The sequence below is a fragment of the Hymenobacter radiodurans genome (assembly GCF_004355185.1).
Lineage (GTDB): Bacteria > Bacteroidota > Bacteroidia > Cytophagales > Hymenobacteraceae > Hymenobacter > Hymenobacter radiodurans.
Window position 1 is genome coordinate 288,358 of record NZ_CP037922.1, and the last position, 54,999, is coordinate 343,356.

The 54,999-nt window shown below is 54.8% G+C and carries 59 protein-coding genes, 1 tRNA gene and 3 pseudogenes (2 of these 63 cut by a window edge); 35 read left to right on the top strand and 28 right to left on the bottom strand.

Annotation, left to right across the window (positions count from 1 at the left end; translation table 11 throughout):
* Positions 1 to 841 carry the end of a M4 family metallopeptidase gene (locus tag EPD59_RS02230; RefSeq protein ID WP_133271366.1) on the top strand. It extends 1,628 nt beyond the left edge of the window, so the window shows 841 of its 2,469 coding nt (coding positions 1,629-2,469); the start codon falls outside the window, past its left edge; the stop codon is at positions 839 to 841.
* A 91-nt stretch (positions 842 to 932) separates the two neighbouring features.
* Here EPD59_RS02230 and EPD59_RS02235 read toward each other — a convergent pair whose 3' ends face one another.
* The 3 genes from EPD59_RS02235 to EPD59_RS02245 all read right to left on the bottom strand — a co-directional run bounded on the left by EPD59_RS02235 (position 933) and on the right by EPD59_RS02245 (position 2,468).
* On the bottom strand, positions 933 to 1,208 hold the full coding sequence (locus EPD59_RS02235) for a hypothetical protein (protein WP_133271367.1): 276 nt from the start codon (positions 1,206 to 1,208) through the stop codon (positions 933 to 935).
* 20 nt (positions 1,209 to 1,228) lie between these two features.
* A complete protein-coding gene (locus EPD59_RS02240) occupies positions 1,229 to 1,663 on the bottom strand; it encodes a hypothetical protein (protein WP_133271368.1) in 435 nt (144 codons plus the stop codon).
* 79 nt (positions 1,664 to 1,742) lie between these two features.
* Complete coding sequence (locus EPD59_RS02245) at positions 1,743 to 2,468, bottom strand: tetratricopeptide repeat protein (protein ID WP_133271369.1); 726 nt, start codon at positions 2,466 to 2,468, stop codon at positions 1,743 to 1,745.
* A 290-nt stretch (positions 2,469 to 2,758) separates the two neighbouring features.
* Here EPD59_RS02245 and EPD59_RS02250 point away from each other — a divergent pair, with 290 nt between their 5' ends.
* A complete protein-coding gene (locus tag EPD59_RS02250) occupies positions 2,759 to 3,643 on the top strand; it encodes an alpha/beta hydrolase (protein WP_133271370.1) in 885 nt (294 codons plus the stop codon).
* A 157-nt stretch (positions 3,644 to 3,800) separates the two neighbouring features.
* Complete coding sequence (locus tag EPD59_RS02255) at positions 3,801 to 4,520, top strand: hypothetical protein (protein WP_133271371.1); 720 nt, start codon at positions 3,801 to 3,803, stop codon at positions 4,518 to 4,520.
* A 25-nt stretch (positions 4,521 to 4,545) separates the two neighbouring features.
* Here the strand turns inward: EPD59_RS02255 and EPD59_RS02260 are convergent, their stop codons facing one another.
* A complete protein-coding gene (locus EPD59_RS02260) occupies positions 4,546 to 5,769 on the bottom strand; it encodes an amine oxidase (protein ID WP_133271372.1) in 1,224 nt (407 codons plus the stop codon).
* 62 nt (positions 5,770 to 5,831) lie between these two features.
* Entirely contained in the window at positions 5,832 to 6,767 is a 936-nt protein-coding gene (locus tag EPD59_RS02265; RefSeq protein ID WP_133271373.1) for a cation diffusion facilitator family transporter, read from the bottom strand.
* A 246-nt stretch (positions 6,768 to 7,013) separates the two neighbouring features.
* Between EPD59_RS02265 and EPD59_RS02270 the strand changes: the two genes are divergently transcribed.
* Both EPD59_RS02270 and EPD59_RS22130 read left to right on the top strand, forming a co-directional pair.
* Positions 7,014 to 8,060 (top strand): APC family permease, encoded by a 1,047-nt coding sequence (locus tag EPD59_RS02270; protein ID WP_240731580.1) that lies wholly within the window; start codon positions 7,014 to 7,016, stop codon positions 8,058 to 8,060.
* Positions 8,061 to 8,065: 5 nt separating this feature from the next.
* Positions 8,066 to 8,371 (top strand): hypothetical protein, encoded by a 306-nt coding sequence (locus EPD59_RS22130; protein WP_240731581.1) that lies wholly within the window; start codon positions 8,066 to 8,068, stop codon positions 8,369 to 8,371.
* A 113-nt stretch (positions 8,372 to 8,484) separates the two neighbouring features.
* Here EPD59_RS22130 and hemB read toward each other — a convergent pair whose 3' ends face one another.
* From hemB to EPD59_RS02295, 5 genes are all read right to left on the bottom strand, one after another.
* A complete protein-coding gene (gene hemB, locus EPD59_RS02275) occupies positions 8,485 to 9,477 on the bottom strand; it encodes a porphobilinogen synthase (protein ID WP_133271374.1) in 993 nt (330 codons plus the stop codon).
* Between the two features lie 116 nt (positions 9,478 to 9,593).
* Positions 9,594 to 10,121, bottom strand: a complete 528-nt coding sequence (locus tag EPD59_RS02280) for a hypothetical protein (RefSeq protein WP_133271375.1) — start codon at positions 10,119 to 10,121, stop codon at positions 9,594 to 9,596.
* 72 nt (positions 10,122 to 10,193) lie between these two features.
* The gene (gene rocD / locus EPD59_RS02285; RefSeq protein ID WP_133271376.1) at positions 10,194 to 11,435 is read right to left on the bottom strand and encodes an ornithine--oxo-acid transaminase; all 1,242 of its coding nucleotides are present in this window, start codon (positions 11,433 to 11,435) and stop codon (positions 10,194 to 10,196) included.
* A 251-nt stretch (positions 11,436 to 11,686) separates the two neighbouring features.
* The gene (locus tag EPD59_RS02290; protein WP_133271377.1) at positions 11,687 to 12,193 is read right to left on the bottom strand and encodes a DUF2314 domain-containing protein; all 507 of its coding nucleotides are present in this window, start codon (positions 12,191 to 12,193) and stop codon (positions 11,687 to 11,689) included.
* Between the two features lie 105 nt (positions 12,194 to 12,298).
* Entirely contained in the window at positions 12,299 to 13,786 is a 1,488-nt protein-coding gene (locus EPD59_RS02295; RefSeq protein WP_133271378.1) for a DUF6056 family protein, read from the bottom strand.
* 127 nt (positions 13,787 to 13,913) lie between these two features.
* On the opposite strand from EPD59_RS02295, the gene EPD59_RS02300 reads away from it, so the two are divergent.
* The 7 genes from EPD59_RS02300 (at position 13,914) to rimO (ending at position 19,457) form a co-directional block, all read left to right on the top strand.
* Positions 13,914 to 14,096, top strand: a complete 183-nt coding sequence (locus EPD59_RS02300; protein WP_133271379.1) for a DUF5522 domain-containing protein — start codon at positions 13,914 to 13,916, stop codon at positions 14,094 to 14,096.
* Between the two features lie 96 nt (positions 14,097 to 14,192).
* The gene (rpmB, locus tag EPD59_RS02305; RefSeq protein WP_133271380.1) at positions 14,193 to 14,432 is read left to right on the top strand and encodes a 50S ribosomal protein L28; all 240 of its coding nucleotides are present in this window, start codon (positions 14,193 to 14,195) and stop codon (positions 14,430 to 14,432) included.
* Positions 14,433 to 14,528: 96 nt separating this feature from the next.
* Positions 14,529 to 16,187 carry an aminopeptidase P family protein gene (locus EPD59_RS02310; protein WP_133271381.1) on the top strand — a complete coding sequence of 553 codons (1,659 nt, stop codon included), beginning with the start codon at positions 14,529 to 14,531 and terminating at the stop codon, positions 16,185 to 16,187.
* Positions 16,188 to 16,319: 132 nt separating this feature from the next.
* Positions 16,320 to 16,502: a 50S ribosomal protein L33 gene (gene rpmG, locus EPD59_RS02315; RefSeq protein ID WP_044510387.1), complete on the top strand. Its 183-nt coding sequence runs from the start codon at positions 16,320 to 16,322 to the stop codon at positions 16,500 to 16,502.
* An 8-nt stretch (positions 16,503 to 16,510) separates the two neighbouring features.
* Positions 16,511 to 16,672 carry a DUF4295 domain-containing protein gene (locus tag EPD59_RS02320; RefSeq protein ID WP_133271382.1) on the top strand — a complete coding sequence of 54 codons (162 nt, stop codon included), beginning with the start codon at positions 16,511 to 16,513 and terminating at the stop codon, positions 16,670 to 16,672.
* 181 nt (positions 16,673 to 16,853) lie between these two features.
* The gene (ftsY, locus tag EPD59_RS02325) at positions 16,854 to 17,831 is read left to right on the top strand and encodes a signal recognition particle-docking protein FtsY (RefSeq protein WP_133274570.1); all 978 of its coding nucleotides are present in this window, start codon (positions 16,854 to 16,856) and stop codon (positions 17,829 to 17,831) included.
* 309 nt (positions 17,832 to 18,140) lie between these two features.
* Positions 18,141 to 19,457, top strand: a complete 1,317-nt coding sequence (gene rimO, locus EPD59_RS02330) for a 30S ribosomal protein S12 methylthiotransferase RimO (RefSeq protein WP_133271383.1) — start codon at positions 18,141 to 18,143, stop codon at positions 19,455 to 19,457.
* A gap of 131 nt (positions 19,458 to 19,588) precedes the next feature.
* On the opposite strand, the gene EPD59_RS02335 is transcribed toward rimO, so the two are convergent.
* Positions 19,589 to 20,767, bottom strand: coding sequence for an acyltransferase family protein (locus tag EPD59_RS02335; RefSeq protein ID WP_133271384.1), 1,179 nt, complete (start codon positions 20,765 to 20,767; stop codon positions 19,589 to 19,591).
* 196 nt (positions 20,768 to 20,963) lie between these two features.
* Between EPD59_RS02335 and bshC the strand changes: the two genes are divergently transcribed.
* Together bshC and EPD59_RS02345 are read left to right on the top strand one after the other, a co-directional pair.
* On the top strand, positions 20,964 to 22,541 hold the full coding sequence (gene bshC, locus EPD59_RS02340) for a bacillithiol biosynthesis cysteine-adding enzyme BshC (protein WP_133271385.1): 1,578 nt from the start codon (positions 20,964 to 20,966) through the stop codon (positions 22,539 to 22,541).
* Between the two features lie 69 nt (positions 22,542 to 22,610).
* Positions 22,611 to 23,186, top strand: a complete 576-nt coding sequence (locus EPD59_RS02345) for a 5-formyltetrahydrofolate cyclo-ligase (RefSeq protein WP_133271386.1) — start codon at positions 22,611 to 22,613, stop codon at positions 23,184 to 23,186.
* Here EPD59_RS02345 and EPD59_RS02350 read toward each other — a convergent pair.
* From EPD59_RS02350 to mnmD, 3 genes and pseudogenes are all read right to left on the bottom strand, one after another.
* Entirely contained in the window at positions 23,183 to 23,758 is a 576-nt protein-coding gene (locus tag EPD59_RS02350; protein WP_133271387.1) for a GDYXXLXY domain-containing protein, read from the bottom strand. The genes EPD59_RS02345 and EPD59_RS02350 overlap by 4 nt on opposite strands.
* Positions 23,759 to 23,779: 21 nt before the next feature.
* Positions 23,780 to 24,981: pseudogene (locus EPD59_RS02355) on the bottom strand (DUF2157 domain-containing protein).
* 126 nt (positions 24,982 to 25,107) lie between these two features.
* Complete coding sequence (gene mnmD / locus EPD59_RS02360; RefSeq protein WP_133271389.1) at positions 25,108 to 25,812, bottom strand: tRNA (5-methylaminomethyl-2-thiouridine)(34)-methyltransferase MnmD; 705 nt, start codon at positions 25,810 to 25,812, stop codon at positions 25,108 to 25,110.
* Between the two features lie 15 nt (positions 25,813 to 25,827).
* Between mnmD and EPD59_RS02365 the strand changes: the two genes are divergently transcribed.
* The 3 genes and pseudogenes from EPD59_RS02365 to rlmN all read left to right on the top strand — a co-directional run bounded on the left by EPD59_RS02365 (position 25,828) and on the right by rlmN (position 27,910).
* Positions 25,828 to 26,265 carry a thioesterase family protein gene (locus EPD59_RS02365; protein ID WP_133271390.1) on the top strand — a complete coding sequence of 146 codons (438 nt, stop codon included), beginning with the start codon at positions 25,828 to 25,830 and terminating at the stop codon, positions 26,263 to 26,265.
* Between the two features lie 35 nt (positions 26,266 to 26,300).
* Complete coding sequence (locus tag EPD59_RS02370; RefSeq protein ID WP_133271391.1) at positions 26,301 to 26,771, top strand: energy transducer TonB; 471 nt, start codon at positions 26,301 to 26,303, stop codon at positions 26,769 to 26,771.
* 73 nt (positions 26,772 to 26,844) lie between these two features.
* A pseudogene (rlmN, locus tag EPD59_RS02375) lies at positions 26,845 to 27,910 on the top strand (23S rRNA (adenine(2503)-C(2))-methyltransferase RlmN).
* 71 nt (positions 27,911 to 27,981) lie between these two features.
* Here rlmN and EPD59_RS02380 read toward each other — a convergent pair.
* From EPD59_RS02380 to EPD59_RS02390, 3 genes are all read right to left on the bottom strand, one after another.
* Positions 27,982 to 28,173 (bottom strand): hypothetical protein, encoded by a 192-nt coding sequence (locus tag EPD59_RS02380; protein ID WP_133271392.1) that lies wholly within the window; start codon positions 28,171 to 28,173, stop codon positions 27,982 to 27,984.
* 38 nt (positions 28,174 to 28,211) lie between these two features.
* The gene (locus EPD59_RS02385; RefSeq protein ID WP_133271393.1) at positions 28,212 to 29,138 is read right to left on the bottom strand and encodes a hypothetical protein; all 927 of its coding nucleotides are present in this window, start codon (positions 29,136 to 29,138) and stop codon (positions 28,212 to 28,214) included.
* Positions 29,139 to 29,222: 84 nt separating this feature from the next.
* Positions 29,223 to 30,251, bottom strand: coding sequence for a YihY/virulence factor BrkB family protein (locus EPD59_RS02390; RefSeq protein WP_240731582.1), 1,029 nt, complete (start codon positions 30,249 to 30,251; stop codon positions 29,223 to 29,225).
* Between the two features lie 125 nt (positions 30,252 to 30,376).
* On the opposite strand from EPD59_RS02390, the gene EPD59_RS02395 reads away from it, so the two are divergent.
* The gene (locus tag EPD59_RS02395) at positions 30,377 to 31,207 is read left to right on the top strand and encodes a hypothetical protein (protein ID WP_133271394.1); all 831 of its coding nucleotides are present in this window, start codon (positions 30,377 to 30,379) and stop codon (positions 31,205 to 31,207) included.
* Positions 31,208 to 31,235: 28 nt separating this feature from the next.
* On the opposite strand, the gene EPD59_RS02400 is transcribed toward EPD59_RS02395, so the two are convergent.
* Both EPD59_RS02400 and EPD59_RS02405 read right to left on the bottom strand, forming a co-directional pair.
* A complete protein-coding gene (locus EPD59_RS02400) occupies positions 31,236 to 31,967 on the bottom strand; it encodes a DUF3891 family protein (RefSeq protein WP_133271395.1) in 732 nt (243 codons plus the stop codon).
* A gap of 128 nt (positions 31,968 to 32,095) precedes the next feature.
* Positions 32,096 to 33,079: an NAD-dependent epimerase/dehydratase family protein gene (locus EPD59_RS02405; protein WP_133271396.1), complete on the bottom strand. Its 984-nt coding sequence runs from the start codon at positions 33,077 to 33,079 to the stop codon at positions 32,096 to 32,098.
* A 184-nt stretch (positions 33,080 to 33,263) separates the two neighbouring features.
* Here EPD59_RS02405 and EPD59_RS02410 point away from each other — a divergent pair, with 184 nt between their 5' ends.
* From EPD59_RS02410 to EPD59_RS22135, 5 genes are all read left to right on the top strand, one after another.
* Positions 33,264 to 34,022: a patatin-like phospholipase family protein gene (locus tag EPD59_RS02410; protein ID WP_165963453.1), complete on the top strand. Its 759-nt coding sequence runs from the start codon at positions 33,264 to 33,266 to the stop codon at positions 34,020 to 34,022.
* 16 nt (positions 34,023 to 34,038) lie between these two features.
* Complete coding sequence (locus tag EPD59_RS02415) at positions 34,039 to 34,332, top strand: hypothetical protein (protein ID WP_133271398.1); 294 nt, start codon at positions 34,039 to 34,041, stop codon at positions 34,330 to 34,332.
* A gap of 54 nt (positions 34,333 to 34,386) precedes the next feature.
* Positions 34,387 to 35,634: a glycine C-acetyltransferase gene (gene kbl / locus EPD59_RS02420; protein WP_133271399.1), complete on the top strand. Its 1,248-nt coding sequence runs from the start codon at positions 34,387 to 34,389 to the stop codon at positions 35,632 to 35,634.
* 189 nt (positions 35,635 to 35,823) lie between these two features.
* On the top strand, positions 35,824 to 36,822 hold the full coding sequence (locus tag EPD59_RS02425) for a cation:proton antiporter domain-containing protein (protein ID WP_240731583.1): 999 nt from the start codon (positions 35,824 to 35,826) through the stop codon (positions 36,820 to 36,822).
* A gap of 20 nt (positions 36,823 to 36,842) precedes the next feature.
* A complete protein-coding gene (locus tag EPD59_RS22135; protein ID WP_240731584.1) occupies positions 36,843 to 37,118 on the top strand; it encodes a hypothetical protein in 276 nt (91 codons plus the stop codon).
* A 10-nt stretch (positions 37,119 to 37,128) separates the two neighbouring features.
* Here EPD59_RS22135 and cdaA read toward each other — a convergent pair whose 3' ends face one another.
* On the bottom strand, positions 37,129 to 37,968 hold the full coding sequence (gene cdaA / locus EPD59_RS02430; RefSeq protein ID WP_133271400.1) for a diadenylate cyclase CdaA: 840 nt from the start codon (positions 37,966 to 37,968) through the stop codon (positions 37,129 to 37,131).
* The gene (gene folP, locus EPD59_RS02435; RefSeq protein ID WP_240731585.1) at positions 37,965 to 38,852 is read right to left on the bottom strand and encodes a dihydropteroate synthase; all 888 of its coding nucleotides are present in this window, start codon (positions 38,850 to 38,852) and stop codon (positions 37,965 to 37,967) included. The genes cdaA and folP overlap by 4 nt, the downstream gene beginning before the upstream one ends.
* A gap of 185 nt (positions 38,853 to 39,037) precedes the next feature.
* Here folP and EPD59_RS02440 point away from each other — a divergent pair, with 185 nt between their 5' ends.
* The 5 genes from EPD59_RS02440 (at position 39,038) to EPD59_RS02460 (ending at position 43,377) form a co-directional block, all read left to right on the top strand.
* Positions 39,038 to 39,598, top strand: coding sequence for a DUF1599 domain-containing protein (locus EPD59_RS02440; protein WP_133274573.1), 561 nt, complete (start codon positions 39,038 to 39,040; stop codon positions 39,596 to 39,598).
* Positions 39,599 to 39,761: 163 nt separating this feature from the next.
* The gene (locus tag EPD59_RS02445) at positions 39,762 to 40,868 is read left to right on the top strand and encodes a BT_3928 family protein (protein ID WP_133271401.1); all 1,107 of its coding nucleotides are present in this window, start codon (positions 39,762 to 39,764) and stop codon (positions 40,866 to 40,868) included.
* A gap of 64 nt (positions 40,869 to 40,932) precedes the next feature.
* Positions 40,933 to 41,991, top strand: coding sequence for an ABC transporter permease (locus tag EPD59_RS02450; protein ID WP_133271402.1), 1,059 nt, complete (start codon positions 40,933 to 40,935; stop codon positions 41,989 to 41,991).
* Between the two features lie 94 nt (positions 41,992 to 42,085).
* Positions 42,086 to 42,616: a shikimate kinase gene (locus EPD59_RS02455; protein ID WP_133271403.1), complete on the top strand. Its 531-nt coding sequence runs from the start codon at positions 42,086 to 42,088 to the stop codon at positions 42,614 to 42,616.
* A gap of 83 nt (positions 42,617 to 42,699) precedes the next feature.
* A complete protein-coding gene (locus tag EPD59_RS02460) occupies positions 42,700 to 43,377 on the top strand; it encodes a sterol desaturase family protein (protein ID WP_133271404.1) in 678 nt (225 codons plus the stop codon).
* A gap of 75 nt (positions 43,378 to 43,452) precedes the next feature.
* Here the strand turns inward: EPD59_RS02460 and EPD59_RS21470 are convergent, their stop codons facing one another.
* Positions 43,453 to 43,623 (bottom strand): hypothetical protein, encoded by a 171-nt coding sequence (locus EPD59_RS21470; protein ID WP_165963454.1) that lies wholly within the window; start codon positions 43,621 to 43,623, stop codon positions 43,453 to 43,455.
* A gap of 551 nt (positions 43,624 to 44,174) precedes the next feature.
* On the opposite strand from EPD59_RS21470, the gene EPD59_RS02465 reads away from it, so the two are divergent.
* Complete coding sequence (locus tag EPD59_RS02465) at positions 44,175 to 44,354, top strand: hypothetical protein (RefSeq protein ID WP_133271405.1); 180 nt, start codon at positions 44,175 to 44,177, stop codon at positions 44,352 to 44,354.
* Positions 44,355 to 44,469: 115 nt separating this feature from the next.
* Here EPD59_RS02465 and EPD59_RS02470 read toward each other — a convergent pair.
* The 4 genes from EPD59_RS02470 to pheS form a co-directional block, all read right to left on the bottom strand.
* Positions 44,470 to 44,546, bottom strand: a tRNA-Asn gene (locus EPD59_RS02470).
* Between the two features lie 109 nt (positions 44,547 to 44,655).
* The gene (locus EPD59_RS02475; protein ID WP_240731586.1) at positions 44,656 to 45,093 is read right to left on the bottom strand and encodes a hypothetical protein; all 438 of its coding nucleotides are present in this window, start codon (positions 45,091 to 45,093) and stop codon (positions 44,656 to 44,658) included.
* Positions 45,077 to 45,976, bottom strand: coding sequence for a 3-hydroxyacyl-CoA dehydrogenase NAD-binding domain-containing protein (locus tag EPD59_RS02480; RefSeq protein WP_133271406.1), 900 nt, complete (start codon positions 45,974 to 45,976; stop codon positions 45,077 to 45,079). Before EPD59_RS02480 ends, EPD59_RS02475 begins: the two co-directional genes overlap by 17 nt.
* A 63-nt stretch (positions 45,977 to 46,039) precedes the next feature.
* The gene (gene pheS, locus EPD59_RS02485) at positions 46,040 to 47,086 is read right to left on the bottom strand and encodes a phenylalanine--tRNA ligase subunit alpha (protein ID WP_133271407.1); all 1,047 of its coding nucleotides are present in this window, start codon (positions 47,084 to 47,086) and stop codon (positions 46,040 to 46,042) included.
* Positions 47,087 to 47,290: 204 nt separating this feature from the next.
* Here pheS and EPD59_RS02490 point away from each other — a divergent pair, with 204 nt between their 5' ends.
* The 3 genes from EPD59_RS02490 (at position 47,291) to EPD59_RS02500 (ending at position 49,126) form a co-directional block, all read left to right on the top strand.
* Entirely contained in the window at positions 47,291 to 47,860 is a 570-nt protein-coding gene (locus tag EPD59_RS02490; RefSeq protein WP_133271408.1) for a hypothetical protein, read from the top strand.
* A 298-nt stretch (positions 47,861 to 48,158) separates the two neighbouring features.
* Complete coding sequence (locus EPD59_RS02495) at positions 48,159 to 48,530, top strand: hypothetical protein (RefSeq protein ID WP_133271409.1); 372 nt, start codon at positions 48,159 to 48,161, stop codon at positions 48,528 to 48,530.
* A 131-nt stretch (positions 48,531 to 48,661) separates the two neighbouring features.
* A complete protein-coding gene (locus EPD59_RS02500; protein WP_133271410.1) occupies positions 48,662 to 49,126 on the top strand; it encodes a hypothetical protein in 465 nt (154 codons plus the stop codon).
* Positions 49,127 to 49,220: 94 nt separating this feature from the next.
* On the opposite strand, the pseudogene EPD59_RS02505 reads toward EPD59_RS02500, so the two are convergent.
* Together EPD59_RS02505 and EPD59_RS02510 are read right to left on the bottom strand one after the other, a co-directional pair.
* A pseudogene (locus tag EPD59_RS02505) lies at positions 49,221 to 50,488 on the bottom strand (M16 family metallopeptidase).
* Positions 50,489 to 50,561: 73 nt separating this feature from the next.
* Complete coding sequence (locus EPD59_RS02510; protein WP_133271411.1) at positions 50,562 to 52,052, bottom strand: ArnT family glycosyltransferase; 1,491 nt, start codon at positions 52,050 to 52,052, stop codon at positions 50,562 to 50,564.
* A gap of 268 nt (positions 52,053 to 52,320) precedes the next feature.
* On the opposite strand from EPD59_RS02510, the gene EPD59_RS02515 reads away from it, so the two are divergent.
* The 3 genes from EPD59_RS02515 to EPD59_RS02525 all read left to right on the top strand — a co-directional run.
* Entirely contained in the window at positions 52,321 to 54,321 is a 2,001-nt protein-coding gene (locus tag EPD59_RS02515) for an alpha-ketoacid dehydrogenase subunit alpha/beta (protein ID WP_133271412.1), read from the top strand.
* Between the two features lie 165 nt (positions 54,322 to 54,486).
* Positions 54,487 to 54,768, top strand: coding sequence for a hypothetical protein (locus tag EPD59_RS02520; protein ID WP_133271413.1), 282 nt, complete (start codon positions 54,487 to 54,489; stop codon positions 54,766 to 54,768).
* Between the two features lie 124 nt (positions 54,769 to 54,892).
* Positions 54,893 to 54,999 carry the 5' portion of a hypothetical protein gene (locus EPD59_RS02525; RefSeq protein ID WP_133271414.1) on the top strand. Its footprint extends 229 nt past the window's final position, so 107 of the gene's 336 nt are visible here — the first part of the coding sequence; it begins with the start codon at positions 54,893 to 54,895; the stop codon falls past the right edge of the window.

The following is a 54,999-nucleotide window of genomic DNA, read 5'->3' on the forward strand; positions in this document are numbered from 1 at the left end:
AGGTTCAGCCCAGGTAATTGCCACTACAAATGCCTGGTATGCGGTAGGTGTGGGCGCGGCGTACAGCGGCGGCACCACTCCACCTCCACCCACGGGCGTAACGTATTGTGCTTCTAAAGGCACCAATAACACGTATGAGTGGATTGACTTGGTGAGCCTGGGTACTATCAATCGTACTTCTGCCAAGGAAGTGGGTGGCTACTACAATGGCACGGCCATGAGCACCAGCGTAGCAGCAGGCTCTTCGCAGACCATTAGCTTTAGCGCCGCCTTCTCCTCTACGGCCTATACCGAATACTGGAAAGTGTACATCGACTGGAACAAGGACGGTGACTTTGTGGATGCCGGCGAAACGGTAGTGAGTGGTACTTCCGCCAGCGCGGCTACCCTCAGCGCCACCTTCACGGTGCCCACCACGGCCCGGAGCGGCAGCACCCGCATGCGCGTTTCCCTGAGCGATGCGGCCCAAACCAGTTGCAGCAGCTTTACTTACGGTGAAGTGGAAGACTACACCATCAACGTGACGGGCGGTGCCGCCCTCACCAACAATGTAGTAGCCGTAAGCAACACGAGCAGCAACGCTACACTTGGCAGCGACAACTTGGTAGGCGCTGAGGTTGGCGTATATCCAAACCCGGCTACCGATGTGCTGCGCGTAACGTTGCCCAACAATGCCTCCGCCGTATCAGCGCAGGTAGCGGATATGCAGGGCCGGACCATAAAAGCCCCCCAGCTGACGAGCAACGGCGAGCTAAACGTGACGCAACTTGCTAAAGGAATGTATATGCTCAGCGTAAGCGACGGGCAGAAAACCTTCCGCCAGCGTTTCGTGAAGCAATAAGCCTTCAGCAAGGGCACAAAAAAGCCCCCAGAACCAAAAAGCCCCGTCGCACGACGGGGCTTCTTGGTTCTGGGGGCTTTTTTAAGCAAGCTTAATGGATAGAATATTCAATCTTCAGCTCCACAGTACCGTAGCCATCGTTCTTCTTGGTGTTGCCGCGCAGGCTGACATCGTCCAGCTTATCGGTGCTGGTGAAGTTGTAAGCCGCCTCGGCCGTCGCGCTAAAGTCGCGGGAAAGGCGGAAAGTAAGGCCGCCACCTACTGGCGCAATCACGGCTACGTTTGGATAGCCAGTGCTTTCGGGTGCCAAATACACTTGGTTGTTCACGGGCCGCCCGGTGCCTATGTAAGTCTTCGGATCATACATGGCTAGGCCAATGCCCGCTTTTACATACGGTTTGAGAATGGCCGCCGGCCCGCGGGGGAGGCAAACTGGGACTCATCGCCAAACAGCTCATAGCGCAGGAAAGTAGTCAGCGAGCCGTTACGGCCCCGGAAAGCCAGGTTACGCTCGGGCAGCTGGTCGGTAGCGCCAATCTGAAAGTAAGACACTTCGCCACCTACCAGCAGGCGCGGCCGCAGCAGATACAGCCCGCCCACGCTTACGCTGGGACCCGGCAGGTTCTGCGACCATTTGCCTAGGTCGCCGGTGTAGAGGGCTACGCCCCCGCCCACCGTTACGCGAAATGGCCCCCGGTAGTAGGGGCGGGCTTGGCTGCTAAAGTAGCGCCGCCGCTGCCCGGGGCCTTGCGCGGCAGCAATGTATGAAGAGGCTAAAGACCAGAACAGCAAGGAGCTGAGAAGAAGCAAACGAGGTTTCACAGGCAAAGACTTAGTTGAAAGTAGCCGCGACTTACGCGATTAACTACCAGTTCGTTGCCTAACGCTGTTGCCTCCAGCTTTATTTGAACTTGCCCGTGGGGTCGGGTTGCTTGGCCAGCAGCTCGCCAATAAAGCCGAAGTCAAAGCCGACCATATTCAAGCCTTGGCCCTTATGAACCGCCTCCCAGGCCTTGGTGTAGTCTTCCTGGAAATAATAGCCCCGCGCCATCTGCTGCCACGCTACTGCATTATTAGGGTCGGCGGCAATGGCCTTTTGCAGGTATTCCATGCCAGTAGTCAGGTCCTTTTTCTTTTTGGTCTGCTCGAAGCGAATCAGGTAGCTAGCGCCCAAGTCACTGAGCGTATTTCCATCGGCTGGGTTAACGGCCAGGGCTTGCGTGAGCAGCTTAATCGACTCGTCGGGCGTGGGGTTGCGGCTGGTCACTACGCCCAGGCCGCGGTAAGCATCGGCGTTTTTCTGATCGAGCAGCCACGCCAGATTGAAGCGGTACATAGCCGTATCGGGCTGGTTTTCAGTTAAGTACTCAAAGCCTTTGGTGGAAAAAAACTTGCTAGCCTCAGCCCGCGAAGGGAAGTTACGGTCGATATCAGCCAGGAAGTTTGGGCCAACCACCTGCTCGGCCTGAGCCGTGCTGATGCCGCCAAATAATGGCAACAAGCGATTGGCCTTGCTGACAGGAGCGGTAGCGGCCGATGCTTTTTCCTTTTTGTTTTTGCGCTGTGCCAACGTAGGCGTGGCACCAAAAGCCAGCAGCAACGCCGCCAGCACCAGAATATTTTTCATGCAACAGGTAGAAAGAAAACGCTAAAAATTGCCCCCCAGTACCAAAATGCCGGCCGGGCTTTCGTACAAATATAACGCCCTCAGCCCAAGGATAGTCTAGGAGGGACGCTGTAGCTGATGGAAGGCACAAATGGGCGGCGAGTACACACCGATTAAGCCAGGAGGCTAACTGGGGGGCTTTTTTAGCGGCTCGGTACAGGCCGGCAAACCAGTAAGCAAATCCACGAGTATATGCGGGCTAATCCGGAGGCAATTCCAGTGTGGAAGCGCCCGCTATTTATTCCCTTTCGATGCGTGTTTCTCGTGTATTAGCGCTGTCAGCGTTGCTTGTGTTGCTACTTGTAATAGTCGGGGCCAATGAATATGCGGTGGCCCGGCCCAGCCGCCGCACCCAGGATATTGCCTACGTAGCTGCCACCGACGCCAGCTTCAGCACCGAGCGCCACCGCCTCGATGTGTATGCCCCGCGGCGCAAAGCGGCTGCCAGCCAGCCGGTTGTGCTCTTTATTCACGGCGGCAACTGGGACAGTGGCAGCAAAAGCATCTATACCTTCATTGGGCGGCGGCTGGCGAAGCAGGGCGTAGTGGCGGTCATTATCAACTACCGACTCTCGCCCGAGGTGCAGGTGCCTGCTATGGCCGACGACTGTGCCCGCGCCGTGCGCTGGACCCAGCAGCACATTGCCGAGTACGGCGGCGACCCCCAGCGTATTTTTCTGATGGGGCACTCGGCTGGGGCAGGATTGGCGGCGCTAATTGCGACTGATAATCAGTACTTCACCCGGCTGGGAGTAGCCCAAAATCCCGTGCGCGGCGTCATCCTCGACGACCCCGCCGGCCTCGACATGTACGACTATCTCCTCAAGAAGCAGTACGCCGGCGACGAGCAGTACCTCACCGCCTTTGGCCGCGACCCGCAGGGCTGGAAGGCCGTATCGGCGCTGTATCACCTCACGGCCGCCAGTCCACCTTTTCTCACGTTCGTGGGGGGCAAAACGTATCCTTCCATTGCCAGTAGCAGCCAGAAGTTTCGGAGCCGGTTGGTGGAGCTAGGCGTGCGGCCGCAGTTCACGGTGCTGCCAGATAAAAAGCACATTCCGATGGTGTTACAACTGTATTGGCAGCACAACGTAATTTACCGGCAGCTACTGCCGTTTATAAGCAAAGCCAACTGATAGTTGAAGGTATATAAGAATGCTGGCTGCTAGGCTGACTTAAAAAAAGTCACAAAAAATGTAGCCGGAAACTAATTAAAAATCAGACATAAACGTAAAGGGGTATTTCCAGATTTTTAAAATGCTATAGGCCCCTTTATCGTTATAAATCAGGTAGATGAAAAATAAGGAACAGTTGCTTACCTCATCTGGGGAATTGAACCGGATGCGGATTCTGGGCCGCTATACGATTCTTCGTACGCTACCTGAGAACTTACTCGATGATTTGATTTGTCTGACGGCCGCTCTGTTTGATGTGCCAATAGTGCTGGTGTCGTTTGCCGCGGCCGAAACGGAGGAGCAAGCGGCTACTTATGAGGCATTTGGCTGGGATACTAGCGGAGAAGAGGATTTCGGCACCGTGGCCATACGACGGAGCGAAACCGCGTTGCTCGAAGAAATGGCCCCCAAGCCGCTGGAACTGGCAAATCCTTTTGTGACACGCGCCCTCAACTTCCGGTTTTACGCCGCCACCTCCCTAAAAGGCACCCACGGCGATAACCTAGGCAACTTGTGTGTGGTCGGCCGGCGGCCGCGCACGTTTTCCCCCACCGAGCGCGATGTGCTGAGCAATATGTCGGCCTTGGTAAGCCGGCTCCTCGACGTGCGTCGGGTATTAGGGCCAGCGAGCCTGGCACTGGCGGGCTTGTGGAACACTATCTATGCGGCCAGCGCCGATCCGCTACACCGCATTATGGCCCTGACGGATCGGCTGAAGAATCAGGAAGATCTGGAAACCATTACGGCTGTTATTCAGCGGAAGCTTATCTGTAAAGATGCCAATCTGATAGCGGGCATTGCTAATCAGCACATCAGCAGCCTGCTAGAAAATCAATAGCAAATCGTGGCTAAGTGCCTGATTATTACATGGTGGAAGTTGCCTTTCGCTGCACTGATTGAGTGTCGGTAGCCGAAGTGAGCACCTCCTCTATATAGGCCTGCGCCCGCAGTAGCTCCTCTGCGTATGGCTCGTAAAGAACTCGTGTGGGTGGTCCATCCGGCACTAACTCCGCATCCCACAGGCCAGATCGGTGCCAATTATCCTGAAAATCCCAGTCGGGCCGGTCGATGATAGGGTAGAGGCAAACGCCCCACAGAGGTACCCCCTGCCGCAATGCGACGGCACACTCCCGGGCGATGTGCTGCATCCAAAGTGGCCGATCAATACCCGGATGACTGGTTTCGGTGAGTACTACCGGGCGCTGATAGCGTTTGTAAGCCATTTGCAACAGCGCACTCAGCGGCTTCCAGCGCGGATCAAGCGGCGAATCGGCCCAGCCCAGCGTTTGGCGCGGCTCTAGCTGCCACTGGTTGTCGTAGTAGAAGTTGAAGCCCAGAATATCCAGAAAATCGGGGGAGCCGCCGAGTTCAGGGCACAATCTGCCCGCCAGCATATCTACCGATTGAAACTGATTGATCGTGAACTCAGTAGTCCGGTTGCGCTCGGTCCGACTGGCACCAATTCGGGGCACAATGTTGATGAGCGGCTCTGTGGTGAGTATACGAATGCCAGGATCCATCTCACGTAGAGCCGCCGTACCTTCGATGTAGGCCCGCATCAGCCCGCGCTTTACTTCCCAACCCTGGCCTACGCAGTAAGGAGAGGTACCGCGCACATCGCCGCCCAGCCACGACATAAAGCTGACCTCATTGATGGGCGTCACGATGAGAACGTCGTCGGGGCGCTGGCTACGGTAAAACTCCACGAAGGCGCGGCACAGAGCGGCAAAGCGCCGGGCGAACATCGGGTGCAGTGGCGTCAGGTCGTCGGGATACCCGAAGTGGCAGAGGTCCCATACCTGCTGGATGCCGTGGCGCTGCCCGGTGGCCAGCATCGAGGCTACCGTGCTCCAATCGTAGTGGTAAGGCGTACGCTCCACTTGGCTCCAGCGGATGCCTTCCCGCACTGTGCGAATGCCGAAGGGATTCAGCGCCTGATAATCAGCGTCCAGCTTCTGAAAGTGGCCGGTAAGGTGCAGAAAGTCAACCCGGTGACCAAAAGCATTAAGCTGATCAGTACATTCGTAGCCACCCATCCAGAACGATTGAAAAGGGTTCTGGGGGGCTTTATTATAAACATGGTACATGGATGTGTCGTCGTAAGGAAGTTGCGGGCAGGCGGGGGGCTTTTGGTAGCTCAGGCCACTGCCTAAACGGATGTTTTGTGCGCAACCTCTGTGATAGATTTGGCTTCGATAAAAATGCGCTTGAACTCAGGATGCTGGCTTTTAATAGCACTCTGTAGGCGCACAATAGCCTGCTCTACTTCCCCAGCCGAAAGGTTATCATGAAAGTCAATGTCGAGGGCCAGCACTACGTCGCGCGGGCCCAAGTGCAGGGTCAGCGGCCGGCGAACCTGCCGAACGGTGTCGTCTGCACAGGCAAGCTTTTCCAGCGTTGCAATTGTCTCGTCGTCCACGCCTTCCCCTACAAGCAAACCTTTGGTCTTGTAAATCAGGAAGATGGCGACTCCAACGAGCATAATGCCGATCAGAATGGAGGCCGCTCCATCGAGGTAAGGATTGTTGAGCGAATGACCAAAGTACACGCCAAACAGAGCAATAGCTAAACCCAGCAGAGCCGCCATGTCCTCCATCAGAATAGCAAATACGGAGGGGTCTTTGCTGCGGGCTATGCTGCTCCAGAATGGCGCATTGCCCCGCTCCCGATTGAAGGCTTTGAGGGCTAAGTAGCAGGAGGTGGACTCAAAAACGATGGCTAAGCCCAGCACCACGTAGTTCCAGGTGGGATCGGTGAGGGGTGAGGGATGTTGCATGTGGGAAATGCCCTCATAAAAAGACATGCCGCCGCCAACGGCAAACACAAGCACCGCCACGATAAGCGACCAGAAGTAAAGCTCTTTGGAACGCCCGAATGGATAGCGGGCATCGGCTGGCTTCTGCGCCCGGTTTACTCCCAATAATATCAAGCCGCCGTTGCCGCTGTCAACCAACGAGTGTATCCCTTCTGACAGCATCGCTGAACTGCCCGTGAAGTAGGCGGCTACGAATTTGGAGATGGCAATCGCAATGTTGGCACCAATAGCCCCGTAAATGGCGGTTTTTGATTCGGAGTTGTTGCCCATAAGGAAGGAAAGACAAAGAAGTTCACAGCTACGCAGACTACAGCACAGAGGTTAGTAGAAACACGAAGCGGCAGCGTTTCTAGCCGCCAACACGTAGGCCACCAGTAAGCCATTCGACAGCCAAAAAAAGCCCCCCAGACGCCTGAAACCGTAGTGAACTCAACTATTGGCTGAACATTCTGCTTTTCTCCGACTTTTACGGCGCCGGTTACCTCATCTCTGCTCCCGACTGCCTACTTCCGACCTATGCCTCAACTCGACTCAGCAAAGCCGCCTACTCTTCGCCGCGACTTAGGGCTGGTGCAAGCCACCGCCCTGAACATGATTGATATGGTGGGCATCGGGCCGTTTGTGGTGCTGCCGCTGGTCATGCACCTGATGGGGCCTTACTTTCTGCTAGCCTGGATGGTGGGCGCGGCTTTGGCGGTCGTCGATGGCATGGTGTGGGCCGAATTGGGCGCTGCCTACCCTGAGGCAGGCGGCAGCTACCGCTTTCTCAAGCTAGCCTATGGCGAAGCTAAGTGGGGCCGGCTGATGTCGTTTCTGTATGTGTGGCAAACCCTGGTGCAGGCGCCGCTGGTGGTGGCGTCGGGGGCCATTGGCTTTGCCCAATACTTTGGCTATCTGGTGCCGCTTACCGAGTGGTGGCAGCCTAAGCTGGTGAGTGGCGTAGTGGTGCTGCTGCTTATTGCGTTGCTCTATCGCCGCATCGATGATATTGGTCGCCTGGGGGTGCTGCTGTGGGTGGGCGTATTGTGTCTTATGGGTTGGCTGATTTTTGGAGGCATCACGCACTCAACTCACGAAGTGGCCTGGCTGCCGGTGGGGGGCATTTCAGATGTGCCGGGGCTGCTGTTTTCGGTAGCTTTGGGGCAAGCCGCCGTCAAAACCATCTATAGCTACTTGGGCTACTACAATGTGTGCCACTTGGGGGGCGAAATTCGTAATCCGGAGCGCGTTATTCCGCGCAGTATCTTCCTTAGTATTCTTGGAATCGCGGCGTTGTACCTGCTGCTAAACTGGAGCGTAGGTACCGTCATTCCGTGGCAGGAGGCCCAGCACTCCGAGTTTATCGTGAGCACCTTCGTCGAGACAATTTATGGCAGCACGGCCGCCAAGCTGGCTACCGCATTGGTGCTGTGGGTGGCGTTTGCGTCGCTGTTTGCCGTGCTGCTGGGCTACTCACGCATCCCGTACGCCGCCGCCGCCGATGGTGAGTTTCTGCCGGTATTTGCCAAAGTGCATCCTACCAAGCAGTTTCCGCACGTTTCCTTGCTCATACTCGGGGCGTAGGCTTCGTGTTTAGCCTACTGTTTCGGCTGGGTGAGGTGATTACAGCCATTCTGGCCATGCGCATTCTAATTCAGTTTGTGGGGCAGGCAGTTGGCTTAGTGGTACTTCGCCGCCGACGCGGCACCACTGGTTTGCCCTTCCGAATGCCATTATATCCCCTGCCGGTTATCATAGCGGTAGCCGTGTGGCTGCTGATTTTCTGGAGCACTGGCCCCGCCTTTATGCTTTCGGGCCTGACGGTGATTGGGGCGGGTGTAGTCGTGTTTCTGCTCTGGAGTCGTAAGTTGGAAAGATGGCCTTTTGAAAAGTAAAAGGCTAACCTTCTCAAAACATGGTGAATGTCTTAAGGAAATTTAGCGCTGACTATACATTCACAAAAAAGCTCCCCAGAATAATCTGGAGGGCTTTTTTGGATTCTTTTGCCTTAGCCGCGCCGGAGTACCTGCGCCGCTTCCTTGGCGAAATAAGTCAGGATGGCGTCGGCGCCTGCGCGCTTGATGCTAAGCAGCACTTCCATCATAGTACGCTCGCCATCTACCCAACCGTTTTGGGCCGCCGCTTTCACCATCGCGTACTCCCCCGATACGTTGTAGGCGGTGACGGGCAAAGTAGTCGCATTGCGCACTTCCCGGATGATGTCGAGGTAGCTCAGCGCGGGCTTAATCATCACCATGTCGGCACCTTCCTGCTCATCGAGGGCTAGTTCGCGTAGCGCTTCGCGGCGGTTGGCGGGGTTCATCTGGTAGGTTTTCTTGTCGCCTTTTTTGGGTGCCGAACCCAGCGCATCGCGGAATGGACCGTAGAAAGCCGAGGCGTACTTGGCGGTATAACTCATAATGCTCACGTGCGAGAAAGCGTTGCGGTCGAGCACATCGCGAATGAAAGCCACGCGGCCATCCATCATATCAGAAGGGCCGATAATGTCGGCGCCGGCACGGGCTTGGGCCAGAGCCATTTGGCCGAGTACTTCCAATGACGCATCGTTCAGTATCTCACCACTTTCGGCATCTACAATACCATCGTGGCCATCGGAACTGTAGGGGTCCATGGCTACGTCAGTCATGAGCACGACCTCTGGGAAATGGCGCTTGATGTCTGCTACCGTGCGCAAGTACAAGCCCTCGGGGTTGGCGCTTTCGCGGGCCAGGCGGTCTTTCAGCTCCTCGTTAATCTGCGGAAATGGGGCAAACGATTTAATGCCAAGCTCTACACAGGCGCCAATTTCATCGATGATACGGTCGGCGGAGTAGCGGAAAATGCCCGGCATCGACTTCACTTCCACCAACTGATTCTGGCCTTCGGTGAGGAAAATAGGATAGATAAAATCGTGGGTGGTGAGGTTGGTTTCCTGCACCATATTGCGAATGACTTCAGACTTGCGGTTGCGCCGGGGGCGGTGCGTGGGGATAAGCGCCATAGGTTGTTTTTCAGTAATAAGACGGGGTAGAACAACGGGTGCAAAGGTAAGGTTGCGGTAGCGCCCCAATCCCTTTGTCCCTTGTTGACACTGCCGGAGGTAAAAAGCTTCCCAGTTTAAAGATTAAAAAACTCCTGAAAGATTTCGGTCCAGGCGTGCGGGCCACCCATCCCCAAGATCAGGAAATAATAGCCCAGCAACACAATCAGCGCCCCAATGCCCAAGCCCAGCCAGCCGCCCAGCACTAAACCTACTACTACCCCGCCTACTACCAGCAGCCCACCCAGCGCAAGGTTTAAGAGTTTTCGGTCAGCTACAGTGTGGTTAATTAATGCAGCCGAAGGAGCCTTCTTGAATTGCACAGCCGGTAGCCCCGTTTGCGCCAGACTTTTGGGCTTAAGCGAGCTAGGTGTTACCTGTTTATTCTGGCTTGAGGGAGAAGCAGCCACAACGTCCAGCGCATGAGATGCGCGGGTTTTGCTGACCGCAGACGTCGCCACGGAAGTACTGTCTGCTAGTACGCTGGTGTACGCTAAGGGCTTAGTTTGGGGCGGGTGAAAGGTGAAGGCTGCTTGCTGGCCTCGGCAACCGACAACCGTTACCAACAAAAAAGCCCCCCAGAGGCGCCAACGTATTAAACTCATGGGTTGAAGATCAAAAAATAAGCGGACTTCTCGGCGTGGAGAAATCCGCTTAGTGAGAGCAGAAAACAGGATTTAGAAAGCCAATAGCACCGATTCGATGATGTCGCAGGCTTCGTGCAGCTGCTCTTCGGTAATAACCAGCGGGGGGGCAAATCGGATGATGTCGCCGTGGGTGGGCTTGGCTAGCACGCCGCGCTCCATCAGCGTCACGCACACATCCCAGGCGGTGCGGCCATCGTCGGTGGGCCGAATAATTACGGCGTTGAGTAGGCCTTTGCCCCGCACTAGCTCTACTACATCGGGGCGCTTTTGCTGGACTTTGCGCATCCGCTCGCGGAATATTTCGCCGAGAATGCGGGCATTATCAACCAAATTTTCATCCCGAATGACATCCAGAGAAGCCCGCATAACGGCACAGGCCAGCGGGTTGCCGCCAAAAGTAGAGCCGTGCTGCCCCGGCTGAATCGTGAGCATCACCGCATCCTGCGCCAGCACCGCCGACACCGGCATAGCGCCACCCGATAAGGCTTTGCCCAGAATCAGAATATCGGCGTGCACACCGTCAGCATAACTGGCCAACCACTCGCCCGTGCGGCCCAAGCCGGTCTGAATTTCGTCGGCAATAAATAGAACGTTATGCGCTTTGCACAACGCCTGTGCCTTTGCCAGGTAGCCTTCGGACGGCACCACTACGCCCGCTTCGCCCTGAATAGGCTCTACCATAAAAGCGCACACCTGATGATCCTTTACGGCTTCTTCCAGCGCCTCTAGGTCGTCGTAGGGTACTACTTGGTAGCCAGGGTTATAAGGACCAAATCCGCCGGTGCTATCGGGGTCGGTACTGAAGGAAATAATACCAGTGGTGCGGCCGTGAAAGTTGTGTTCGGCCACCAGTATGCGGGCCTGGTTGGGGGCAATTCCTTTTTCCTGGTAGCCCCACTTGCGGGCTAGCTTGAGGGCGGTTTCCACGGCCTCGGCGCCGGAGTTCATCAGCAGCGCTTTGTCATAATTGAATAACTCGCACAGCTGCTTTTCGGCCAGGCCAAGCTGATCGTTGAAGAAGGCGCGGGAGGTTAGCGTGAGGCGCTGGGCCTGCTCCACCATCGCCCCAATAATACGCGGGTGACAATGACCCTGATTCACGGCCGAATAAGCCGACAAAAAGTCGAGGTACTGCTTGCCCTCCACGTCCCAGAGGTGCACGCCCTCGCCCCGGCTCAACACCACTGGCAAGGGGTGATAGTTGTGGGCGCCGTAGCGGTCTTCGAGGTCCATAAACTCCTGACTGCGGTGGGCGGTGGCGGTGGTTTCCATAAACTAGAGCCTGAGTGGGGATAAAGCCGGAAGAATTTCCTACTTCGAAAGTACGCAAAAACGCTGGGAAGGGTGTTGGGGGGCTTTTTGGCCAAGCTGCGCGAGAATAACAGGTAGGATAACCTAAACAGAAAAGCAGTGTTTGCGGCCGGCAAGCAGAACCCGGAAGATGTGGATATGAACTTCGCCGGCGTCGACGCGCTCAAAGAGTTGAAGAACATTCCGAAGTAGGAGAGGGGGTTGGTGCGCTGTTATTGTTGGAGAGTGTCAATGAGTTTGCCCACATAGTTGCCCTCCTCACTGCCATCCGGTTTTGCAATAGTCCAGTCCAGAATGGCTTTCTCAGGAAACACTATTGACTGATTTATTTTGTATTGCTGAACTACCCCTAGCTCGTTAGCAATAGTGCCCACTACTGTGGTATTCTCCCAGCTCGTGACGCGCACAAATACCTGTTCAAATTTTCCATCTGAGTCATAGATGCGGGTGGTAAGAAAGAAAGCTTCATCTGGTTTTAGGCCAAGGAGAAAACGCTTTTTAGCCTGAGGCAGCGTTTTGTGAGCTTGTTTAACGGCGAGTGCAATTACTTTTTCAAATGCTTTTAAGCCAGCACCCTCTTCTGTACTTGCAATACTTAATGGTTGGTCGGTTGGGGCATTTGGAGCTATAGGAGCCGTGTTCTTTTGAGCTGTTGCTTCTGTGGTAGCTAGGCAAATAAGCACTAGACCAATAAGTCTGGAAGCGGATTTAGTGAACATAAGGGAGAGAAATATGATAACTGAAGGCTAGAAGCGCATAAATGCAGTAGTTGAAGCAATTATATAGTATTTAATTTATATAAATATTAAATAAAGCCCCCCGCATTAATAATAGTGGAAATCGGGGTGGGCCTGAGGCAGCAGCGCTTTATCAACGACGATGCTTTTGACATCAAAGTATAGGGCCGTTTCAGTATTAATATAGTGGCCCGGCTCGGTGGTTAGCTCCCATTCCGTAATAAGCACTCGGTAGGGCCTGATACCTAAAAGCGGCTTTACCACAACGTGCTCCACACCTTTCGACCATGCTCCGCGCAGCTGGGCTTCGCGGGCCAGAAGCTGTTGGTCGTAGGACGGTGCGCTGAAAAGCAGCTCTTGCCAGGCCCGGCGCGGTATGCCTATCCAACTGAAAACACCAATATATAGTACCGGCCCCCAGCGTAATAGCCAAGTGGGTAGCTGCCACCGAATAGGGCGGGCGTGGTAGGTTAAACCAGCCCAGATACTCAACAGCCCAGCCGGGAAGAGAAACAACAGCAGGCCATTGATGGCGCGGTCGGGGGGCATTTGCTTCATCACGCCAATAAACAGCAGCATACTCAGCGCGTAGCTTATCAGCAGAAAAAAAGCCCCCCAGTACCAGGGAAGCCGGATAGTAGTGCCCAGCCAGCCCCGGCGCTGCCAATAAAAAGCCACGAGAAGCCCCAGCACCGTCGGCAACAGTAGCTTAAAGGCCAGGCCACGGCGCACCAGCAGCCGAAACATAGCATCGGGTGTGCCGGGTATTGCTCCTAGCACTTGCTGCATCAGATTGGCACCGTTCGCCTTCTGCGCATACCCTTCAAACTGCATGCGGACATAGTTGCCGGGTGCTATTACCGTAATTACGGCCACTACCAGTGTCAGCAGTAGCAATGCACCCCACCAGCGCAGTTGCGACCATTGGGCGCGGTACCAGCTGATGCCTAGCACAAGCGCCAAGCTTAGCAGCAGGTGCAGCAGCGTCATTTCATTGGCGGCCGCGGATATTACAGCACAGCCAACCGCAAGTGCTCGCCAACCAAGCCGACTCTTAACCTGAGCAGCCTGTCGGGCGCGTTCGGAAGCAATGAACACGAGCAGCAAGGTAAGGCCTGCCAGATGGTACACCACGGAGCCCGTAAACCAATAGATGGCCGAATACGGGTCAGGAATCATGTGCAGGTAAAATATCAGAAAAATTCCCGCTGCCACGGCGGCCTGCAAGCGCGGCAGCTGCCGCTGGCTAAGGGTGCGCAAACCCAAATAAATAGTCCCCAGCGTAGCGAGCAGGGTAAGGGCCGGAGTCCAGCGAAATCCATCGTACCAGCCATAAACCAGCGGATTGGCCGCCGTTACCAACAGAGAAGACGAAAAGCGCCCCGTCCAGCGCAGATACAGCTCTATCTGCTGAGCCCAAAGGCCGGTGGTGCGCACATTGGCGGCATTATAATAATCATCCATGAAGGGATGATTATAGTAGCTCAGGAGCAGAAAGGGTGTCACCGCTGCCACCGTTACTGCCACCAGAATTAGGTAAGGTAAACGGGAGGTGAGCCGAGTAAAAAGGGCCATAAGCAGGCTCAAGTCAGGCTGAGAGAGGCTATACAGATGAGCCGCGGCGCTATCCGTCGGCGTTCGAAGCGGGAAAGATACAACAAGCGAACCGTCGTACTTTTGCCCATCAGCTTGTTATTAGTTCATGCCCGCAACTCCGCAACCGCTCCATCCCGGCGACTTTTACTTCACGCCTGAGGGCTACATGGTGTTCACCGAGCAATACCACCGGCGGCGGGGCTATTGCTGCAAAAGCGGCTGTCGACACTGCCCATGGAGCTTTGGCCGCGAGAAAAAAAAGCCCCCCAGCGGCGCTACGGGCGGCTAACATGCTATTTTTCAGTGGGCCAGTTTGACGTTGTCGGACTTTTACCGATATTTGCGTCCCTTTTTCCAGTACTGAAACCTCTAAGTTCCTGATATCATGGCCCGAGTTTGTGATCTAACCGGCAAGCGTACCCGCGTAGGCAACAACGTGTCGCACGCCAACAACAAGACGAAGCGCAAGTTTTACCCCAACCTGCAGAAGAAGCGCTTCTATATTCCCGAGGAAGATGCTTGGGTTACGTTGAAAGTAGCTACCAGCACTATCCGCACCATCAACAAGAATGGCATCATGGCCACCTTGAAGAAGGCCAAGGAAAAAGGCTTCATCGTTTACTAAAGATTTTTCGGCAGTTTTAGGAGCCGAAAGACGCGACGGGTAAACTACCCGGCCCAAACGCAACGTTTGGGCGCTAGCCGCAGTCTTTCTTTTATTATGCCCCTATCCTTGCTGAAAAAAGCCCCCCGGCTGGTTCGTGTTGCTTGCGTAGCGACTCTGCTGGCGAGTTTTGTACCAGAGGTTAGCGCCCAGCGCGCCGCTGGCCCCGACCGCCCCGCCGATTTTATGGACCCCGCCTTTCACCGGCAACGGAGAGAGCTGCTGCGACAAAAGCTGCCAGCTCGCTCCGTTGCCGTTTTATTTGCGTCTCCCGTCCGCAACAGGGCCAACGACGTGGACTTTAAGTACCACCAGGACCCGGACCTTTTCTACCTCACTGGCTACGAGGAGCCGGATGCCGTGCTAGTTCTTTTCAAGGAGCCACAGACGGTGGGAGGGCAAAGTGGCGTAACGGAAGCGTTATATGTGCAGCCTCGCAACCCTAGGGCCGAACAGTGGACAGGGCGCCGCCTCGGGACGGAGGGTGCCAAGCAGCAGCTCAAACTGCAATATGTAGCCGACAACAAAGAATTTGCCGCTGCCAAACTGCCTTGGAGCAGCTTCGAGCAAGTTCTTTTCTTAGATCAGCCCCAGGATGCCCGCGATGATGCCAGCAACCCCGGCGATGTGTACAGCCTCATCCAAACCTTCCGCCAGGGGGCAAACTTTCCCGCCGACTACAATCCGAGTCGCAATGAGGCGTATGCAATGATTCGCAGGTACGCTGGTACGCCAGGTGCCGCCAACTTAGCTCCCTATCTGACTAACTTAACGCAAGAGCAGCCTCAACTGGGCTCCGACCGCTACCTGCAAGCCTATTTGAAAGCCAGCACCGACGACGCCCGCAAGCAAGCCGTTGCGGCCTTGCCCACGTCGCGCTTCGATGGGTCGGCTTTGTCGACTTTGTTGGATGAATTGCGGGAGATTAAGACTCCTGAAGAGATAAAGCACTTGCGGCAAGCCATTCGTATCTCGGCGGTTGGCCAGCAAGAGGTTATGAAGGCCATGAAGCCGAATATGACCGAGATGGAAGTGCAGGGCCTGCACGAGTTTGTATACCGGAAGTATGGGGCCGAATTTGAAGGCTATCCCAGCATTGTAGGCGCCGGCAACAATGCTTGTGTACTCCACTACACCGTCAACGATAAACCCCGTCTCGGCAACGACTTGGTACTGATGGACTGCGGCGCCGAATACCACGGCTACACCGCTGACGTAACCCGTACCATTCCTGCCACGGGTAAGTTTACCACGGAGCAGCGCCAGATTTACGAGTTGGTGCTAGCTGCCCAGCAAGCCGGCTTCGAGCAGTGCAAGCCCGGCAGCGCTTTTCGAGCACCAGACGAAGCAGCCCGGAAGGTGGTCACGGAAGGATTGCTTAAACTGGGCATCATTAAAGACGCCAAAGAAGCTCGACAATACTTCCCACACGGCACCTCGCACTACCTCGGCCTTGATGTGCACGACCGTGGTACTTACGGGCCACTGCGCGCAGGCAATGTTATTACTGTCGAGCCAGGAATTTACATTCCCGAGAACAGTCCCTGCGATAAGAAGTGGTGGAATATCGGGGTGCGTATTGAAGATGACGTGCTGGTAACGGATAAAGGCTGGGAAAACCTATCCAAGGAGGCTCCGCGCACCGTGGCCGAAATTGAAGCACTTATGGCTAAATCGAGCGTCCTAGATGACTTTAAGCTTCCGGAGCTGAAGTAGCTCTGAGCTGGAGTTTAAGGTGCATTTGCCTTAAGCCAAAGTAAAAAGTGGAATTTACATTGTGCTGACCATTTGGTAATTCCGCAAAGGCTCGTACCTTTGCAGTCCTTAATCCAAAAACCCCCAGTCGAGATGGCTAAGAAAGGAAACCGGGTGCAGGTAATCCTGGAGTGCACCGAGCACAAGAACTCGGGCCAGCCAGGCACCTCGCGCTATATCACTACGAAGAATCGTAAGAACACTCCTGAGCGCATTGAATTGAAGAAATTCAACTCTGTGCTGAAGAAGATGACCGTTCACAAGGAAATCAAGTAAGCTGAGCAATGGCTAAGAAAGTAGTAGCAACCCTGAAAGTAGCGGGCGGAAAAGACTGGGCTAAAGTCATTCGCGCCGTGAAGTCGCCAAAAACTGGCGCTTACACCTTCCGTGAGGAAATGGTGCTCGTAGACAAAGTACAGGAGTATTTGGCCTCCGGGACCAAGTAATCTGACGCCTTTGTGGCGTTCCTGTAGTAAGTGAAGAAGTCCCGCCAGCAGTGGGACTTTTTTGCGTTGTAGCGCGAAGCTCCAGCTTCGTGCGTCGTTGCCCAATTAGTTTAGCTAGCTTGTGGTAACTATTTGCATGCAACGATACGCGAAGCTGGAGCTTCGCGCTACTTCCTCACCCATGGGACTTTTCGACTTTTTCAAAAAGGATAAAGAAAGCAAAGAGCAGCAGGAGTCGCTGGACAAAGGGCTGGAAAAGTCTAAAACCAGCTTCTTCGATCAGCTCAGCAAAGCTGTTGTTGGTAAAAGCAAGGTAGACGAGGAAGTACTCGACGACCTAGAAGGGGTGCTAGTGCACGCCGACGTAGGCATCGACACTACGGTGAAGGTTATCAAGCGCATCGAAGACCGCGTGGCTCGCGACAAGTTTGTGAGTACCAGCGAGCTTGACCGTATTCTGCGTGAAGAAATTGCTGAGTTGCTTTCCGAAAACAACTCCGGCAGCGCCGTTCTCGACCGTCCTGATACGGGTGCCTACTCGGGGCCCTTTGTGATTATGGTAGTTGGTGTGAACGGGGTGGGCAAGACTACGACTATTGGTAAGCTAGCGCATCGCTTTCATTCAGCAGGGAAAAAAGTGGTGTTGGGAGCTGCTGATACCTTCCGTGCCGCCGCCGTGGATCAGCTTATTGTGTGGGGACAGCGTGTGGGTGTACCCGTGATTTCGCATGGCATGAACACCGACCCTGCTTCTGTAGCTTACGATGCGGTGCAGAAAGGCGTGGAGATGCAAGCCGATGTAGTGATTATCGATACGGCCGGGCGCCTGCACAACAAGGTGAACCTAATGAACGAGCTAAGCAAGATCAAGCGCGTGATGCAGAAGGTGATTCCCGATGCGCCCCACGAAGTGCTCTTAGTACTCGATGGCAGCACCGGTCAGAACGCTTTTTTGCAGGCGAAAGAATTTACTCGCGCTACGGAGGTATCGGCTTTGGCCATTACCAAACTCGATGGCACTGCTAAAGGCGGCGTGGTTATCGGTATCTCCGATCAGTTTAATATTCCCGTGCGCTATATCGGTGTAGGAGAGAAGATGACCGACTTGCAGTTGTTTGACCGGCATACGTTCGTTAACTCGCTGTTTTCTAAGAAGTAATAAAGGTCTAGAAAAAGCCCCCAGTGCTGCTCGTGCGGTGCTGGGGGGCTTTTTGCTTCATTCACGCAGCGAGATCATCCTATATAAGGCTGTAAGCAGATCAACTAGCCTTGCCTGTATGAAGTTGTTACTTGGTTTTTAGCATAGCATGGAAGGAGAGCAGGAGCCAATGCAGGCTATTGAACGTTCGGCCTAGGAAAAGGCGTTGGCTCGTACGTACCTTTGCGCTCCCATTTTCGCGACATGCGGCTAGGGGCCAATTCATTCAGGATTAGGCGCTTCAATCTCTTCCTGACATACCCAATTGACATGAAAGTAAAAGGCACTCGGGCCAATAAAGTAAACGTCATCACGCTGGGCTGCTCCAAAAATGTAGTGGACTCGGAAGTGCTGATGGGCCAGCTCCGGGCCAACCAGTTCGATGTAACGCACGAGGCGGCGACTAGTGATGCTAACATCGTGATTATCAACACCTGCGGCTTCATTGATAACGCCAAGCAGGAAAGCATTGATACCATTTTGCGCTACGCCGACGAGAAGGAAGCAGGCCGATTGGAAAAACTCTACGTAACGGGTTGCTTATCGCAACGCTATAAGTCGGACCTGGAAGTCGAAATTCCGCAGGTAGACGCGTATTTCGGTACGCTGGAATTGCCGCAATTGCTGAAGACGCTGGAAGCCGACTACAAGCATGAACTCGTGGGTGAGCGGCTGATTACGACGCCTTCGCACTACGCGTACTTCAAAATTGCCGAAGGCTGCAACCGACCTTGCTCGTTTTGCGCCATTCCGCTGATGCGCGGCAAGCACGTAGATCGGCCGATGGAAGACTTAGTGCGCGAAGCCAAGCGTTTGGCTTCTATGGGCACGAAGGAGTTGATTCTTATTGCCCAAGATCTGACTTACTATGGCTTACAGGCTTATGGTGAGCGGAAATTGGCTGATTTGCTCCGCAACTTGTCCGATGTGAACGGTATCGACTGGATTCGGCTGCAGTACGCGTATCCTTCGCAGTTTCCGCTGGATGCGCTGGATGTAATGGCCGAGCGCTCCAACATTTGCAAGTACTTAGATATGCCTCTGCAGCATATCTCGGATAACATGCTCAAAACCATGCGTCGGGGAATTAGCAAGCGCCGGACGATAGAGCTGGTAGATACCATGCGCCAACGCGTGCCGGGCATTGCCCTGCGCACGACGCTGATTGCGGGCCATCCCGGCGAAACGGAACAGGATTTCGACGAGCTGTATGATTTTGTGGAGCGCACCCGCTTCGATCGGTTGGGCATCTTCACGTATTCGCACGAAGAAAATACTCATTCGCACTCGCTAATTGACGATGTGGCTGCCGAGCTAAAGCAGGAGCGCGCCGACCAGATTATGGAGCTGCAGCAAGGTATTTCGATGGAGCTGAACGAGCAGAAAGTAGGGCAAACGTACAAAGTGCTGTTTGACCGCAAGGAAAGCGGCTACTTCGTGGGCCGTACGGAGTTTGACTCGCCGGAAGTAGACAATGAAGTATTGGTAGCCGCTACGCCCGACACCCACGTGCGCTTAGGCGACTTCGCGCCCGTGCTCATTCACGACGCTTCCGACTTTGACCTTTATGGTACGTTAGTGCGCTAAACCTAGCATTGAACCAGGTAGAAAAGCCCCCAGAGCCAGCTAAAACTTGCTCTGGGGGCTTTTTGGTGCATTTGACTACAAACGACCGGCTCCCATTAGGGCAGAATACCCTCACAGACAGATATCTCACGCTACTTTTTGCTGCCCAGCGAGGCCGGAGCTAAAATAGGCTCGGCCGCCGCCGGAATTGGCGCAGCGGTGCGCGACCGGCCTTTCAAACGGAGAAAGGGCGTCTCGAAGTAGCGGTAGCTTACCCAGGCCATAGCCGCACTGATCAGCAGTGCCAAGGCCGAGTAAACCAGCACGAAGCTCAGATCTTCAGGCCCGGGCCAGAAGCGGCGCACACCTATCAAAGCTATTTGCAGGCCGATGGGGTGGAGGCAGTAAAAACCGTAGGTAAACGTGCCCCAGTAGGTAAAGAGGCGGTTTCGGCTCATTTTGTAAAACGACTGGGTGGCATAGTTTTGCTCCAGAATAACAAATACAAAAAACAGCGCCAGCACCACGCGCCGCCCAGTAAGCAGCACAGGGCCGGTAAGCAAGTGCTCTTGCCCCAAGATCAGAGTAAAGCCTGCGACGTAGCCCAACACGATGGTCAGCCGAGACCAAGAACCTACCCAATCCCGAAAGCTGGGCCGGTGAAAGGCAAGCCACGCCGCGCCGCCGCCCATCACCAAATCGGACAGAACAGAGAACGTGTGCTGGTAGAGTACATCGCCGTCGGAGCGATAGAGGTAGCGGAAGGCCAGCGAAAAGACGATGAGCAGGATAAATAACGTGGGTCGGGCCTTGCGGAAGAGTAGCAGGAGCAGCGGCCAGAACAAATAGAACTGCTCCTCAATCGCCACTGACCATAACACACTCAGATTGAAAGCGGCCGCATCTATTCCATCGTGAAACAGCGCCATATTGGCCAGAAAGGTGAGATAATAGAGGGGGCTGGCACCTTCTACCCATTCCTGCCCCATCTTCGCTTTCAGTACGGGCATTACCAGAAAGCCGAAGGCCACGCAGGCGTAATACAAGGGCCAGATGCGCACAATGCGGCGGCGGTAAAAAGCGGGAATGTCGTAGCGGCCCCAGTTTTTCTCCTCCTCTAGAAGCAAGTAGGTGATGAGAAAGCCCGACAGCACGAAGAAGAAATTGACGCCTACGTGACCCGTGCTCAAAGCATTAAGACCATAGCGGTAGGCCGCCGTTGACTGCACCTCGGGGCTGGGAAGATTGATGAAACTGTGAATAAGAAAAACGGCCAGACACGCCACTGTCCGTAAGCCATCGAGGTTGGGAAAGTAAGGACGTGAAGCCATGTAGCGGAACTAAAAGGGAAAAGTGAGGCTAATTTACTGAAGGCCGAATACAGCGTCGATATAGTTCTACGAATAAAAATGGCTGGTATTTTGGAGGCAATACGGGCAAATTTGGGAGGTCGGCACGGGCAACTACGGAAATAGCCCGTTACTTTGTTGGGCTTTGCTGGTTAAACCAGCTTATCACACTCCAATCATGCACGTGACCACCCTCCCGTACGCCGCTACCGGTGCTTTTTCCGCTTTAGTTACCGATTACTTAGCCCAGCAAGCAGCGCTGAAGCCTTTCTATCACCGCTTCCCCACCTTGGAGGCCTTTGGTGGGCAAATTGAGGAGAAACAAGCCAGCTATTCTGCTGAAAGTCGGGAGCGGCTGGTGGCTGGTCTGCGGGAGCAATATAAAGAGGTGAATTTGCCCCCCAGCGTAGCGGCTAACCTTGAACTGCTGGCGCAGCCTACCACCTTCACGGTTACCACAGGGCACCAGCTAAACCTGTTCACGGGGCCTCTGTACTTCATTTATAAGATTATAACTACCGTTAAGCTGAGCCAGCAGTTGAAGGCGAAGTATCCGCAGTACGACTTTGTGCCGGTGTACTGGATGGCTACCGAAGACCACGATTTTGCCGAAATCAACCACTTTCAGCTCTTCGGTAAGCGCTACGAGTGGCAGGCTGAGAATGTAGGTGGTCCTGTTGGTCGGATGACGTTGGACGGGTTGGAGGAGAATGTGCTCAGCCAGTTGTCGGCGGATGTACCAGCCGCTTTTATAGAAGCATACCGCAAATCATCGACCCTAGCTGAGGCCACGCGTCTGCTTGTAACGGAGCTGTTTGGTGAAATGGGCTTGGTTTGTCTGGATGCCGATATGGCCGCGTTGAAGCAGGCGTTGGTGCCCGTGCTGAAACAGGAAATCAGTGCCCAGGCTTCCTTTAAAGCGGTGCAAACCACCAATGAGCAGCTTACGGCTGCCAATTATAAGCCCCAGGTGTATGCCCGCCCGGTCAACCTGTTTTTTCTGACTGACCAAGGCAAGCGCGAGCGGATAGAACCCGAAGACGACTCTTTTGTGGTGCGTAATACGGACCTGCGCTACAGCACGGAGGAATTACTGGAGCTAGTCGGTAAACAGCCCGAATGCTTAAGCCCCAATGTGGTGTTGCGCCCGCTGTATCAGGAGCTGCTGCTGCCCAATTTGTGCTACATCGGAGGTGGCGCGGAAGTAGCCTACTGGTTTCAGCTCAAGCAGGTATTTGCCGATAACAAAGTGCCTTTCCCAATACTGTTGCTGCGCAATTCGGGCCTATATGTGGGTAAGGCCAGTGCGGGCAAATTACGCAAGCTAGGCCTGACAGCTAACGACTTATTTCAGCCGCTGCCGGAGTTGAAAAAACAAGTCGGCAGTGCAATAGGCCAGGAGGAAGTGAGCTTGAAAGCGCAGCAAGAAGCGCTGGGGGGCATTTTTAAGGAGATAACCGACCTCGCGCAGCGCCTCGACCCTACGCTGGTTAAAACCGTAGCGGCCGAAGCTCAAAAAGCGGCCGCTGGCATCGGCAACTTGGAAAAGCGCCTGAGCAAAGCTGCCGAAAACAAACACGAAATTGTTTTTACCCAGCTTACGGCTTTGAAAGACAAGCTTTTCCCCAATGGCGACCTACAGGAGCGGGTGGAGAATGTGTTGAGCATTATCATCAACAACCCTGAGTTTCTACAGCAGCTTTTCGACGCCTTTGATCCGCTGGCGCTGGAGTTTACGGTGCTGGAGGAAGAGTAGACTTTCGCTTATCTACGAAGCGTGAGTTTGAGTGCTCAGGTCGCTTGGGGGCTTTTTGCTGATTCTTTTATGCTGAAAGCAGACATACGTCGCACCTTTTTAACTCGCCGCCGCACGCTAACGGAAGCAGAAGTAGAGCGGCGCAGTGCGCTGCTTAGCCAGCAGTTATTCGAGAGCTTTCCCATTGCCGACTGGCGTTGGCTGCATGTGTTTCTACCTATCGCGAAGCAGCACGAGCCGGATACCTGGCTAATTATTCACCGCATCTGGGCGGAGTTTCCGCTAGTGCAGTTGGCCGTACCCATAATGCAGGCCGATGGGCATACGTTGCGCCACTATCACCTTACCCCTGACACGCAGCTGGTTACGAATCGTTGGGGAATACCGGAGCCGGTTGGAGCGGAAGAAAAGCCCCCCACGGTCTTTGATGCTGTGCTGGTACCGCTGCTGGCGTGCGACTTGAGCGGCCATCGGGTAGGATATGGCAAGGGTTTCTACGACCGTTTTCTGGCGCAATGTCGGCCGGAGGCGCAGCGGATAGGCTTGTCACTGGAGCCACCCATTACCCAAGTTGTGGATGTAAACACTACTGATCAGCCGCTGACGGCTTGTATCACGCCCGAGCAAATATTCTGGTTTCGCTAAGGACGGGGCACACCTAAGCTGTCTGGCGCGACTATTTCTAAGCCCGTAATACGGGCCTGACCCCAGGGAGCAATACTAATATTGACGAGTAGTGGCTTCCGTGCCCCTCGCCGCTCCAACTCCTGACCGGTTCCTTCGGGTACGTAGTAGCGCTCCAGATTGTAGCGAATGCGCAGGTTGCGGCGCCAACGGTCGGCTACCCAGCCACGCAGCACCACTTGGTCGGCGGGTACGTCGGGTTTTTTTGCATACACGCGCACTGCCTCATACGCCTCTCCAGCCGGCCGAAGTACCACGTACACCGGGTCGCCGCGCCGTGGGCGCGGACCGGGCTCCCGCCACAAACTGGTGGGCAACTGACTAATGGAATAATTCAGCGTAACGTAGTCGCCGTAGAGGAGGTCGCGCGGGTCGATAGGGGTGGTTCGGAGCGTAATGACGCGGCCATAGGCCGTGGTAGCATAGCCCGCCGCCGCTACGGCCACAATAAATAGCACCTGCGCCAGAATCGTGAGTAGCAATAATCGCCGCCGACGCGCCAGTGGCACCTGATCTGATAAGAGCGAGAACATACGGGACGTGATTAAATGTGATTAGCGACTACTGGCGCGTGCATTGCGCCGCCGCAAATACCAACTCAACCCAAGTAATAGCACGCCGCCACACAGAAAGAAGAGCGACTTATCCATGAATTCCCAAGTCAGCTTGAAGTAAGCTACCATGGTAGTCAGGATAAACAAAATGGTCCCCAGCGTGATGCGGTCGGGGTTCTGCTCCACTTGCGCCCGCCACAGTACGGCTCCTGAGTAAGCGTAGAGCACGACCAAGGAAGCAATGGCTAGCGGCAAACCGCCTGGTAAATAAAAGCCTGGCAGCAGCAGCAGCCAATCGGTGGCACTGCCCATCCGGTCGCGGGTACGCTTGCCGGCCAGTGAAAGAGCAAATACGACTACGAGGGCCGCTACGTAGGCCAGCAATGGTGGCCGCAGCATGCCCGCGTAGCTGCCCACTTCCCCATAAAGCGCGAGGCCCAGCATAAATACAAAGGCCGTAATCAGGGGTGGCCCTTGCAGGGCGCGGCCAGCGGGGCGGTCGGTTTGCCAATCGCCAGCGGCGTAAATGAGCATCGCCGGCACGAAAAACCACGTGATTTTGGCGTGCAGATGCCCGATAAGCAAACCTGTTTGCCAGAGCAGGCCGCTAGCCAATACACCGCCCAGTAGCACATCGGGGCGGCGCCACCAGTAGTAGCCTAGTCCGCCCGCCGTAAGCACAGCCGCCGCGTAGCTGAAAGCGCCCAACTGGCCGGTGGTATAGCCCTGCACCACGCCCCCGATTACCACGGTGAGTACAAACAAAAACCGACTGCGATACAGATATGTGAGCAAGGTGCCTGCTACGGCCCACGCTACGAGCCCCGTCACGTCGTAACCGATGAGCTGGTACATCTGCCCGGTCAGGATGATGGCTGCTCCAAAGAGAATCAGGCCCAAGCCCACCAAACCGATGCCCACTGAGCTATTGCCCCGACGCAGAAAAAACTCGCCGCTGGCGTAAGCGCCTAAAAAGCCCCCAACAGCAGCCCAATCCGCAGCCACTCCGGTAGGCCCTGCCAGTTGGCCGCTACCAAACTCAACGCACTCAGGCCGACCAGCAAACTGCCCAGCAGCGGCAGCAAGCCAATAGCCCGCACATCTTCCGGGTATAGCTCCAGCAATTGTCGGTGCTGCTCGGGGGTGATAATCCCCTTCTTTACCCAGTCTGACCCATCAGTTTCGAGGAGTTTGCGGCTCATGTGGGCAAGTTAGAAAGTTTGGAGATTGACTAGTATAGAGAAGTAGCGGATGAACGGATATGGCCAAGATTTGCTGAGTCGATTCTTATAATCTTAGAACCGCAACAAGACGCGTCATGTCGCTTTTCAACTCAACTTTCTGGCCCGCGTCATCTCGCGCTTACCGGGCGGACCGGGAATTTTCTCCACTACCCATCCCGCCGCCTTCAGGCTGCGCCGGAAGCTGCCTTTAGCACAGTAGCTCGTCAAAATGCCCCCCGGCGCGGTAGCGGCAAATAGCTGATCGAACACGGCATCGGTCCACATGTCGGGTTGCTTTTCAGGAGCGAAGGCATCGAAATAAACCACGTTGTAATGCGCTGCGGGCAGGGCAAAATCCTGTAAGGCCGTGTGGAGCTTTCGTAAGGTGAAACGGGAAGTGATGGGCACGGCCTCATTCCAAGGCGCAGCATGCAGCTGATAGTGAAACTCCTGTAGCTCAGGGTTCAGGATGTAGCGCTCCACGCCCAGCGCAGCAACAACGTGGGGAGGGAGTGGATATTTTTCCAGCGTATCGTAGTGAATAAGCTGGGGCGCACTCAGGCCGCGCTGCAAGGTGAGCAAGGCATTCAAGCCGGTGCCAAAGCCGATTTCCAGCACTCGAATTTGCTCCCCCATTTCGGTCAGCGCTGGCTCCAGTGCCGCTGCCAGGTACACGTGCTGCGCCTCCTGCACGGCGCCATGGGTGGAATGATAATGCTCATTCAGCGCCGGCACGTACAAGGTGCTGGAGCCGTCCTGCGTCACTCTTACTTCTACCTTTGGCTCCGCGTGTAATTCCTCGTTGCTCATCTTTCTTAATCAAACATGACCCGCGTAAAAGTAGCTCTGCCCGATACATTCCCGCTTACTGTTCAGATTCCGGTCCGCATCACCGACCTCAACTACGGCGCCCACCTCGGCAATGACGCCCTGCTAAGCATCTTACACGAAGCCCGCGTGCAATTCCTCCAACATTGCCAGCTACCCGAATTCGACCCGGCTACCAAAACCGGCCTTATCATGGCCGACGTGGCAATTGAATACAAAGGCGAAGGCTTCCACGGCGACGTGCTGCACATTCAATTAGCCGCCACCGATCTGCACCGCTACGGCTTTGATGTGGTGTATTGGGTGAAAAACCAAGATGGGAAGGAAATAGCCCGCGCCAAAACCGGCATGCTGTGCTTCGACTATAACACCCGCAAGCTCCGAAATTTGCCCCCTGAAATGGAAGCGCAGTTTGGACTCGCACCTACTACGTAATGACTATCTTCAAGCTCTAGCTTTTACCTACTCCTATGCTTCCATTCACTCGAATTATTTGCCGGTTAACGCTGCTACTCGGCTTTGTAGCCGTCGGGTTAATGGTCCAAGCCCAATCTTCTCCAAAGAAGCCTGCTCAGGTGAAGCTGCCCATCGATTCTACCAAAGTATACACCTACGTAGAGCATATGCCCGTGTACTCAGGTGCTGGCGACATGAAGGGCTTAACTGCGGATTTTCTGCGCGAGTTTCAAGCTGCCAGCGCCAAAGGCGGCTGCTCACCACCAAACCCGGTTTTTGTCAGCTTCGTTGTTGGGCCAAGTGGTGGCATTTATGACGTTGCCAGTGTTAGTAACCTGTCAAACGTTTCGTATCCCAAGCTGTCTGCCACGTGTGAAGCGGCGCTGGTAAAGGCCAGTCAAAGCTTGTCCCGCTTTAAGCCTGGAATGCAGAATAACCGCCGCGTAGCAGTAAGATACATCTTGAAGTTGAGCGCCACGAAATAAGTCGTAACTCAATAATAGGTGCAGAAGTCTATATTCTGGAACCCAAGCGCCTGCTACGTTGTATCTTTGCCCTATGATATCCTTGCCCGTACTGACCAAGCGCGACATTCGCAAACTTACCCCGACGAGCTCAAAGCCTTTATGGTGGAGCACGGCGAAAAGCCTTTTCGTGCCAAGCAGGTGCTGGAGTGGCTCTGGAAAAATACGGCCTCCTCGTTTGAGGAGATGAACAATATCAGCTTGGCTACGCGCGAGCTGTTGGCCCAGCACTTCGTCATCAATAGCGTGACGGTGCAAAACCACCAGCTCTCCAACGACGGCACCATCAAGTCGGCATTTCGTCTGCACGATGGCAATATCGTGGAAGGCGTGCTTATTACGCACGATACGCGTATGACGGCCTGCATCAGCTCGCAGGTGGGCTGCTCACTTACCTGTAAGTTTTGCGCCACGGGCTACATGGAACGCAAGCGCAACCTCGACGCGGCCGAAATCTACGACCAGGTGGTGCGCATTCGGGAGCAGTGCGAAAGCCAGTACGGCACGCCGCTCACCAACATCGTGTACATGGGCATGGGCGAGCCGCTGCTGAACTACGCCAACGTGGTGAAAAGCGTGGAGCGCATCACCGCCCCGACGGCCTGAATATGGCCCCGCGCCGCATCACCATCAGCACGGCCGGCATTGCCAAGATGATCAAGAAGCTGGCTGATGATGATGTGAAAGCCAATCTGGCTCTGAGTCTGCACGCGCCCAACGATACCAAGCGCAACGAAATCATGCCTATCAACGAAGCCAACTCGCTGGCGGCGCTGAAGGAGGCCTTGCAGTATTATCACCAGAAAACCGGCCGCAAAGTCACCTACGAGTACATTGTATTCGAGAACTTCAACGACACGCTGGAAGATGCCGCCGAGCTGTACGCCATCAGCAAGTGGCTACCCTGCAAGGTGAACCTCATCGAGTACAACCCCATTGAAAACGCCGATTACCAAAACGCCGAAGCCGACAAGATCGTGGCCTTCCATAAGTTCCTGGCTGACCGCGGCGTACAAACCAACATTCGTCGCTCGCGGGGCAAAGACATTGATGCCGCTTGCGGGCAGCTAGCTGTGAAAGAGAAGCCAGTAGCCGCCTAAGTTAACCAACCACAAAAAGCCCCCAACAATAATTGGGGGGCTTTTTTGGCTTTCATTCTTCGTGTAAGCCGCTATTTTACTTTGCCAAATCGATAGGTGACTTCCAAATAAGCGGGCACAACTATTCCGTCTTCGCCGTCGGTACCGTACAAAATTCCAATGCTGCCGCTCAGCCGGGCGGCGGCTATGCGCAAGCCTGCCAAACCACCAAAGCCGCCATCAACGATGTAGGTCTCATTGAGAAGCGATACACGGCGTGACACGCGGGTAGCGCCACCAATTACCACTACCGGGCTGCTTTCTACTTCGCCGTCGGCGAATAAATAGCCGAGCCGAGCGTCACGTTATTGTCGGCGGTGCCGTAGGTGCCGAGGCCATAGCCTATGCCGCCCGTTTCGCCAAATACGCTGGCAAACAAAACACCCGCTCCCACGCTGAATTTCTCCGTCACGGCAACACCTACTTTGGGCGTAATAGCTAGAATATTCAGCCCTGCGCCCGGAAATAACCCCACTAGTCCACCAATGGATATGTTATTGGTAATGCCATAGTTGCCTCCCACGATGAAAATATCAATGTCCTGCACATAGCCCTCACCTTTTCGCAGGGTGCGGGCGGTAGGTGCGAAAAACAGGCGGGTGCCATTGCCAACTGGCTCCCAGCCTCTTCCGGCCTGGTCTGATGTCAGCGGCTGCATATTTTTTATGTTGGCCTGCTGCACCGTGATGCGCCCTACGTCCGTCGTCTGAAACTCGTATTCTCCGGCCCGCTGAGCTACGAGTCGGCCGATGAAGGAAGTGCCCGTGCGAAGTTCTACGGAATACATCTGACCCAACGAGTCAGGCGTGCCAATTGCACCCGCGGCAAGGCCAGGAGTAGCACTTAGCAACTTCTGGCGCTCTTCAATGCTGGCGCGCACGGCCCGGAATTCACTGACAGTAAAGGGGCGTTGCTTGATGCTGCCATCGAGCATGGTCGCTTGTAGCGTAATTGAGCTATCAGGCGTGAGAGTTTGAAGGAAACGGGCTTCCCGGAAGTCATCGAACGAGAAGAACGGAAACAGCCCGTACGTAACCTTCTCCTGCTTATCAATCGATTCGCCTACAATTGGGCTCACCGTCAGTACTCGAGTTTGGGAACTGGTAGTTTGCTGAGCTACTGCATATTGGGGCGTAAAAAAGCCCCCCAAGCCAAGCAGGAGCAATAGAAGACGGTAAAGTGATTTCATACAAACAAGTACATCAGGGCAGTGCCGTAAACGTACTCGTTTGCTTCAATATTTAAATACCACTAGGTCTGAATAATCAACCTTTTATTTTCGCCAAGTGCCCTGCGCCCGCGGGCGGCCCGTGGCAATTTCTTCATTTGACTCGCCAATGGGCACTTCGCTTACTCGTATGCGCACAGCATGGGCTTTGGGCTGTACTTTCTGCCCAAAAGCATCAGCAAATTCCTGCGTGAACTCGGCCCCGAAGAAGATAATCAGCGACGAGTAATTAACCCACAGCAGCAGAATAATAACGGAGCCTGCAGCACCATAGGCCGAAGCTGGTTCGGCCTGAGCGATGTAGAAGGCAATCAGAAATTTGCCGAGCACAAATAAGCAAGCCGTGATAAAAGCACCAATCCAGACATCGCGCCACCGGATAATGGCGTCGGGCAGGAAGCGGTAGATCAAGGCGAACAAGGTGGTAGTAATGGCAAGAGACAGCGCCAGATCGAGCAAGCGAATAAAAAACACCGCTACGCCGGGCAACAGTTGCTGTAGGTAATCGGTGAAGGCAGTAAGCACTGCGCTGACGACGAACGAGATAAGCAGGAGCAGAGCTACGCTCAGAATCAAGCCAAACGACAGCAAACGGTCGCGGACAAACTGCCAAATACCGTTGCGAGGTTTCACTTTCAGATTCCAGATGTCGTTGATGCTTTCCTGTAGCGTAACGAAAAATGTAGTGGCAGCAAAGATCAGGGTAGCAATACCAATGAGCGATGACAAGCCGCCTTGTTGAGACTGGTTGAACTTGTTGATGGAATCCTGAATGAACTTGGCCTCCTCAGCCCCAACTATACCTCTGATTTGCTGAAAAAGCTGGCCTGTAATGGCCTCAGCACCAAGGATCGTGCTGGCCGAAGTGATAACAATGAGCAGTAGAGGCGGGAGCGAAAATATGGTGTAGTACGACAGCGCCGCCGCGTGGCGAAACGAGTTGTTCTGCATAAATTCGCCAGCCGTAGATTTGAAAATGCCAACGATGTCGGAAAGGCGATAGGGCGTCATAAGAAAGGGAAAGCGAACGATAGGCTTGGAGTACTGGCTACTAGTACGGGCTGGAAGTGCCATGCGTTCGGTTGAGTGTTTCATATGGCCACCCACTCGTGCTTCTCGTATAGATGCGCCCGCACCTCAACTAGTCAGCAAAGCTCAACGCTAGGTCGGTTTTTTTCACATCTTCTATCTTCTTGTTAATGAAGGCTTTTTGTCCTTTCCTGCGCACCGTTGGCCTCAGCATGGTGATTGCTTTTTCGCTCTACACGATGAGTTGCCAACGCATTCGCGAGGTGGCTACTATCAGCGCTACGCCAGCTTATCCGGCCGGCCAGGGCTTCGACCTCGCTGGCTCCGACGAGCGTGCCATTGCCATTGCCGACACCGTGATGGCTCGCATGGGTGGCTATCAGAACTGGCAGAATACCCGCTACTTGGCGTGGAGCTTTTTTCGGGGTCAATACCAGATCTGGGACAAATACACCGGCGATTTTCACTGGGAGCAGGACAGCTTAGTGGCCAATTATAACCTGCTCACGCGCACTGGCAAAGCCTACAAAAGCGGCAAGGAAATAACGGACACACCTGGCGGTCAGGAGCTACTCGAAAAAATGTATCCGGTTTGGGTCAATAACTCGTGGTGGCTCATTATGCCCTTCAAACTCAAAGACTCCGGCGTGACGCTTACTTACCGCGGCTTAGGTACCACCTTCGAAAACGAGCCTGCCGACATCCTGCAAATGACGTTCAAAGACGTAGGCGTGACACCCGAAAACCGCTACGAGATTCGGGTGCTGCGCAGCAGCGGGCTCGTGCATGAGTGGTCGTACTTCGCTAAGGCCGATGATCCACAACCGACCTTTCGCCGCCGCTGGAGCGACTACGCCCAGCATGGCAACATACTGCTCGCCTCTGACCGCAGCGACCCTACCAAACCTGCGCGCATCACTGATATAGCTGTTCGCCAAACTGTTCCGGTCGGCATTATGGACAGCCCTGTGCCGGTGCAGAAGCTGAAAAGTTCACTATAGTTGGTGTTTGGGGGGCTTTTTTGGAGCTCTACGACTTCACAAGCTCCCACCGCAACGTCTCAATAGGAGCTTCGCGCAAGCGCGCCGATAGCTCCGCATCGTCCTGGAACTGAAGCTGAGCCAACATACTAGCCTCTACGCTCACGGTGAAGTGAGAAGCTGCAAAGGGCCAGGGCGTAATGGTCACGGGGCCATCGGCGGTTGGGCGGGTCACGTCGTAGCGCCTCCCATCGGGGCCTTGACTGATTTCGAGGGCTCGACCCATCTCCGGTAGCTCCCGACGACAGAGAATCAGGGAGAGTCGGTCGCACCACTGCATAAGGTCGTAGGCTTGTTGGGCATCGGCTTTATTGATGCCCAAGCCTTTGCGCCAGCGCTGCTGATTGGCTTTTTGCTCGTCTAGAAAAGCATCCAACTCCTTTTTTTGCCCCCTGAGTGCTTCGTATAGAAAGCTCAGATGCATACTGGTAAGTAAGCTGCGCCACTGGCCCTGAAATCGCGCGGCCCGAAGTACGTTGGTGGCCTGTTCCATGGAGAAGTCCACCATCGTGAAATCGGCGGGGGCACCAGTGGGGGTGAGACCATAGTGGCCGTCCCAGGGGCGCTGCTCGTCGTCGTGCTGGGCTATAGCTGCCAAGAGGCCTACCCAGCGGTCGGTGGGCCCAAACGGCGTCCAATGCCAAGCTATCTGCGCGGCTAATAGGGCGTGTGATTGTTGGTAAATAATCTGCCAGCCGTCGGCCGTATAGTTGACTATCATTTTCTCACAGCAGGTTCGCGCGGAGATACACGCATGTTAGCAGAGAACGGTCGTTGCAAAAAACAGTTTTACAACCACAAAAAAAGCCCCAGATAATTTCTGGGGGCTTTTTTTGTGAAATCAAAAGCTTAGCGACCTACAGCTACTTGGGGCTCAGCTTGATGAAGGTGTAAGAGCATATCGGCCGTCATTTTATCCAAGTCAAACTCGGGCTGCCAGCCCCAATCCTGGCGGGCGCGGGAGTCGTCGATGCTGGCGGGCCAGGAGTCGGCAATCTGCTGGCGCGAGTCGGGCTTGTAGGTTACCTCAAAATCCGGCTCGTGGCGCTGGATAGCGGCCGTAATTTCGGCGGGCGAGAAGCTCATGGCCCCGAGGTTATAAGAAGAGCGCACTTTGATTTGCTCGGCCGGAGCGTGCATCAAATCCAGGGTGGCTTTGAGCGCGTCAGGCATGTACATCATCGGTAAGTACGTGTCCTGCTGCAAAAAACACTCGTAGGACTGGCCGGCTACGGCTTTGTGGTAGATATCCACGGCGTAGTCGGTGGTGCCACCGCCGGGCAAGGTTTTGTAGCTGATCAGGCCAGGGTAGCGCAGGGAGCGTACATCGAGACCGTGGTTTTTGTGGTACCACTCGCACCACTGCTCCCCGGCCAGCTTGCTGATGCCGTACACCGTGCTGGGGTTCATAATGGTCAGTTGGGGGGTATTTTGGCGGGGCGTATCGGGCCCGAATACGGCAATGGAGCTGGGCCAGTACACCTGCGCTACTTTATACTTTACCGCCAGGTCCAACACATTCAGCAAGCCATCCATGTTCAGGCGCCAGCCAAACTCCGGGTTCTTCTCCGCCGTGGCCGACAGCAACGCGGCCAAGTGGTAAATCTGCTTGGGGCGATACTGCGCAATAATGGCTTCGAGGCGAGAGCGGTCGAGCACGTCGAGCAACTCGAAGGGGCCGGCCTCTTGTAGCTCCGGTTGCTTGGGCAGGCGCACGTCGGCGGCAATGACGCGGTGAGCGGCGTAGCGCTGGCGCAGGGCGTGAGTGAGCTCGAAGCCGAGCTGGCCGCAGGCACCAATAACGAGAACGGTATCGCTGGGAGTGGTTTCCATGCTGAGAAAAGGGGAATGTGGGTGGGGTGGGACTACAAAGATACCGGGTCGGGCGGTTATGCCAGTAACTTGCCCGTCAGCAAGCATAGCGGCACTCGCTCCGCAACTCCCGTGCCCAGCCCAAGCTCATCAGACAGATGCAACCGCTTTTGTCTACTTTTGGGTAACCCTCAAACAATACTGTATGCGGCGTTTTGTCCTGCTACTGGCCTTTTATTGCTGTATCGCCTCTGTGGCGCAAGGCCAAGCGGCCGCCCCTGTTATCTACCGCAACTTAGTGATGGAAGGCGGGGGCATTCGGGGCATTGCTTACGGCGGCGCGTTGGCTGAATTGGAAAAGCAAGGGGTACTGGCGGGTATTCAGCGGGTTGGCGGGACCTCGGCGGGCGCCATTCAGGCGGCGTTGCTGGCCGTAGGCTATTCACCGCAGGAGATTATCGAAGTAGTAAATAATACGCCTGTGCAGCGTCTGAATGATGGTCGCCTGATATTTTTTGGCGGTAGCACGCGCTTACTCAAACAGTACGGCTGGTACCGCGGCGACCAGTTTGCGAAGTACCTCAGCGACTTAGTGGCCCGCAAAACCCAGAATCCCAACCTCACCTTAGGTCAGCTTCACGCGCTAGCCCAGCAAGGTAAAGGCCGCGACCTGTACGTGACAGGCACCAACCTCACTACCCAGCGCACCGACGTATTTAGCTACGAAACCCACCCGAACCTGCGGGTGGCCGACGCTGTGCGCATCAGTATGAGCATTCCGCTGTACTTCCGGGCGGTGCTGCTTGATGAACAAGGACAGGTAGTCCGCAAGCCAGCAAAAGATCAGAAAGTAAACGTGTTGGTGGATGGTGGACTGCTAGCCAATTATCCGCTCAACCTGTTCGACCACGCTCGATATTTGCCCCCGGCGCTGCTACACCAGACGCTGGGGGCTTTTTATTAACCCCGAAACCCTAGGCTTGCGCCTCGACCGGGCCGAGCAGATTGCATTTGATACCCAGCCCGATGGCCGCCGCCAACTAGCGCCCTACGACATTCATGATTTCGGCAGCTACATGGGCGCATTTTATACCTTGGCCATCGAAAATCTGAACCCCACGGCGGCCACCGACTGGCCGCGCACCGTTAGTATCAATACGTTGGGGTTCAATCCCAAGATCAAGCAGGTATCGGCGGCGCAAAAGCAGTCGTTGGTAGATAGCGGCCGACAAGGAGTGCAGGATTTCTTTGCACGAACGCAAGCCAAAAAATAACGGAAATTGCCCCCGGTTTCTGTGTAGTAATTGACATTCAACCTTTCCCATCCTATGTATACCACCCTCCAACCCGACCTCGAAGCCCAGCTGGCCGATATCAAAGCCAACGGTCTGTTCAAGAAAGAACGCGTCATTACCTCGCCTCAAGGCGCAACTATCAAAACTAATGAGGCTGGCGAAGTGCTGAACTTTTGCGCTAATAATTACCTGGGCTTGTCGTCGCACCCCGAGGTGATTGAGGCGGCCAAGGCGGCTATTGATAGCCACGGCTACGGCATGTCGTCGGTGCGCTTTATCTGTGGCACGCAGGACATTCACAAGGAGCTGGAGCGCAAGCTGGCTGATTTTCTTGGCACTGAGGATACCATTCTGTACGCGGCGGCTTTCGATGCCAACGGCGGCGTATTCGAGCCGTTGTTCAATGAGCAGGACGCTATTATTTCCGATGCCCTGAACCACGCTTCCATTATCGATGGTGTGCGTTTGTGCAAGGCCCAGCGCTACCGCTACACACACAACGACATGGCGGATCTGGAAAAGCAACTTCAGGACGCCACCGCTAAAGGCAGCCGTCACCGCATCATCGTCACCGATGGCTCCTTCAGCATGGACGGTACCATCGCCCGCCTCGACCAGATCTGTGACCTCGCCGATAAGTATCAGGCGTTGGTGATGGTAGACGAGTGCCACTCGACGGGCTTTTTGGGCAAAACAGGCCGTGGCACCCACGAGCTGCGCGGCGTGATGGGCCGCGTGGACATCATCACTGGCACGCTGGGCAAGGCACTGGGCGGCGCCATGGGCGGATTCACTACGGGCCGCAAAGAAATTATTGAAATGCTGCGTCAGCGCAGCCGTCCGTATTTGTTTTCTAACACGCTGGCCCCGGCTATTGTAGGCGCATCATTGCGCGTGCTGGAGCTACTGAATGAGAGCACGGAACTGCGCGACCGGCTGGAAGAAAACACCAAGTATTTCCGCGAAAAGATGACTGCCGCTGGCTTCGATATCAAGCCCGGCGAGCACCCTATTGTGCCGGTAATGCTGTATGATGCCAAGCTAGCTCAGGAATTTGCGGCCAAAATGCTGGATAAAGGCATTTATGTTATCGGGTTTTACTACCCCGTAGTGCCCCAAGGCCAGGCCCGGATTCGGGTGCAGCTGTCGGCCGCGCACACCCGCGAACATCTGGATAAGGCCATTGCGGCCTTTATCGAAGTTGGTCGGGAGTTGGGCACGCTGAAGGATCGAAGCGCCGCCCAGCCCGAAGCCGGCCAAGTAGTTACGAATACCCCTTAATCGACCGTAGTCAAGATAAAAAAGCCCCCGGATACTTTCTGGGGGCTTTTTTGTGCTTCTGTTGGTTTGTATCCCGCTCTCGCTTTCGCCCGAATAGGGAATTGCCTAGTTTGGACCGCCGCTACTGCCGAGGATAGCCGAACGCATAACGTTCTGCGTAAGTGACCACCTAGGCCTTTCGCAGTTTCTATGTTAGTATACAATATTGCCCTCGTCATGATGGGCGTGGCCATCCTGGGCGTAGCGTGGCTGCCGTCCTTGCTGGAAAAATATCCGCTTTCATACCCCATCCTGTTCATCGGGCTAGGTATGGCTGCCTATTCGTTGCCCCTCGGCTTGCCGCCCGCCGATCCTTTTGCGCACCCTAAGCTGGTCACGCACTTGTCGGAGTTGTGCGTGATTGTGGCGCTGACTGGCACCGGACTCAAAATTGACCGTCCGTTTTCATTTGGCACCTGGCGCACTCCCATCCGACTGGTATTGGTGCTGATGGTGCTTACTATTGCCGGTATCACGGTAGCGGGCATTACCCTGGTCGGTTTGGCTTTACCCTCAGCGGTATTGCTGGCGGCCTGCCTGGCGCCCACCGACCCGGTATTGGCCGGTGATGTACAGGTGGGCGACCCCGGCGAAGGTCGCGAAGACAACGTTCGCTTTGCCCTCACCGGCGAAGCGGGCCTGAACGATGGGCTGGCTTTCCCTTTTGTGTACCTAGCACTGGCCCTGCTGCCGGCGGCAGAATCCTTATCTGCCCGTCTGATTGAGTGGGCCTGGATGGACCTGATTTACCGGATAGGCGCAGGCGTGCTGCTGGGCTGGCTATCGGGCTTGTTGCTATCCTACCTGATATTTAATCTGCCCAAAACGCTCAGCATCAAGCCCAGCGCCTATGGGTTTGTGGCGCTGGCTGTCACGCTTACCAGCTATGGCATAACTGAGCTGGTGCACGGCTACGGGTTTCTGGCCGTATTTGTGGCCGCCGTTACACTGCGAGGGCGAGAGCGTAAACATGAGTATCATAAGCAGATGCACGCCTTCACCGACCAAATGGAGCGTCTGCTGATTGTGGTTATTCTGATTCTCTTTGGTGGTGCCATCATCGATGGATTGCTGGCGCCGCTTACCTGGTCGGGTATGCTGATTGGCTTATTGCTGGTGCTGGTGCTACGGCCTCTGGGGGCTTATTGACGCTGCTGGGGGCCCGAAAGGTGAATGTAGCCGAACGTAGCGTAATTTCCTTTTTCGGAATAAGGGGCATCGGTTCTATTTTCTACCTGGCTTTTGCGCTGGAAAAGGCTGAGTTTCCGCAAGCGCGGGAATTGTGGGCCATTCTGGGCTTCACAATGCTGGTATCTATTAGCCTGCATGGCGTGCTGGCAACGCCGGTGATGAATTGGCTGGACCGTCGCCACGGCCGAAAAATTGCCGCCGAACTCAGTGAGTCCGAAGAAGATGAGGAAGTTAAAGTAGCTACGGTTGAGTAGAAAACCTTAGTTAAGCCGCGACTTCCGTAGCTGCTGACGCTGGGGAGGTGGGAGTTTTGGCGGCCAAATCGAACAGCATCTCGTTTAGCTTGGCGCGCAAATCAGAGGAAGATAGATTGCGAAATACCTCTCCGGCGCGCACCAGCGAGATTTGACCGGTTTCTTCACTCACTACCAGCACTACACTATCGGTAACTTCCGTGAGTCCGATGGCGGCGCGGTGCCGCAAGCCTAGCGAAGCCGGCACGTCGGGGTTTTCGCTGACGGGCAGAATACAGCGCGCTGCCTTGATGCGGTTGTTGGCAATAATAACGGCGCCATCGTGCAGTGGGCTGGTTTTATTGAAGATGCTCATCAGCAGGCGCTTACTAACGGCAGCGTCAATCAGGTCACCCGAATCGGCGTAGAATTTTAGCTCCGAAGTCATGGTAAAAGCAATGAGGGCACCAGTGTTTTTACCCGCCAGGCTTTTGGCCGCTTCTACAAACGGTACAATGCTCATGCGCTCAGTAACTTGTTCGCGGCGCCACGGAAATACACGTACTCTATCGAAGGCCGTTGCCTTGCCAATGGTGAGCAAAAAGCGCCGGATCTCCTGTTGAAACAGGATAATGCCCGCCAGCACACCCACGCTCATAAACTGACCTAAAATACTGGTCAGAAGCTCCATGCCGGCGGCTTTCACCACCAGATAAAGTAGGTAAATGGACATGAAGCCCAAAAAAACCTTCAGCGCCACGCTCCCCGTTAGCAGCTTGTACAGCTGATAAAACAATACCGTGACCAGTAAGACGTCAATCACGTCTATCCAGCCTATGCGCAGGAAGCCGACGGAGAAGGAGCCGATCACGAGGAGGAGGGAATGAGGGTTTGTTGCACGAGCCGCACAGTGTGCACGGCTTCCGCTACATCATGTACGCGCAACAATCGCGCACCGTTGAGCAAAGCGACGGTATTTACGGCAATTGTACCGGTGAGCGCAGCGTCGGGAGTGAGGCCTAGAGGCTTGTATACCATTGACTTGCGCGAAAGACCGGCCAGTACCGGCAAACCCAGCAGCGCCAGTTCGGGTAGGCGACGCAGTAACTCATGGCTTTGAGCCGGTGTTTTGGCGAACCCGAAGCCAGGATCGAGAACAACATCCGTTACGCCAGCGGCATACAGAAGGGCCAGCTTATCGCGGAAGTAACGCACGAGATCTGTTACGATATCGTCTTCGTAGTGCGTTTGCTGGGCCATATTCTGAGGCGTGCCGCGCATGTGCATGAGCACGTACGGTACCCCAAGCCGACCCGCCGTAGCAAACATATCGGCATCAAGCGTGCCGCCGCTCACATCGTTGATAATATCGGTGCCGATGGCTACTGCTTCAGCGGCTACATCAGCCCGGAAAGTATCGACGGATAAGATTGCTTCAGGAAAAGCCCCCCGCACGGTCTCCAAGGCGGGCAGCACGCGAGCTTTTTCCTCTTCGGCCGAGATATCCTCAGCGCCCGGCCTAGTGGAATAGCCACCCAAATCGAGAACAGCCGCGCCCGCCTGCAGCATCGCGTCGGCCCGCCGCAGTAGGTCGTCGGTGGTGGCGATGCGGTTGCCGGCGTAGAAGGAATCGGGGGTCAGATTCAGAATGCCCATGACCTGCGGCTGGCGCAGATCCAATACCCGTCCGTCGCGGCAGCACAGGGTTTGCCTCGGGGAAAAACACGTATCTTTCGCGGCGGTCTGGAGCATCATAATCTAGGGTCTGAGCGCTTAGGGACTTGGTTTTAGGCAAAAAGCTGCATGGTTCGGGCTTCTTTCAGCAGAAGTCAAAGCGAAACAAGCTTGCGCCACAATTGGCCCTAGTTCTCACCGCCAGCCTACCTTCCAGGTGCCCACGTATCCACGATCCGAAGTTCCTTAAATCTATAGTGAAAATCTTGCAAACCCAAACCCAGCAGGAGTACGATCAGGTGATAGAGCAGTGCCGGGCGCTGTTTCTGGCCAAAACCCACGATTATGGCACGGCTTGGCGCATTCTGCGCTTGCCCTCCGTTACGGATCAGCTGTATATCAAGGCCCAGCGCATTCGCTCCATTCAGGAAAAAGGCACCCAGTTAGTAGCCGATGGCGTGAACGAGGAGTTCGTTGCCATCATCAACTACTGCGTTATTGCCCTGATGCAGTTGCACTTGCCCGCCAACTCGCCCCACGATTTGCCCCCCACGGAAGTAGCCGCCGCCTACGACCGTGAGATACAAGCCAACCGGGATTTGCTTTTCGCCAAAAACCATGATTACGGTGAAGCCTGGCGGCAAATGCGCGTGCCCAGCATCACCGATATTATTCTAATGAAGCTGCACCGCACCAAGCAAATTGAAGACCTGGGGGGCAAAACGTACGTGTCGGAAGGCGTGGAGGCCAACTACCGCGATATGCTGAATTACGCCGTATTTGCCTTGATAAAGCTGGAAGGGGAGAAGGGTAAACCAAAGGCATAGAGCGCTAGGCAAAGCGGCGCCGAAGCATGACCGCCTGGTATTTTCAATCATAGTATCTGCTACTTCCCCGACCTTTTTGTTTGCGTATGGGGTTTTAAGCCCCAACTTAGTAGCCAACTCTTAGCCTCTTAGCGCCTTGAAGTCTGCCAGATCCATCCAATTAATGAAACTTATCACGCATATCTGCTGGGTGCTGCTCGGCGCGGTTTTTATTTTTTCGGGATTAATAAAGCTCAACGACCCAGTGGGTATGGGTCTCAAGCTGGAGGAATATTTTGAGGTATTTGCTGAAGATTTCGGCTCCTTCTTTCTGGTTTTCAAAGGCTTTGCCCGCACGATGGCTATTCTGCTCAGCTCGCTGGAGGTAGTGCTGGGCGTGTCGTTGCTGCTGCGTTGGCACCTGCGCAAAACGCTGCTCACGTTGCTGGTTCTGCTCGTGTTTTTCGGCTTCCTGACGTTCTATTCGGCCGCCTTCAACAAAGTAACCGACTGCGGCTGCTTTGGCGATTTTATTAAGCTCACGCCCTGGCAGTCATTCTCCAAAGACCTGTTTTTGCTAGGCTTATGGGCCGTGGTATTCTTCAATCAGCGCTTCCTGCGGCGGGTATTTGCTAAGGGCACGCTGGGGGTAATGTATATCACGGTGGCTTCGGCCGTGGCTATTGGTATTGGGGTGCGGGCTTTGGGGCACCTGCCATACTTCGATTTTCTGCCCTATAAAGTGGGCAACGATATCGGGGCCCTGATGAAACCGCAGGAGCAGGCGCGTTACAAGTATGTGCTGGAGCGCAATGGTCAAATGCAGGAGTTTGACCAATACCCAACCGACACAACGTGGAAGTACAAAAGCATGGAGGTGCAGAACCCCGAAGCTTCCCGGCCGATTATTACCGACTTCGCCATCTTCGATAGCGACGGCAAGGACCATACGCAGGAAATACTGAAGGGCAATAAGTTGTTGCTCATTGTGCAGAACACAGTAAAATCGGACCGCGACCGGTACAATCTGATAAATGCCCTGATTGCCAGCGCCAGTAAGTCGCCGAATAAGATTATGCCGCTAGTACTCACCAGCAGCAGCCCCGCCGACATCGATGCTTTCCGCCACGATGTTAATCTGTCGGCTCCCATTTACTACGCCGATGCTACCGTGCTCAAATCCATGATTCGCTCCGATCCGGGCATTATGGTGCTGCAAAACGGCGTCGTGAAGGGCAAATATCATTACCACGACATCCCCGATCAGGAAACCGTCGATCATCTTTTGTAGCGAAACTCTCCTTTAGGATGACTCGCGTGACAGTGATGACGAACTAAATTTTGCCCCCCAACCTATGTTTTCCTTTGTACTGCGCCGTCTAGGACAAGGTGTGCTGATACTGGCCGGCGTAGCGCTCACCGTATTTTTCCTGTTCGCGGTATTGCCCGGCGACCCGGTAGCGCTGCTGGCCGGCCAGCGCTCCGACGTAGCCACCCGCGCCGCTATTGCTGCTGATCTGGGCCTCGATAAGCCACTGCCTGCTCAACTGGTTGGTTACCTCAACGATGTGTCGCCCGTGGGCTTGCACCCGCGCGACTCTGCGGGCGTGGCCAAGTATGGTGGCACGGCCTTGCTGCCGCTGGGGGGCAAAAATGCGCTGGTGCTCAAAACGCCTTATCTGCGCCGCTCCTTTCAAAGCAACAAAGACGTGCTGAGCATCCTGCTCGATCATTTCACGGGCACGTTGTGGTTAGCCCTGGCCGCCATGCTGATTGCCGCCGTATTCGGTATTCTGTTTGGCGTAATAGCCGCCGTGCGTCCTCACTCCTGGCTCGATCGGGCGCTGATTACCACGTCTGTGCTGGGTATTTCGGTGCCTTCGTTTGTGGCCGGTATTCTTATTGCCATGACGTTTGGCTTTTACTGGAGCCATTGGACGGGCCTCAACCTAACTGGGCAGCTCTACGAAACCGATCCGTTTACGGGGCGCCACTTAGTGCTACGGAATCTGTTGCTACCGGCCTTTGCACTCGGCATCCGTCCTCTGGCCGTTATCACCCAACTTACGCGCTCTTCCATGCTTGATGTGTTGAGCCAGGATTATATTCGGACGGCGCGGGCAAAAGGCCTTTCCAGCTACCAGACTATCGTGGGCCATGCACTCAAAAATGCGCTCAATCCGGTTATTACGGCCGTGTCGGGGTGGCTGGCTTCGCTGATGGCGGGGGCCTTTTTTATCGAGTATATCTTCAACTGGAAAGGTTTGGGCACCGTGACGTTGCGAGCCGTCGAAAACCTGGATTTTCCGGTTGTCATGGGTGCTACCATCTTTATCGCCTTTCTCTTCGTTGTCATCAACATCGTGGTCGATGTGCTGTATGCTGTGCTTGACCCTCGCGTGCGTCTTTCCTAACGATTGTATTTAGGGCTATGGGGCAAAGCACCTATGCTCGTGATCCAATTGATAAGCAGAAGCGGGTGAATAGAATAAGAATCTGATAGGCAGTATGATAACCGATGATAGCCTTTACCTGATTGGAATGCCGGGAGCGGGCAAAACGACGCTTGGCCGAGCGTTGGCTGTGCGCCTGGAAATGCCTTTTCGTGACCTGGATGAGGAGATTATCGCCCATGAAAAGCGCAGTATTCCCGAAATATTTGCTGCTGAAGGACAGGATTACTTCCGGGAAGTAGAAGCAGCCGTGCTGCGGACATTGGTAGCCGAGCAGCCCCGCATGGTACTGGCTACGGGCGGCGGCACACCCTGCTTTCACCAGAATATGGATCTGCTGCTCGCCACGGGCACCCCGCTGTATTTGGCCGTGCCGGTGCCCGAATTGGTACAGCGGCTTCGTCGTAGCCTCAGTCGTCGGCCACTCCTGACGGATATTCCCGACGAAAAGGCACTAACAGTTCACATAAGTGAAACCTTAGCTCTTCGCCATCAGTTTTACGACCGCGCGCCATTGCGCTGCGAAGGGATCTGCACGGTGGAGGCGATGTGGCATTTGCTGCATTCGTATTACACCACTGGCTAGTCAGTTGGCCTCTTCGCCAGCCCATAGTGCGTTATTTGCGCTGTGGTTTGTACTTTTGCTCTGAATAAGAAGCTTATTTGTATATGAATACCGCTCCCTCTCCCACACCTGATTTACAACCCACCCCGGTAAAAACGCCCGGTGCCATTAAGCCCAAGCATAAAGGCTCAGCGCGGTTGTTTGAAAATCCGGTACTGGAAAGACTTACGCATACCCATATTGCCCTGCCTGTATCCATCTTCATGATTACGGCATTAGGCAGCCTCTATTACGGGCTTACGCATGGCTTGATTGCAGGCTTTTCGGCCTTTGGCTTGTTTCTGCTAGGCTGGTTTATGTTCACATTCGCGGAGTATGCAATGCACCGCTATCTGTATCATTTGCCGGCCACTACGCCCAAGCGCGCCAAGTTTCAGTACACCATGCACGGCGTACACCACGAGTTTCCCAAGGACAAGTCGCGCTTGGCAATGCCGCCTATTGTATCGGTTTTTGTTGCCTCGCTGCTTTTCTTCCTGTTTCGGTTTGTGTTCGGTAACGCTGCTTTCGGTATTCTATCGGGCTTTATCTTTGGCTATGCCCTCTACTTGTTTGTGCACTATGCTATTCACGCTTACGCTCCGCCCAAAAACTTTTTAAAAGTATGGTGGCATCACCACGCCCAGCATCATTATCGGCAGGATGAAATTGCTTTTGGAGTGAGCACCACTATCTGGGACCATATCATCGGCACTATGCCAGATCAGAAAACCAGTAAATAGGCTGCCAGTACCTTGCTCAATAAAAAAGCCCCCAGACGTTGGTTTGGGGGGCTTTTTTATTGAGCAAGGCGTATGCTAGCGTCGCATTTTCCGCACCAAGAACGCGATGAGCACCACCACGATAAACACACCGATCAGCGCGGTCCAGGCACCGGCCTGGAAAATGTCGCCTATCAGGTCGCAGCTGCTGAGCGAAAACGTGAGCAGTACGAGGAAGCCGAGGAAGAAAGGACGAAAGTTTTTCATAAGATATCAGACGGAGGAGAGGGAAAGCCAGCACAAGGCCGGACTGCCTGATGATACTGCCTTGGCTTCTAAAAGGTTGAGAAGGCCCACTAAACGTATGCCTGACGGCTATCAGAACACAGTGGCAACATCCTTGCGGTCTAGGGTGGGTTATCAGAATCCGAGGGGCGCGAATGCCTTGTCACTTATTATCTATCTGCCAGACAGATAGGATTCACCATCAATTTGCCTACTTTTCGTTTTCCTTCTACCTAAAATCTAATTATCGTGAAATTATCGTTCCTCTTTCTCAGCAGCTTCCTTTATCTGCTGCTACCCATCAGGGGAATAGCTCAAGCCGGAAAAACCACTCCTGGTACGTCGGTTCTGCAGAAAGCAACAACAGCTCCAGCGCCACCGGCCGCTCCCACCACATCGGAGGTTAAGCCCATAGAGCCCACCAATCTGACAGGGACAGTGGTTAATGAAGCTGGCAAGCCTCTGGCTGGGGTTACGGTGAGCTTAGTAGGAGCGCCGCAGGAGTCCAGCATTACCAACTCGGCGGGGGCTTTTTGCTACGCTCCACCCTGGCTTCGCCCGTGCTGCGCGTGAACTATGCCGGATACGAACAACAGGAAGTAGCCACGAAAGGAGCAACTCCGATGGCCATTCAGCTCAATAAACTACCGAACTACGAGCGGCAGCGCAAACAACAGAAAAAGGCGGCCGAAAAGGCGTATCGCAAGCCTTAGCAAAACGACACGGGCTCATACTGACGGACATTTCATCCGGCGTGCCTTAGAGTTGTAGTACTAAAAAAGAGAAAGGCCAGTAACAGACTGATGTATAGTCTATTACTGGCCTTCTTGGCGCTCCCTCCTGGGCTCGAACCAGGGACCCTCTGATTAACAGTCAGATGCTCTAACCGGCTGAGCTAAGGAAGCGGTTATGGCGACTTTATCAGTCGTTGCGGGTGCAATGTTAGGGCAAAGCTGTAAAAATCACAAATGCTTTCTGCTTTTTCTTTCAGCTGAATTTATTAATTCGTGATTGTCAGCAAATTACCAGATAGCGAAGTGGCGTACTGACGGAGCGGACGGGGGCGGGGCCACCACGTGGCTGGCCTTGCAGCGTAAATTGCGAGCCGCAGCAGTCGTCAATCAGAAATAAGCGGGAAGCATCAATAGTTACCGTGGAACACGCCGCATCGTAGGGGCGATAGGGGCAGTTGCGCTCAAAAGCCAGGTACGTGGTAGCATTTTGGCGCACGATGATAAGTCCTCGCACACCGCCGGGGATCTCTACTGAGCCGTTGTCGGTGCGCAGCTGCGGGTAGCGCTGGTCCAGAATGCTTATGCTCTCATTAAAGCTAACAAAAGGGATTAGTGGCTCGGCGCTGCTGGAGTCGCCACAACTTGCCAACCCGAGTGCACTGGTGAGTGCTAAGGCCATAAAGGCACGCTGGGGGGCTTTTTTAACGAGAGTAATCATAGAATCCCTTCCCCGTTTTACGGCCATGATGGCCTGCGTCTACTTTCTGCTGCTGAATGCGGCTGGGCCGAAACTTAGGATCGAAGTGAAACGCTTCAAACATTGCGCTGGTCACCGAGAAGTTGGTGTCGACGCCAATCAAGTCCATCAGCCGAAATGGGCCCATCCGAAAGCCGGTGGCTTCCAGCAACTCATCCACAACCTCAAACGACGCTACCTGTTCCTCGACTAGCTTCAGGCTCTCCACGTAGAAATGCCGGGCCACCCGATTCACGATAAAGCCCGGCGCATCGGCGGCGCGTACGGGCTGTTTACCAAGCTTTTCAGCCAGAGCCTGCACGGCATCGGCTACTGCTGGAGCCGTAGCTACACCGCTAATTACTTCAACCAGCGGCATAAGCGGCGCCGGATTGAAGAAGTGCATCCCCACAACACGCTCCGGGTGTGGAACTGCCGCCGCTAGCCGGGTTATCGGCAACGATGACGTGTTCGAAGCTAGAATGGTCTGGGGGGCATTTTGGGCCGCTAAGTTTTGGAAAAGCTCATGCTTCACCGTCAGCTTCTCCACCACTGCCTCTATAATCAAGTCGGCCTGTACGACGGCTAAGTCAGTGGTCGGACGGAGGCGGGTTAAGGCGGCTTCCCGTTCTGTGGGGGGCATTTTTCCCTTCTCCACCAGCTTACCCAAGCCCGCCGCAATAGCTGTTTCTGCCTTCGCCAGAATATTGGCGTTCAGGTCAAATAAGATGGTTGGGAAGCCGTGCTGCACGCAGAGTTGCGCGATGCCCAATCCCATTGTGCCCGCACCCACCACCGCTATTGTCTTGATCTGCTGCGGAACCGATTGCTCAGGAGCTATGGCGTTTTCAGAGGATATAGTCATAGCTAATCAAGCAAAAAAGGGAAAAGGCGGGCGTGTGACCTAGGTTAAAAGTGCAGCGGTTTATTAAGAGATAATTCCCTCAAACTGCCGCAGAAACCGCAAATCGTTTTCCGTGAACAAACGCAAATCCTTGATCTGATATTTCAGCATTGTAATGCGCTCAATGCCCATGCCCCAAGCGTAGCCAGAGTATACTTCGGGGTCGATGCCAGAGTGTTGAAGCACCGCCGGATCAACCATGCCGCAGCCACCAATTTCCACCCAACCTGAGCCTTTGCAGATGTTGCAGCCCGTGCCTTTGCAGATAAGACAAGTGATATCAATTTCAGCACTAGGCTCGGTGAAAGGGAAAAACGACGGCCGGAAGCGAATGTTGATATCCGCCCCGAACATCTCCTGCACGAAGTAATATACCGTCTGCTTCAGGTCGGCGAAGCTGACGCCTTCATCAATAAAAATGCCCTCCACCTGATGAAACATCATGTGGGCGCGGGCCGAAATAGCCTCATTACGATACACGCGGCCGGGCATAATGCTGCGAATAGGCGGCGCTTGCGACTCCATCACGCGTACCTGCACGGTGCTGGTGTGGGTGCGCAACAGGAAATCCTCCTTCGGCTCACCGGGGTTGCGGCGCACGAAAAACGTGTCCTGCATGTCGCGGGCCGGATGGTTTTCGGGGAAGTTCAGGGCTGTGAAGTTATGCCAATCATCCTCAATCTCGGGGCCTTCCGCTACATTAAAGCCAATGCGAGCGAAGATGCGCACCATTTCCTCGCGCACCAAGCTCAGCGGATGGCGCGTACCCAAGGCCTGTGGTATGGCCGGCAAGGTATAATCGAATTCAGGGTTCTGGGGGGCATTTTCGCGGGCTGCCTCCAGCTCCTGCTGCCGCTGCGTAAACCGATCGAGGGCAAGTTGCTTTAGCTGATTAAGCTCTTGGCCAACAGCACGGCGCTGATCCTGAGGTACGGTTTTGAGCTGATCGAACAGGTCGGCTAGCTGCCCCTTGCGGCCCGTAAAGGCCAGGCGAAACTGCTCTAATTGTTCGGGTGTGGAAAGGTCGTGGGCTTCAATGGCCGCCCGCAGCTGGGTGATAGTCTCCTGCATAGTATAGCAAAGGTACACGTCCGGTTCAAAATCCGATGGACCCTATTACAGCGCGTATCAAATTCGGGCTTTGCAGAAATTGGTACGATTGCTGCAAAAAGCTAGACAGAAACGGGGTAAGACTAAACGTGGGGCGCCACCCGTTTGTCTTCCGACGGTGACCAGAGGTACTGGTCCGATACTCATCGCCAACTCACCCTTCCTATGAAATCCATTTTGTTATCTGCTTTGGCGCTGGTCGCCATCTTCCATACTTCCGCTCAAGCGCAAACCAAGAATAGCACCCAGTCAACGACCAACGAGTGGTTTGAGCCAGCCGCTCCGGCTGCTCCAGCCTCTGCTGACGACGATGTTTGGGGCAGCGCCCCAACAACGACTACAGCCGCTCCAGCTGCCGCTTCTGAAGAAGAAACCGGCTACCGCACTGGCTGGATGAGTGCCCCTGGCATTAGTCTGAGCACCCACCAGAAGCCTACCACCGATTATTGGGGTAAGCCGTTGAAAAAGCAGACCAAGGCTGCTAAAAAAGCCGCCGCTACCGTTGCCGCCGCTGGCACAGAAACGGAAGCCGCTGCCGAAACTGATCCTATGATGCGGTCTTCTGGCGTGATGGTAGCGCCGGGCATGAGCAGCTCGCCATACCGTGGCGTGAGCACCGATTACTGGGGCCGTCCGTTGAAGCGCAAAATTCGTCGCTCTTCATCCTCATCCCTGGCTGCACAGCCTGCCACGGCTCCCGCTAACGCTGACGACGATACGCCAGCTTCCTGGTAATTAGCCATCAGTTGAGTAATTGTCTAGAGTACGTAAATACGATTTTCAGCCTCATCTATCCGTGCTGCCAAAATGCACGTATACGGCAAGAGTACCATCACTCATTAGTTTATTGTGATGATACAAAGGGTTTAACTGGCGTTGTCTTTGCTTTTCCGAAGACTCAGCCAATGTAAAATTGTCCCCACAGAACACACTATATGTATTCGATGTGGGGTGAAACTCAGAGTAACGGGGTAACGGCGATAGGCTGTTGCCCCTTTGCTTTGCTTATACAGCCACCTCTACCCCTTACCCCATGAAAATCAGTTTACTTGCCGTCGTGGCTCTCGTGTTTCTGTTTGTGGCGGAGCCCGCGCAGGCTCAAACAAAGAAAACCACCACGACCACCAAAAAAACCACCAACGGCTACCACCGCACCAGCAATGTGCGTGCGAAACCCCGCGCCGGTGCCTACTCCCGCTACGACCGCTCCGGACGGCGCAATGAGGAGACTACAAAATTGGCCCCCGGTATGCGCCTGAACATGCCCAGCCCACCTACTACCGACTATATGGGCCGCCCGTTGAAAAAGCCTGTTGCGAAGACCACCTCTAGTTCTTCAACGCTTTCTTCGGAAAAAGCACCCGCGAAAAAAACGACGACAGTTACCACGAAAAAGAAGCAGTAACCGCTTGGTTTTCAAAGCTAAAGTTGAAGGTGCCTGAATAGTTTTTTGAATAATCGATTACTATTCAGGCACTTTTGTACGAGAAATCGTATTAGGGGCGTTACAACCTGTAACAGCTAACCTACCTTACTATGCTTCGACTTGCTTTTTCAGCCTTACTCTTGACCGCCTTCGTGGGTGGAACCAAAGCGTTGGCCCAACAGCAGCCCGCACCGGCTGCTCCTAAAGCTGCACAGCCCACATCTGAAGCCGCGCAGCCCGCGACGCAGCCAGCAGCCCAACCTGCTGCTAAAACTGATGCGCCCCCATCTACTTGGATTGCAGCAGCGGCTTACGCAGATGATGCTGAGAGCGACCCAATATCGCGTAGTGGTGGTCAGCAGGTAGCGCCCGGTTTCACGGCAGCTCCTACGCACCGTGTAACCACTGACTACATGGGGCGTCCGTTAAATAGGACTGCTCCTGCTAAGCGTACACGTCGTGTAGAAGCTCAACCTGCTCCGGCCGCCGCACCAGCTACCAACACGATGGGCAACCAAACGGCTCCCGTACAGCCAGCTCCGGCCAAGCCAGCTCCCGCTGGAAGTGACTGGTAAGAGCTAGCAACGACTTGCAAAAAAGCCCCCAACAACTTGTGTTGGGGGGCTTTTTTGTGTGAAATAATTTTGATCAAGCACTTATTAGTTGGCTCTATTCAGCAACCACTAGTTCCTCAACTGCTTTAGGCTGGGCCCGATAATACAAGGTGCTGCTGTTTTCGGGCCGCAGAATTTCTTGAGCGGCTGCCAGCACGTGCTCGGGCGTAACGGCCTGAATACGGGCGCTTTCCTCGTTTACCAAGTTGGCATCACCCATAAGCTTACTGTAAGCCAAGTTCATCGCGCGGTTGAGAAGCTCAATTTCGCTGAATACAATGCTGGCTTCAGCCTGATTCTTAACTTTTTCCAGCTCCTCAGCGGTTACGGGCGTAGCGCGCAACTCGGCTACTACGGTTTCTACGGCGGCATCTGCCTCTTCTAGGCTTACGCCGGTGTTGAGCTTGCCGCTGATAACAAGCAGACCAGGCTCCAAGGATCCCGTGCAGGAAGCGGAAATGCCGTTGAATAATTGCTGATCCTTCACAAGCCGCTGATAAAGGCGCGATGATTTGCCCCGGCCCAATACGTCCGAAAGCAGATCAGCAGCGGTGTAGGCCTCATCGGCGCGACCGGGCATGTGGTACACTTTGTAGAATGCACTTACAGGCACATCGGCCGTGATTTCAAGAAAGCGGGCTTCTGTTTGTCGGGGCTCAACGGGCAGCTGACGCTCGTAGCGCGGACCACCGGGAATAGGGCCAAACCACTTTTCAGCCAGACGCTGGGCTTCGGTCAACGATACGGCGCCCGCAACTACCAGAATAGCGTTTTGGGGGGCATAATGCTTGGCAAAAAAGTTTCGGACATCATCCATCACCGCATTCTCGATGTGGCTGATTTCCTTGCCGATAGTCGACCAGTTGTAGGGGTGGTGCTGATAAGCCAGTGGCCGCAAGCGCATCCACACGTCGCCGTAGGGCTGATTCAGATAGTTCTGCTTGAACTCCTCCACTACCACTTTGCGCTGCACTTCCAGGCCATTATCAGAGAAGGCCAGCCCGAGCATCCGGTCCGATTCGAGCCAGAAGCCGGTTTCGATATTGGCAGCGGGCAACGTGAGGTAATAATTAGTAATGTCGGGGGAGGTAAAGGCGTTGTTTTCGCCCCCACGCGCTGCAATGGCTCATCGTAGCTCGGAATATTCACCGACCCCGAGAACATCAGGTGTTCAAACAAGTGGGCAAAACCAGTATGACTCGGGTCTTCATCGCGCGAGCCTACATTATAGAGCACGTTCAGCACGGCCATCGGCGTAGAATGGTCTTCGTGTACGATGCAACGCAGGCCGTTGGCGAGGGTAAATTCTTGGAAGTGTATCATCAAAACCTAAGGTAGAGTCGAAGAGGTGGGTTAATAGCAAACCGTCAGTTAGGCTATTCGGTTCGGGCGGCTGTCAGCGGCGCGCCTCCAGCCGGAACGTTACGCAGGAGTCGGTGCGGAATAGAACGCGGGTTTGGTAGTACTGTTGCCATGGCCGCCAAGCTTTGGCTCCGCAAGCAACTACAATGCGGGGAGGAGTGGCCCAACCGACCTGCCAAGGCCCCACCCGCGTGATGCGGTGGCCATATTGCGTCGTGACGGCGGCCATATAAAATTCGGGGCTGTCATTAAAAATACCGTTGTCGCCCAACATGTACTCACGCAGGTGAGGAAGCTGCTTGGCCTGTGCCCGCAAATGACGACCGTATAGTAAGGACGAGTTACGCAGAGCCACATCGGTAGAGCGACGGATGAGCAATAGCTGAACGCCGTAGGGTAGGGCTGCTATCAGCAACACCGCCGCTAACCGAGCGGTGGGCGAAGGATAACGGTGGTAATGAGCCGCCACGGCACGCCCTGTCCATACCAAGCCACCAGCGGCCAGCAGAGCCAGCAATGGATAAATGGGCGCATCGTACCACAGAAGCTGGGTTTGGACTGCCGATATAACCAACAGAAACGCAACTGCGACACTACCTAGTACCCGACTTAGCCACCAGCCCCGACTGCGGCGCGGCATCCACCAGCCCAGCCCCATGCCTATCAGGGCTGCCACCAGCCACGCCTGAAACTTCGTTTCGGCCAGCTTGCTTAAGTACCAGTAAACCGGATGGCCGTGACCTTCCAGTGCCTCCCCAGCTGGCCCGCCTACCTCATACTGCCACACGCCAGCCAGATAGCCGGGCGCAATCAACTCACGCACGGCATACCAGGTAATTCCAGTACCTAAAATCAGCAAAAAAGCCCCCGAAGGAGAAAATTTGCGTAATCGGCGCAGCTGCCCTGTCAATAAGGTTGCTAGAATGATACCGGGCCCAAACAGCAGCCCCGCAATGCCTTTCGTCAAGACTGCCAACGCAAAGGCCGCACCTGTTCCCCAAGCATGGCGGGTACGGCCCGTAGCCAGATAGGCCAGCCAGCTGAGTGTGCCCAGCGTAGTCCACAGGGTGAGTAGGGCATCAAAGTCGCCGGTACGCGAAACGTGTAAGGTCACGTAGCCCTGCGTTGTCAACAGAATCAGGGCGGCCAATAGGCCCGCCCGCCAGCTCCCCAGCCATCGGCTGCCAGCAAAATATACCACCAGTACTGTGGCCAGCGCTGCTAGCGCCGAGGGCAAGCGCAGAGCTACTTCTGTGGGTCCTAATAGCTTAAAGCTGAGCGCCATGAGCCACGGAGCCAAGGGTGGTTTGCTGTTCCAGAGGTCGGGCTCGCCGCGGTGAGTGAGCACCAGCCAGTTGTTGCTCCGCAGCATCTCAAGGGCATTGAGACCGGTGCGCGACTCATCCCACTGTTGGGCGGGTAAGCTGCCCAGCAGCCAAAACAAGGGTAAAGCGGAAACGGCTAGCACCAGCAGGAGCCGAACCAGATGCTGCGTAAGGGTGGGAGCGGAGCGAGAGCGTGGCAAAAAGCGAATAGCTAATCCAGTGGTAGGGTTGAACTGGAAAGTTGGTGAAAAACCGGTAGTTGAAAATTTTATGGACTTTAAAGACAGTGGCGGGCCCTGCAAGCTCCAGTATGGCAGGATAACCTGCTTACTTGGCCTTATTGCATCACCGTTTCAACTCAAAAGGGGTGAACTCCGGACAAAGATAGGAGAGAGCAAGAGCAGGATAGCGTGCTCTTCTGCCCAAACCCGTACTTTTGAACCCCTATCATTCCCTCCCATTCTTCTCATGTCAGTAGCTATCCCCGCCCTTCAGTTCGACCGGAAAGAGTATACTCAAGAAGTACTATTGCACTTATACCAAGGCCTGTTGAAGCCCCGCCTTATTGAAGAAAAAATGCTCATCCTGCTGCGTCAGGGCAAAGTGAGCAAGTGGTTTTCGGGTATCGGGCAGGAGGCCATTTCGGTGGGTAGCACACTAGCGCTGGAAGCCGACGAGTATATTCTGCCCCTGCACCGCAATCTGGGCGTATTTACGGGCCGCAATGTACCGCTGGATCAGTTGTTTGCGCAGTGGCAAGGCAAGACCACCGGCTTCACGAAAGGTCGCGACCGTAGCTTTCACTTCGGTACCAACGAGCACCACATTGTGGGCATGATCAGCCACTTAGGTCCCCAGTTAGCCGTGGCCGACGGTATTGCGCTGGCCGATTTGCTCGATAAAAACCCGAAAGTAACGTTAGTGTACAGCGGCGACGGTGGAGCATCGGAGGGCGACTTCCATGAGGCGCTGAACGTAGCGGCAGTGTGGCAGTTGCCCGTCATTTTTATGATTGAAAACAACGGCTATGGCCTCAGTACGCCTAGTCGGGAGCAATTTCGGTTCGGCTCATTCGTGGACAAAGGCCCGGCATACGGCATGGAAGCGGTACAGGTAGATGGCAACAACGTGCTGGCCGTGTACGACACCGTGCGCCGCCTCGCTGAGGATATGCGTCAGAACCCCCGGCCCGTGCTGGTAGAGGCGCTGACCTTCCGTATGCGCGGGCACGAGGAAGCTTCGGGGACCAAATATGTCCCCCAGGAGCTGTTTGAAGAGTGGACCAAGAAAGACCCCGTGACTACCTATGAGCAGTGGTTGTTGCGTGAAGGTATTTTGGATGAAGAAGCCAAGATGCGCTTCCGCGAAACCATTAAGCGGGAAATAGAGGAAGGGCTGCGCGTGGCCGACGCCGTGCCCATGCCAACAGCCAACATAGCGGATGAAATAGCCGATATGTACCGTCCCTTCGAAGCGCCTGCCCACGAACCCGCCGAAAATGCCCCCCAGACCGACAAACGTTACGTGGACGCTATCAGCGACGCCCTGCGCCAGAGCATGGAGCGCTTCCCCGAGTTGGTGCTCATGGGCCAAGATATTGCCGACTACGGCGGCGTGTTTAAAATAACGGATGGCTTTGTGGCGCAGTTTGGCAAAGAGCGGGTGCGCAATACACCGCTGTGCGAGTCAGCCATTTTGGGCGCGGGCCTCGGACTATCTATCAAAAAGAAGAAAGCCATGGTGGAAATGCAGTTCGCTGATTTTGTGACCTGTGGCTTCAACCAAATTGTGAATAACCTGGCCAAAAGCCATTACCGCTGGGGTCAAAACGCCGATGTAGTGGTGCGCATGCCCACCGGCGCTGGTTCAGCAGCGGGACCGTTTCACTCCCAAAGCAATGAAGCTTGGTTTGTGCACACGCCGGGCCTGAAAGTTGTTTTTCCCAGCAACCCTTACGATGCTAAGGGCCTGCTGAACGCTGCCATTGAAGACCCAAACCCTATTATGTACTTCGAGCACAAACTGCTCTACCGTTCGGTAAGTGGGCCAGTGCCGGATGAGTATTACACGGTGCCTATTGGCAAAGCTAAGGTGGTGCGCGAAGGTGATACGCTCAGCATCATCACCTACGGTTTGGGGGTGCATTGGGCTACTCGACTCGCCGAAGAAATGGACCTTGATGCCGACATCTTGGACCTACGCACGCTGTTGCCTTGGGATGAAGAAGCCGTGCGCCAGACGGTGGAAAAAACTGGCCGGGTGCTGATACTCCACGAAGATACCCTCACGGGTGGTCTGGGGGGCGAAATTGCGGCCTGGATTGCCGAGCATTGCTTTGAACACCTCGACGGCCCTGTGCAGCGCGTCGCTTCTCTTGATACAGCCATTCCATTCTCGCCGCCACTGGAGCAGGCTTTCCTTCCGCAACAACGTTTGCGCGAGAGGGTAGAAAAGCTGCTCGCTTACTAGCGAATTCGTGAAGCTGAGGCCGCTAACATTCGGTTGACGGCCTCAGCTTCACGCAAGCTGCCTAAGCTTTTTGCGTTGGATTAATAATTGAGGAGAGATGGTCGAAGTTTGGCCGAGGCTGGTTGCTACGGCCGGATGATAGCGAGTATTCTTACGTATTTAGCCATGTTTACCCCTAGCTGCCGCTGGCTGTTTGTGCTTGTCGCTCTGACTTTTGCTACTGCCTGCCGGCCCTACCGCCTGCCGAGTCCAACAGCACCACCCCAGCCCAAAGCCACTACCAGTACGGGCGACAATGGTGGCGTAGCGCCAGTTACGGCGCTTAAAGGCCAACGCAACAGCTATGATAAAAATGGCTTGTTGAAAAAGAAGAAGTACGAGCGCCGCCGCATCAAGCGTAAAGTAGGGCAGCGAATGCTCTTTGGGCGGCCGCTGCCATTCCAGTAAGTTAGCTGTGAATTGCCTGACCAGCGCAACTTTACGTATAGTCAAATACTATTGAAAAGCCCTCAGTATTAGGATGTCCGGGGGGCAAATTTATCGAGTTCATACCCTACTACTCGTTACTCCCATGCGTTTTGCTATCCTGTTACTCGTCGGATTTGCGCTTAGCTGCTCCATCTCTACCGCTTCAGCCCAAACCGCTGATACCAGCCCGGCGCGGTTGCGGGCCGAGAA

Bases quoted from the DNA above. Each gene is read 5' to 3' on its own strand.
- EPD59_RS02245 (WP_133271369.1), bottom strand. From the start codon at position 2,468: ATGAAAAATATTCTGGTGCTGGCGGCGTTGCTGCTGGCTTTTGGTGCC.
- EPD59_RS02300 (WP_133271379.1), top strand. From the start codon at position 13,914: ATGCCCGCAACTCCGCAACCGCTCCATCCCGGCGACTTTTACTTCACG.
- kbl (WP_133271399.1), top strand. From the start codon at position 34,387: ATGTATACCACCCTCCAACCCGACCTCGAAGCCCAGCTGGCCGATATC.
- EPD59_RS02475 (WP_240731586.1), bottom strand. From the start codon at position 45,093: ATGATTACTCTCGTTAAAAAAGCCCCCCAGCGTGCCTTTATGGCCTTA.
- EPD59_RS02280 (WP_133271375.1), bottom strand. From the start codon at position 10,121: ATGAGTTTAATACGTTGGCGCCTCTGGGGGGCTTTTTTGTTGGTAACG.
- rimO (WP_133271383.1), top strand. From the start codon at position 18,141: ATGAAAGTAAAAGGCACTCGGGCCAATAAAGTAAACGTCATCACGCTG.
- EPD59_RS02460 (WP_133271404.1), top strand. From the start codon at position 42,700: ATGAATACCGCTCCCTCTCCCACACCTGATTTACAACCCACCCCGGTA.
- EPD59_RS02445 (WP_133271401.1), top strand. From the start codon at position 39,762: ATGAAACTTATCACGCATATCTGCTGGGTGCTGCTCGGCGCGGTTTTT.
- hemB (WP_133271374.1), bottom strand. From the start codon at position 9,477: ATGGCGCTTATCCCCACGCACCGCCCCCGGCGCAACCGCAAGTCTGAA.
- EPD59_RS02480 (WP_133271406.1), bottom strand. From the start codon at position 45,976: ATGACTATATCCTCTGAAAACGCCATAGCTCCTGAGCAATCGGTTCCG.
- rocD (WP_133271376.1), bottom strand. From the start codon at position 11,435: ATGGAAACCACCGCCACCGCCCACCGCAGTCAGGAGTTTATGGACCTC.
- EPD59_RS02520 (WP_133271413.1), top strand. From the start codon at position 54,487: ATGTTTACCCCTAGCTGCCGCTGGCTGTTTGTGCTTGTCGCTCTGACT.
- EPD59_RS02250 (WP_133271370.1), top strand. From the start codon at position 2,759: ATGCGTGTTTCTCGTGTATTAGCGCTGTCAGCGTTGCTTGTGTTGCTA.
- rpmG (WP_044510387.1), top strand. From the start codon at position 16,320: ATGGCTAAGAAAGGAAACCGGGTGCAGGTAATCCTGGAGTGCACCGAG.
- EPD59_RS02260 (WP_133271372.1), bottom strand. From the start codon at position 5,769: ATGTACCATGTTTATAATAAAGCCCCCCAGAACCCTTTTCAATCGTTC.
- EPD59_RS02365 (WP_133271390.1), top strand. From the start codon at position 25,828: ATGACCCGCGTAAAAGTAGCTCTGCCCGATACATTCCCGCTTACTGTT.
- EPD59_RS02495 (WP_133271409.1), top strand. From the start codon at position 48,159: ATGAAAATCAGTTTACTTGCCGTCGTGGCTCTCGTGTTTCTGTTTGTG.
- pheS (WP_133271407.1), bottom strand. From the start codon at position 47,086: ATGCAGGAGACTATCACCCAGCTGCGGGCGGCCATTGAAGCCCACGAC.
- EPD59_RS02455 (WP_133271403.1), top strand. From the start codon at position 42,086: ATGATAACCGATGATAGCCTTTACCTGATTGGAATGCCGGGAGCGGGC.
- EPD59_RS02350 (WP_133271387.1), bottom strand. From the start codon at position 23,758: ATGTTCTCGCTCTTATCAGATCAGGTGCCACTGGCGCGTCGGCGGCGA.
- EPD59_RS02490 (WP_133271408.1), top strand. From the start codon at position 47,291: ATGAAATCCATTTTGTTATCTGCTTTGGCGCTGGTCGCCATCTTCCAT.
- EPD59_RS02255 (WP_133271371.1), top strand. From the start codon at position 3,801: ATGAAAAATAAGGAACAGTTGCTTACCTCATCTGGGGAATTGAACCGG.
- EPD59_RS21470 (WP_165963454.1), bottom strand. From the start codon at position 43,623: ATGAAAAACTTTCGTCCTTTCTTCCTCGGCTTCCTCGTACTGCTCACG.
- EPD59_RS02385 (WP_133271393.1), bottom strand. From the start codon at position 29,138: ATGAAATCACTTTACCGTCTTCTATTGCTCCTGCTTGGCTTGGGGGGC.
- EPD59_RS02425 (WP_240731583.1), top strand. From the start codon at position 35,824: ATGTTAGTATACAATATTGCCCTCGTCATGATGGGCGTGGCCATCCTG.
- EPD59_RS02395 (WP_133271394.1), top strand. From the start codon at position 30,377: ATGAAGGCTTTTTGTCCTTTCCTGCGCACCGTTGGCCTCAGCATGGTG.
- EPD59_RS02515 (WP_133271412.1), top strand. From the start codon at position 52,321: ATGTCAGTAGCTATCCCCGCCCTTCAGTTCGACCGGAAAGAGTATACT.
- bshC (WP_133271385.1), top strand. From the start codon at position 20,964: ATGCACGTGACCACCCTCCCGTACGCCGCTACCGGTGCTTTTTCCGCT.
- EPD59_RS02295 (WP_133271378.1), bottom strand. From the start codon at position 13,786: ATGGCCCTTTTTACTCGGCTCACCTCCCGTTTACCTTACCTAATTCTG.
- EPD59_RS02320 (WP_133271382.1), top strand. From the start codon at position 16,511: ATGGCTAAGAAAGTAGTAGCAACCCTGAAAGTAGCGGGCGGAAAAGAC.
- ftsY (WP_133274570.1), top strand. From the start codon at position 16,854: ATGGGACTTTTCGACTTTTTCAAAAAGGATAAAGAAAGCAAAGAGCAG.
- EPD59_RS02370 (WP_133271391.1), top strand. From the start codon at position 26,301: ATGCTTCCATTCACTCGAATTATTTGCCGGTTAACGCTGCTACTCGGC.
- EPD59_RS02265 (WP_133271373.1), bottom strand. From the start codon at position 6,767: ATGGGCAACAACTCCGAATCAAAAACCGCCATTTACGGGGCTATTGGT.
- folP (WP_240731585.1), bottom strand. From the start codon at position 38,852: ATGATGCTCCAGACCGCCGCGAAAGATACGTGTTTTTCCCCGAGGCAA.
- EPD59_RS02335 (WP_133271384.1), bottom strand. From the start codon at position 20,767: ATGGCTTCACGTCCTTACTTTCCCAACCTCGATGGCTTACGGACAGTG.
- EPD59_RS02390 (WP_240731582.1), bottom strand. From the start codon at position 30,251: ATGGCACTTCCAGCCCGTACTAGTAGCCAGTACTCCAAGCCTATCGTT.
- EPD59_RS02345 (WP_133271386.1), top strand. From the start codon at position 22,611: ATGCTGAAAGCAGACATACGTCGCACCTTTTTAACTCGCCGCCGCACG.
- EPD59_RS02405 (WP_133271396.1), bottom strand. From the start codon at position 33,079: ATGGAAACCACTCCCAGCGATACCGTTCTCGTTATTGGTGCCTGCGGC.
- EPD59_RS02410 (WP_165963453.1), top strand. From the start codon at position 33,264: ATGCGGCGTTTTGTCCTGCTACTGGCCTTTTATTGCTGTATCGCCTCT.
- EPD59_RS02270 (WP_240731580.1), top strand. From the start codon at position 7,014: ATGCCTCAACTCGACTCAGCAAAGCCGCCTACTCTTCGCCGCGACTTA.
- EPD59_RS02400 (WP_133271395.1), bottom strand. From the start codon at position 31,967: ATGATAGTCAACTATACGGCCGACGGCTGGCAGATTATTTACCAACAA.
- EPD59_RS02235 (WP_133271367.1), bottom strand. From the start codon at position 1,208: ATGTATGATCCGAAGACTTACATAGGCACCGGGCGGCCCGTGAACAAC.
- EPD59_RS02290 (WP_133271377.1), bottom strand. From the start codon at position 12,193: ATGTTCACTAAATCCGCTTCCAGACTTATTGGTCTAGTGCTTATTTGC.
- rpmB (WP_133271380.1), top strand. From the start codon at position 14,193: ATGGCCCGAGTTTGTGATCTAACCGGCAAGCGTACCCGCGTAGGCAAC.
- EPD59_RS02450 (WP_133271402.1), top strand. From the start codon at position 40,933: ATGTTTTCCTTTGTACTGCGCCGTCTAGGACAAGGTGTGCTGATACTG.
- EPD59_RS02310 (WP_133271381.1), top strand. From the start codon at position 14,529: ATGCCCCTATCCTTGCTGAAAAAAGCCCCCCGGCTGGTTCGTGTTGCT.
- mnmD (WP_133271389.1), bottom strand. From the start codon at position 25,812: ATGAGCAACGAGGAATTACACGCGGAGCCAAAGGTAGAAGTAAGAGTG.
- EPD59_RS02500 (WP_133271410.1), top strand. From the start codon at position 48,662: ATGCTTCGACTTGCTTTTTCAGCCTTACTCTTGACCGCCTTCGTGGGT.